Source organism: Dinoroseobacter sp. S375 (assembly GCF_049800775.1).
Lineage (GTDB): Bacteria > Pseudomonadota > Alphaproteobacteria > Rhodobacterales > Rhodobacteraceae > Dinoroseobacter.
The window spans coordinates 449,712-507,382 of record NZ_JBNAFR010000002.1 but is presented as its reverse complement, the minus strand read 5'-3'; the positions used below and the strand labels follow the sequence as shown (position 1 = coordinate 507,382).

The following is a 57,671-nucleotide window of genomic DNA, read 5'->3' as shown; positions in this document are numbered from 1 at the left end:
CCCCCGCGCATCGCGGATCGGGAACATGATGCGGTTGCGGAACACGTCATAGGGCCGCCCGCCCTCCTTGCGCGAGGGCTTGGCGAGCCCGGCCCCGAGGATCAGCTCCTCGGCCACGCCCTTGCCGCGCAGATGATCCCAGAGATGCTGCCAGCCTTCGGGGGCAAAGCCGATTTCCCAGCGTTCGCAGGCGGCCTCGGACAGGCCGCGCCCGGCCAGATAGGCCCGCGCATCCCGGGCCGCGCCGGTCTTGAGGTTGAGCCGGAAGAACTGCACCGCTTGTTCGGCGACCACGCTGAGCTGGGTGCGCCGGTCCGCCTTGGCCGCGGCCTGCGGATCGCGCGCGGGCATGGTCATGCCCGCCTCGGCGGCGAGGATCTCCACTGCTTCCATGAAGCCGACATTCTCGGTTTCGCGCACGAAGGAGATCGCATCGCCCTTCGCGTGACAGCCAAAGCAGTAATAATACCCTTTGCGATCATCCACATGGAAGGAGGCGGTCTTTTCCTGATGGAACGGGCACGGGGCCCACATATCGCCCTTGCCCTGCTGGGACTTGCGCATATCCCAGACAAGCTTGCGCCCCGCCACCTGTGCCATGGACACGCGACCGCGCAATTCGTCAAGGAAACCGGGTGGCAGACTCATCTGTGAAATATCGGTGCCCTGCCCCGCGAAGTCCAGCACTCGCGGGCAGAGTCTTTGCCTAGCGGCCCTGCGGCGGCGAGACGCGGTGGCGCGCGGCGAGCTGGGTCATGTCCCGCCGCAGATGCGCCAGAGCCGTCTCCGCATAGGAGCGCATGACCCAAAGCTCGACCGCCGAGGACAGGCGCACCAGCAGGACCGCCATGTGATGCCACTCGGTACGCGCGGTGGCATGGACCGCAAAAGCGCTCGGACGCAGGTCAAGCGGGGTGCCCCGCGCCAGCACGTCCTCCCAGCCCGGGCCGGCGAGGCGCAGCCGCGCCCAGCCATCGGACAGCTCGGTCACCATCGCGCAGTCCGGCGGGATCGCCCCCGGGGGTAACGCCCCGACCGCCAGGATCTGGTCCCGCCCGGCCCAGAGGCAGCGCAGATGCGGGCTCTCTACCGATTGGCCCGGGCCGGGCAGCCCCAGCCCGGTGACCGCGCGCAAGGCGTCGGAGGCTTCGGCGTGCGCCCCCGGAAGGGGCAGGATCGCATGGACCGGCTCCGGCGCGGGCTCGGTCAGAACCCAAGGCCCGATCTGCACCGGTTTCAGGGTCGCGAAGGGCGTTTCAGCATGCAGGTCAGCCACGGGCGCGCCCTCCATCCGGGTCATAGGCCACCGGATCCGTGACCACGCAATCGGTCGCCACCCCGCGCAGGTGATCCACCAGCCGCACCGTCTCGCCATGCCGCCCGCGCCCCGCGCGCAGGAACCCCAGCGCCAGGGGCGTCCCGAGGGTCGGGGAATAGCAACTGCTGCTCACATGGCCTTGACTGGTTTGCGGCGTCAGATCCGCGCCCGCCGGGAAGAGATGCGCCCCTGCGGGCAGCTCTGTTCGCCCGTCGCGCGGGCGCAGCCCCACAAGCTGGGGCCGATCCGGGTCCGTCAGTCCGGGGCGCGCGGCGGCGGTGTGCCCGATATGGTCCTGGCCCGCAGCCATCATCCTGCCCAGCCCGAGATCCGCCGCCGTGGTACGGCCATCAATCTCTGCATGGGTGAGAAAGCCCTTCTCGATCCGCAGGATATTCAGCGCCTCCATCCCATAGGCCCCGCCGCCCAGCGCCTCGGCCCGCGCGACCAGCGCATCGTAGAGCGCGGCCCCGAAGCGCGCAGGCACTGCCAGCTCGAAGCCCAGCTCGCCGGAGAAAGAGATCCGATAGAGCCGCCCCTCCACCGCCTGAACCGCCACGGGCCCACAGGACATGAACGGGAAGCGGGCCGCCTCGGGCGCCGTGCCCAGCACCCCGCCCAGCAACGCGCGGGCCTGTGGACCTGCAATCGCGAATTGTGCCCAGTGCTCGGTCACCGACAGAAACCGCAGACGCAGCTCGGGGCGCAGGCATTGCTGCACGAAGTCCAGATGCTGCATCACCTGCCCGGCCGCAGCGGTCGTGGTGGTGATCAGGTAGCGATCCGGCCCGAGACAGGCCACGGTCCCGTCATCCATCACATGCCCGTCCTCGCGCAGCATGATCCCATAGCGGCACCGCCCGGGCTTCAGGGTGGAGATCCGGTTGGCATAGACAAAATCAAGGAAGGCCGCCGCATCCGGCCCACTAAGCTCGATCTTGCCGAGGGTCGAGACATCGCAGACGCCCACCGTCTCGCGGACAAAGCGGACCTCCCGCGCGCAGGCGATGCGCCAGTCCCGCTCGCCCGGGCGCGGGAAATGGCTCGGGCGGTACCAGAGCCCGGCCTCCAGCATGGGCGCGCCCGCCTCGGTTGCCGCCCGGTGCGCGGTCGTGCGCCGCTCGGGCGCAAAGCCCTTGCCCTGCGCCCCTGCCCCGATCGCGGCCAGCGAGACGGGGGTATAGGGCGGGCGGTAGGTGGTCGTGCCGGTCTCGGGGATGCCGCGCCCGGTCGCATCGGCCAGCACTGCCAGCGCCAAAAGGTTCGAGCTCTTGCCCTGATCCGTGGCCATGCCCTGGGTGGTGTAGCGTTTCATATGCTCGACGCTGGTCATGTTCTCGGCGGCGGCCTGCCGGACATCCTTGACCGTGACGTCATTCTGCAGGTCGAGCCAGGCGCGATCCTTGCCCGGGCGCAGCCCCTCCACCGCATAGATCGGGGCGAGGGCATAGGGCGCATCCTCCGCCTCGGGCAGCGGGATCTCGGGCGCGCGGAGCTCCAGCTCGGCCAGAGCCCGCTGCGCCCCCTCGGACCCCGAGCGCAACGCGCCATGGGTAGAAAACACGCCCGCTGCCGCCCCCACCGCCGCGAGGCCGGGCACCGCGTCCGGTCGCGGCACAAAGGCTGCCAGATCCGGGTCCCAAACGGGGCGGCCATTCATGTGGCAGGTCAGGTGGAGCGTCGGGTTCCAGCCGCCGGAAACGCCCAGCGCGTCAACCTGCAACCTCTCCAGCCCGGACGGGGTGCGGACCGTGATCTCCCGCAGGCCGAGCCGCCCCTTGGTGCCGACCACCTGTGCCGCGCGCAGCACAGGGTAGTTGCCGGACGGCCCCTCCGGACGGGTGTCGATCATCGCAACGACCGTGACCCCGGCAGCCTGCAGGTCCCGCGCCGTGCGATGCGCGTCATCACTGTTCCCGAAGACCGCAACCCGCGGCCCCGGCGCGGTGGCATAGCGATTGGCGTAGCTGCGCAGCGCTGCCGCGGACAGGATCCCGGGGCGGTCATTCATCGGAAAGGCGATGGGCCGCTCAAGCGCGCCGGAGGCGAGGATCGCCCGGCGTGCGGTGATCCGCCAGAAACACTCCCGCGGCAGGGCTTCGGGCGGCTGCGCCAGATGCAACCCCACCCGCTCGAGCGCGCCAAACACGCCGCCGTCATAGGCACCGGTCACCGTGGTCCGCATCATGACGCGCACCCGCCCCGTCGCCTCCAACTTGCGGACCATCTCTGCGGCCCAGACAGGCCCGGGCTGGCCATCCACCGCCTCGCACTCGGACAGAAGCCGCCCGCCGCAACGCATATCCTCCTCGGCGAGGATCACATCCGCCCCGGCCCGCGCCGCCGTGAGCGCCGCCATCAACCCGGCAGGGCCCGCGCCGATGACCAGCAGGTCGCAATGGACAAAGGCCTTCTCGTAGGTCTCGGTATTGGCCTGCCCCGACAGCGCGCCAAGCCCCGCCGCCCGGCGGATCGCGGGCTCATAGACCCGTTCCCAGAACCGGCGCGGCCACATGAAGGTCTTGTAATAGAACCCCGCGCCGAGAAACCGCGCGGCGAGGTCCGTCACCTCCATCAGGTCAAACCGCAGGGACGGCCAGCGGTTCTGGCTGCGGGCGTACAGGCCCTGAGAGAGCTCGATCTGCGTGGCCCGCACATTTGGGACCTGCCGCGCGAACTGCCCAATCTGCATCAGGGCGTTGGGCTCGTCGGACCCGGCGGACCAGAGCCCACGCGGGCGGTGATACTTGAACGACCGCCCCAGCACCCCGACGCCGTTTGCCATCAGGGCGGAGGCGAGCGTGTCCCCGGCAAACCCGCCCATCCAGGCATCATCGAACTGAAACCGCAGAGGCGCGTCGCGGTCGATCAGGCCGCCCCGGTCGAGCCTCATGCCCCGGCCTCCGCAGCGGGCAGCGCCACCTCGATGATCTCATGGGTTCGGGTGTCGCGCCGCACAACCAGCCAGCTCCCGCATCCCGCGCCGTGATACCAGAGCTCACGCACCACACCGGCCGGGTTGTCGCGCAGATGCAGATAGCCGTCATAGCCCGCCGCATCGCCGGGCGCGGGCCGGGCCAGATAGGTCTCATCGCCGCGATAGGTGAACTCGCGCAGGTCGCGCGGGCCGCAAAGGGGACAGGGAATGCGCAGGTCGGACGCCTTTCTATGGAACCTCGGCCTCACTAAAGCCGCCCGATCCGCGCCTGACAACACATCCGCGACGCGCTGTGTCTCGGTTTGCGACGCCCGGCGGGGAAACCGCGCGCAGCCCTTCTGACCAATCGATGACGAAAGGCTCACGGTGGGCGCGCAAGACTTCGGGCATCTTCACCTCAAAGCTACAGGATCACACATGCCATTTTTGACTGCGCTTGCCTCCGACCAGCAAATCCCATCCCGGTCGTTTCGCCGGTTCAGCACCCTGAGCGCCGGATGCGCAGCGATTGCCATTCTGAGCGCGTGCGGAACCGGAACGACCACCGGATCGCCGACACCCACGGATAATGAACTGCGGGAAGGCGATCTGTCCGGAACGGTTGTGCGGGACGAAATCATCCCGTTTTCGGCAACCTTCATCAGTGGCGGCAGCGGGAACGAAGACCTCTCCATCACGGGCGAGGTTCAGGACCGCGTTGTCCGACTGGACTCCGATGGCACCCTGGTGTTCGCACCGCGCATCCGCAACGTCACGGCGGTCTTGTCCGAGTGGAGCGTCATCGGCATCGAGGACGTGACCTCAACCGGCTTCGGCCTTCAGGATGTCGCTCTGTCTTACCGCACCGATGGCCTCGGCACGGTCCAACCCGCGACCTTCACCCGGTCGCCCGACGGCGACAGGATCACCCATACGTTCAACCTGAATCGCGAAGAGACGACACTGGGCGCCGTCGGCCCCCCGGGCTCGGAACGGCAACCGGAGGATATGCGGTTCATGTGGATCGAAACAGGGGCCACCGAATTCACGACCGATGGGACGATGACGATCAATGCGTGGTCACAATCCTTCAACGGACGGCGCGAGCAGGTGATCGTCCTGACGGGCATGGCCGCACCGACCCTTCCGGACGCGCCCTGAGGCGGTTTGGGGTCGGTGCTAGTGCAGGTTGTGCTGGCTGCCGGTCGCCTCTTCGTCGATCAGATGGCCCGTCCGGAACCGGTCCAGCCGGAAGCGACGGGCCACCTCATGGGGCTGGTCGGTGGCCATCAGATGGGCAAGACACCAGCCCGAGGCCGGCACCGCCTTGAACCCGCCATAGCACCAGCCCGCACTGACATAGAGCCCGGCGACCGGGCTGTGATCGATGATCGGTGAGCCATCTGGGGTCATGTCCATGATCCCGCCCCAGGAGCGGAGCATCTTGGCTTTGCCGATCATCGGCATCAGGGTCATGCCCGCCTCGACCACATGCTCGGCCATGGGCAGATTGCCCCGCTGGGCATAGGAGGCGTAGAAATCCAGATCGCCGCCAAAGACCAGCCCGCCCTTGTCGGACTGGCTGATATAGAAATGCCCCATCCCGTAGGTGATGACCTGGTCGATGCAGGGCTTGAGCCCCTCGGTCACGAAAGCCTGGAGCACATGGCTCTCGATCGGAAGGCGAAAGCCGGCCATCTCGGCCACCTGGCTGGAACGTCCCGCCACGACCATGGCGACCTTGGGCGCGGATATGGGCCCGCGCGTGGTCTCAACCCCCTTGACCGCGCCGCCCTCGATCCGAAAGCCGGTGACCTCGCAATTCTGGATCAGATCCACGCCCAGCCGGTCCGCTGCCCGAGCATAACCCCAGGCCACCGCATCATGGCGCGCGGTCCCGCCCCGCTTGTGCCAGAGCCCGCCATAGATCGGGAACCGCGTCTGGTCATAGTCGAGATAGGACACCATCCGACGCAGCGCGTCCCGATCCAGCAGCACCGCGTCGTCGCCCTGGGTGATCATGGCGTTGCCCCGGCGCGCCGCCGCGTCGCGTTGGCCGTCGGAGTGGAACAGGTTGATGATCCCGCGCTGGGAGTGCATCGCGTTGAAGTTGAGGTCCGCCTCCATCCCCTCCCAGAGCTTCAGGGAATGGGAATAGAACTCTGAATTCCCCGGCAACAGGTAGTTCGCCCGCACGATCGTCGTGTTCCGGCCCACATTGCCGCCGCCGAGATAGCCTTTTTCCAGCACCGCGATCCGCGTCATGCCGTGGTTGCGCGCCAGGTAATACGCCGTCGAGAGCCCGTGACCGCCGCCCCCGATGATGATCGCGTCATACGCCGCTTGCGGCTCCGGGCGGCGCCACAGGGCCGGCCAGCCGCGATTGCCGCGCAAGCCCTGTTTGAGAAGTTCAAAAGCCGAATAGCGCATGGCTCTCCCGTGTTCGATCTCGCGTCCAGGCCCTTGCCCGCAGCTTAGCAAAGCCGCGGCACCTTGCACGCCCTTGATTTCACCGCTTTCCAGTCTGGTTGCGACGCCCGGCCCGGGGCGTTTAACGCGCCCTTCATTCAATGCACGGCATAAGAGCGCGCAGATGCCGGAGCGCGGAAACCCCCTGCATTTGACAGGCATGTCCCGGTTCCTGACCAGCTTTGCCCGATTTCTGCCGCAATATCGCAGAGACTGGCGGGGCGGATTTGCGTTCCGTGGAACGTGTGAAAGTAGGTGTGTGATGAGTACGGGCAAAAGCGAAAGCCACGACCCAAGGGCACGCGCAACCCCCTTGCGCGCAGTGGTAGCGTTCTGGCGCGACGAGGCCGGGGTTCTGACCGGGTTTTCCCTCTATATCTTCATCCTGATGATGATGATCGCGGGTCTGACCATCGACGTCATGCGCTACGAAGCCGTGCGCACACGGCTGCAGGCCACCTCCGATCGCGCGGTTCTCGCGGCGGCGGATCTCGACCAGACAACCGACGCCGTCGCCGTGGTTGAGGATTACTTCGCGAAAGCCGGCATGGCCGACTATCTCGAAGGGGTGCAGGTCTCCAAGGGCCTGAACTACAAGGAGGTCGAGGCCCGCGTGAGTGCGGAAATCCCGACCTGGTTCATGAACATGTCCGGCATCGACACCCTGAACGCCTTCGCCCGCAGCAAGGCGGAGGAGCGGATCCAGAACATCGAGGTCTCGCTGGTCGTGGACATCTCAGGCTCCATGGGCAGCAACAGCAAGATCCAGAACCTGCGCACGGCGGCGGACAAGTTCGTGCGCACGATGATGGCCGCGAATGACAACATCACCGCCGACGGCACCGGCCTGACCTCGGTCTCGATCATTCCCTATCACGCGGTGGTCAGCCTGCCCGACTACCTGATCGCGAAATACAATGTCTCGACCCAGCAGGAGGTCAGCAATTGCGTGCGCTTTGCCCCCAGCGATTTCCAGTCGATCTCGCTCAGCACCACCGATCCCCTGGATCGGCTGGCCCATTTCGACCGCAATAACAGCAATCTCTACACCCAGAATGGGGATCGCAAGATCAAACGTCCCTGGTGTCAGGTCGGCGATTACGGCGCGATCCTGCCCCTGTCCACGAGTCTCACGGACCTGACCGCCAAGGTCGCCTCCCTCGGGGCCAGCGGCAACACGGCGACGGATCTGGGCATGAAATGGGCGGCCGCACTCCTTGACCCCGGCACCCAGAGTGTTGTCACCGACCTGATCACCGAAGGACATCTGGACGGCGCGCTCGCCGGTCGGCCCGTGGCCTATGAGGATACCGAGACGATCAAGGTCGTGGTGCTCATGACCGACGGGGAAAACACCTCGCAATACGATCTGAAGGACAGTTTCAAGGGGACCATGTCGCCGGTCTGGTGGCATGAGCCGAGCGACGAGTTCTTCGTCTATTTCCAGAACCGCGCGAACCAGAACAAGCAACCCTGGTGGGATGTGGGCCGCACACCGGAGAGCGATACGAACGGCAATGACGCCAAATACGGCGATGGTGACTGGGATCCGGCAATCGAACGCCCGGATGCCCGCCAGCTCAGCCATGCAGAGCTCTTCGGGACCTTCAGCGTACGTTATATTTCGGAATATTTCTTCCGGGTCGAGAATGACAGCCAGTCCAGCACGCGCAGCACCTATCGCAACGCGGTGACGCGCTATACCGGCGATGGCACTGCCGACGACTACACCGAGGCGCTCTGCGACAAGCTCAAGGCCAAGGACGTGGTGATCTTCACCATCGGCTTCGAAGCCCCGGCCCGCGGTCAGACCTTGATGAAGTACTGCGCCTCCTCGTCCGGGCATTACTTCGACGTGAAGGGCGTCGAGATCTCGCAGGCCTTCAGCTCCATCGCGAATACGATTCAGCAGCTGAGGTTGTCCCTGTGATCCACGCCCTGCGGAAGTTTCTACGACATGACGAGCGGGGCACGGCCACGATCGAATTCGTGATCGTGTTTCCGCTGATCATCGCCGTATTCATGTCGACCTTCGAGGCCGCCATGCTGACGGCGAAATACACCATGATGGAGCGCGCACTGGACCTGACGATCCGCGAGCTGCGGCTGAATGCCGACACCCCGCTCAGCGAGAGCGATGTGAAGGACATGATCTGTCAGGAAACCCTGCTGATCTCCGATTGCCGCTCCACCATCGTGGTCGAGATGAGCGAGATCAATCCGCCGGTCTGGACCTGGCCCGCGACCCGCGCGGCCTGTGCGGACCGGATCAACGACACCCTGCCCGTGGTCACCTACACGCAAGCCCAGGCCAACAAGCTTGTGCTGGTGCGCCTCTGTACCATCGTGGATCCCTGGTTCCCCCTCACAGGTCTGGGGCTCGCGCTGTCGAAGGACGAGAGCGGCGGCTACCAGATGACCACGGCCTCGGCCTTTGTGGCAGAGCCTTGAGGAGCGTGGCATGAAAGCCTTCCGGATCCGGCCCCTCGCCAAGCGCTTTACCCGCGATGAAGACGGTCTCGTCATCACCGAGTTCCTCTTTGCCATGTGCTGGCTGTGCTGGTGGTACGTGGCGAGCTTCGCGATCTTTGACGGGTTCCGCCAGTACAACGCCTCGATCAAGGCGACCTACACGGTGGGCGATATCCTCTCGCGGCAGATGGTCGAGATCGATGACAGTTTCCTCAACGGCCTGCAGGGGCTCTATGAGTACCTCATCAAATTCGGCAGCGATGCCGAGCTGCGCTTTACCTCGCTGAAATGGGTCGCCGCGCAGTCCCGCTATGAAGTCGACTGGTCCTATGCGACCGGCGAGCGGGACAGTCTGACAACCGCGGATCTGGCGGGCATGAGTGATCGTCTGCCCGTTCTGGTGGATGGGGAGCATGTCTTACTGGTGGAAAGCTGGTCGACCTACAACACGCTGTTTTCCGTCGGCGTGTCCCAGGGGCTCGAGTTTCACAATTACATGGTGACCTCGCCGCGCTTCGCGCCGCGGGTCGTCTACCCGCCCCAGAGCTAGTCTTTGCCCTGGCTCGATAGGGTCAGCGCAATGGTCTCGGCGATCATGTCGCCCTGGGCTTTGTGGGTGACACCGCCGACCCCGACAAACCGTCCCAGCCGCCAATAGAGCCCCGGCATCCAGGCCCGGTCCCGCGGCTCGGCCAGACGCAGCAGGAACCCGTTTGACGGCTTGAAGGCAAAGGCCCCCCGGTTCACCGAGACGATTTCAGAAAGCAGGCAGATCACCTCGCCATCGGCGCGGTAGAGCCCGTCCGCCCGCAACTCCAGCCCCTGAGGGCGCGCCTGAGCCATGGAGATCCCGAGCCAGCCCGCCCCGGCGGTCATGACACCAAGGAACGCCATCCACCCGAAGGACGCGGGCGGATGCGCAAGCAGCACGTAGCCCAGCAGGAAAGCCAGCAAAAACAGCATCGCAGCCGACACACCGCGCTTGAAGGGCGCGGGCGTCAGGTGCAGCACGGGCCGCTCCGGCAGCTCGAACTCCTCAGGGTCGCTCATAGAGGCACCGCGAGGGGCTCGACCCGCTCCGTCGCCCCGTCACTGACCATCTGACGGACCATGGTGAGATAGATCCGCTCGATCTCGGCCCGGTCCAACCGCCCGTCATCCCGGTACCACGTGGTCAACCCGGTCAGCATGGCGATGAGCGCCATGGTCGCGAGTTTCGTGTCCGGCACCGCGAAGCGTCCGGCCGCCTTGCCGCGTTTCAGGATGGTCTCCAGCAGCGTCTCGTATTGCAGGCGCAGATCCGCGATATGGGCGAAATTCTCGGGCGTCAGGTTGCGCAGTTCCATATACGAGATGAACACCGCCTCGGCCCGGTCCAGGTGAAATGTGATGTGAAAGCGCGCAAAGGTCTCCAGCGCGTCCTGCGGCGGCCCGCTCAGGTCGAGCGCGGCCACGGCCTCCATCAACTCCTCCATATGCACCCGCATCAGATCGAACAGCAGCGTCTGCTTGTCTGGCGTATAAAGATAGAGCGCCCCGGCCTGCACCCCGACCTCGCGGGCAATCTGGCGCATGGAGACCGCCGCGAACCCATCGCGCGCGATCAGCTGCTGTGCCGCCGCCCGGACCTTGGGTCCGGTGATGTCAGAATGGGATCCAGTTTTCCGCGCCATGGGCCGAGCCTAAGTGAACGATCGTTCAATTGACAGCGGCTTTTTTCACTTTAGCGCCCCGCTGTGCCGACATAAGCTGCCACCATGCGTCGACCCCTCCTTTCCATCGCGGCCATGGCCCTGCTGTTTGCGGGTTGCACGGACCTGACATTTCTCGACGCGGCGGTGACCGAGGCCGGACGCACGGAGCCTGCGCCGGAATTGCTGCCGCGCGCGCAGCTTGACCTGCCGACCGCGGAGGATGCCGAACCCAGCGAGGAGACCGAGCGTCTTCTGAACCGGGGCGCGGCCCTGCAGCGTCGCGCCGCGGCCGCGCAATAGAGCTACCGCGTTGCATGCGGCGATCTGATTGATTACGAGAACGCCAGTTCTGTTTGCTCATCGCTCACCCTCGGAGGCAGCCCCATGACGTCCCCTCTTCGCCTAGGCATCGCCGGGCTCGGCACGGTTGGTGCCGGTGTCGTCAAAATCGTAGCCGGCAAGGCCGAGTTGCTGAGTGCCCGTGCAGGCCGCCCGGTGGTGGTCACCGCCGTCTCCGCACGCAGCCGCGACAAGGATCGCGGCGTCGATCTGAGCGGTTATGCCTGGGAAGACGATCCGGTAGCGCTGGCCACCCGCGATGACGTGGATGTCTTTGTCGAGCTGATGGGGGGCGAGGCCGGAGCGGCCAAGGCCGCAACCGAAGCCGCGCTGCAAGCGGGCAAGGATGTGGTCACCGCGAACAAGGCGATGCTCGCGATCCATGGGCAGGCGCTGGCCGAGATGGCCGAAGCCGCAGGCCATGTGATCCGCTTCGAGGCCGCCGTGGCCGGGGGGATTCCGGTGGTCAAAGGCCTGACCGAGGGGCTCGCTGGCAACGAGATCCTGCGCGTCATGGGCGTGATGAATGGCACCTGCAACTACATCCTCACCCGGATGGAGGCCGAGGGCCTGGGCTACAACATCCTCTTCGAAGAAGCGGGCAAGCTCGGCTATCTCGAAGCCGATCCGACGCTCGATGTGGGCGGGATCGACGCGGGCCACAAGCTGGCCCTGCTGGCCTCCATCGCCTTTGGCACCAAGGTGGATTTCGAGGGCGTCGAGCTGGAGGGGATCGATCGCGTTACCCTCGACGATATCCGCCATGCGGCCGATATGGGCTTTCGGATCAAGCTGCTGGGTGTCGCCCAGCGCAGCGGTCGCGGGCTCGAGCAACGCATGCGCCCCTGCCTCGTTCCGGCGACATCGCCCCTTGGTCAGCTTGAGGGCGGCACGAATATGGTGGTCATCGAGGGCGATGAGGTCGGCCAGATCGTGCTGCGCGGCGCGGGGGCTGGCGAAGGCCCGACCGCCTCGGCGGTCCTGTCGGACGTCATGGATATCGCGCGCGGCGACCGGATCTCGACCTTCGGGCAACCGGCCACCGCGCTGGTTACCCCGATCCGCGCGCAATCCGCCGTGGCGGCGCCCTATTACCTGCGGCTCGAGCTGGAGGACAAACCCGGCGCCCTCGCCAAGGTCGCCAGCGTGCTCGGCGATGCCGGCGTCTCCATCGACCGGATGCGTCAATACGGCCACGAGGATGCCTCGGCCCCGGTGCTGATCGTGACGCACAAGGCCGCGCGCAACGCCATCGATGCCGCCCTTGAGGCCCTGCCCAAGACCGGCGTGGTCCTGGGAGACCCCGTCGCCCTGCGCATCGAGGCCGACTGACCGGCCTATTTGCCGCTGTGACGAAAGCGCCATTCCGCCCAGCTCTCTCAGGCGCAGGGTTTTCTTTGCAGTGCAGCATCGGTATCCATACGCCAGCGACTTTTTCTGCTGACAAGGACACTCCATGACCGCCCCTGCCGATTTTAACGACCGTTTGCTTTCCCTGGGCCTGGCCCGTGTCGCCGAGCAGGCTGCCCTCGCCTCCGCCAGCCTGATCGGGCGCGGTGACGAGAAGGCGGCGGATCAGGCCGCCGTGAACGCCATGCGCGACCAGCTGAACATGCTCGACATCAACGGCGTGGTGGTGATCGGCGAAGGCGAGCGGGACGAAGCCCCGATGCTCTATATCGGCGAAGAGGTGGGCACCGGGACCGGCCCCGCGGTGGATATCGCGCTGGACCCGCTGGAGGGGACGACTCTGACCGCCAAGGACATGCCGAATGCCCTGACGGTGATCGCCATGGGGCCGCGCGGCTCGATGCTGCATGCGCCGGACGTCTACATGGACAAGCTGGCGATCGGGCCGGGCTATCCGACCGACACCGTGACCCTCGACATGAGCCCGTCCGAGCGGGTCCATGCCTTGGCCAAGGCCAAGGGCGGGTCCGCCGAGGACGTGACCGTCTGCGTTCTGGAACGCCCGCGTCATGAAGAGACCATTGCCGAGATCCGCAAGACCGGCGCCGCGATCCGCCTGATCACCGATGGGGATGTGGCCGGGGTCATCCACTGCGCCGAGGCCGCGATCACCGGGATCGATATGTATATGGGCTCCGGCGGCGCACCCGAGGGTGTTCTGGCCGCGGCAGCCCTGAAATGCATGGGCGGGCAGATGTATGGCAAACTGCTCTTCCGGAATGACGACGAGATCGGCCGCGCCCGCAAGGCCGGGATCGAGGATCTCGACCGGATCTATACCCGTGACGAGCTGGTGACCGCCGATGTGATCTTTGCCGCCACGGGCGTGACCGATGGATCGGTCGTGTCGGGCATCAAGCGGGAGGTCGGCTACCTGACCACCGAGACGATCCTGATGCGGTCCAAGACCGGCTCCGTGCGGCGCATGATCTATCGGAACCCCACATCCGCCGCCTGACATGACCACGCCCCCTGCGTTTCTGGGGGTCCAGACGTCGATCACGGGTCGGCGGTGGACAGGTCTGTCCGCGGATCAGGATCGCGCATCGGAACATCTGGTGCAGATGACCGGGTTGCCCGACGCGCTCTGCCGCGTTCTGGCCCGGCGCGGCGTCGCCCCGGAGCAGGTGGAGGCTTTTCTCGCGCCTACCCTTCGGGATCTCCTGCCTGATCCGCGCGCCCTCCGGGATATGGAGGCCGCCGCAGCCCGGCTGAACGCCGCCGTCACGGGGAACGAGCGCATCGCGATCTTTGCGGATTACGATGTGGACGGGGGATCGTCCGCAGCATTGCTGCTGTCATGGCTGCGTGCCCTCGGGCGACATGCGACGCTCTATATTCCCGACCGGATCGACGAGGGTTATGGCCCGAACACGCCCGCCATGACCAAACTTGCGGCGGCGCATGACCTCATCCTCTGCGTCGATTGCGGGACATTGTCCTTCGAGCCGATTGCCGCGGTCGAGGGGGCCGATGTCATCGTGCTCGACCACCATCTGGGCGCCGAAGAGCTGCCAGCCGCCCTCGCCGTGGTGAACCCGAACCGGCAGGACGAGGATGGCGCGCTTGCCCATCTTTGTGCGGCGGCAGTGGTGTTTCTCGCCTTGGTCGAGGCCAACCGGCAATTGCGTGCCGCCGGACAGCAGACGCCCGACCTGATGGGCCTGCTGGATCTGGTGGCGCTGGCCACGGTGGCCGATGTCGCGCCGCTGACAGGGGTGAACCGCGCCTTCGTGCGGCAGGGGCTGTCGGTGATGGGGCGGCGCGCGCGTCCGGGCCTGACGGCGCTGGCGGATGTGGCGCGGCTCGACACGGCGCCTTCGGCCTACCATCTGGGCTTCGTGCTGGGGCCGCGCGTGAATGCCGGGGGCCGGATTGGCGCGGCGGATCTCGGCGCGCGGCTCTTGTCCACGGATGATCCGCACGAGGCCGCCGCCCTGGCCGAACGCCTCGATGCGCTCAACACCGAGCGACGCGAGATAGAGGCTAGCGTCCGCGCCCAGGCGCTCGACCAGGCCGAGGCGCGCGGTCTCGACAAGCCGCTGGCCTGGGCTGCTGGCGACGGGTGGCATCCCGGCGTGGTGGGCATCGTTGCCTCGCGCCTGAAGGAGACCGCCCAGCGCCCGGCCATCGTCATCGGATTCGATGGCGATGACGGCAAGGGGTCGGGCCGGTCGGTCCCTGGAATCGATCTTGGCGCCGCGATCCAGCGTCTGTCCCAGGAGGGGCTGATCGCGAAAGGGGGCGGACACAAGATGGCGGCGGGCCTGTCCCTGAGCCGTGCGCAGCTCGACCCGGCCATGGCGCGCCTGACGGAATTGCTCGCGCAGCAGGGCGCGGATGCGCTGGGGCCGAGCGCGCTGAAGCTCGACGGCCTGCTCGCCCCGGCGGCGATCACGCCCGAGCTCATCACCCAGATCGAGGCGGCGGGTCCCTTCGGCGCTGCCGCCCCTGCCCCGCGCTTTGCCTTCCCGAATGTCCGGATCAGCTTTGCCAAACGGGTGGGGGAAAGCCATCTGCGCGTGACCTTTGCAGGCCCCTGCGGCACGCGGATGAACGCCATCGCCTTTGGCGCATTTGACGGTCCGCTCGGCCCGGTTCTATCCGCCACGAACGCGCCGCCGATGCATCTCGCAGGCCGGGTGGAGATCAACACATGGGGTGGTCGCCAGACGCCACAACTGCGGATCGAGGACGCGGCCGAGGCCACCTAAAGCGCGGCAAAATTTGCCACGCAAATTCGTGCATTTTCCGCTTGCGCGCGTGGCAGGCTTTGCCTAGTAACCTCTCCACGATCTGAGTGGCCCGTTCGTCTATCGGTTAGGACGCCAGGTTTTCAACCTGGAAAGAGGGGTTCGATTCCCCTACGGGCTGCCATTTTCTGATCGTATCGCGTTGATCCTGAACGCGCTTTCCCACACAGACAAGACGATGACACAGAACGCGAAGCGCAGCGCTGTTCGACGCCACAAGGCAGGTGACTCGCGCACCCGCTCCAGCCAGGCCCCGTCATGCGCCACCCCAGCACTGCGCGCGGTTTCAGGCCAGCAGGCCGCGAATCTCCGTCAGGAGCGGCGTGTTCACCGCCCGCACCCCGGGATCGCGCCGCGCGGCATGGCGCTTGGCCCCGGGCAGGCGCGCGCCTTCGATACCGTCATAGACCGCGACAAAGCGCTCGGTCTGCGCGGCCCAATCCGCGTCGGAAAACACCGCCGGCGACATGGCGAGGATGAACTGTCCGCCCTGCGCCGGGCCGCCATCGCCATTGTCGCGCGCCTGCGCCTCAAAGGAGAAGGCCTCCCCCACCATGGGACCGGCCAGAAGCTCGATCATCAGGGCGAGCGCCGAGCCCTTGTGCCCGCCAAAGGGCAAGAGCACCCCCTTCGCAATCTCCGCCGCATCGGTTGTCAGCTCCCCACTGGGGGAGAGGCCAGTGCCAAGGGGCACCGCCTGCCCTTCACGGGCGGCGATCTGCACTTCGCCCATGGCCATGGCCGCCGTGGCCATGTCGATCACGATGGGATCGCGCCCCGGGCGTGGCCAGGCAAAGCCGAACGGGTTGGTGCCAAAGATCGGCACCTGCCCGCCATGGGGCGCCACCCAGGGCAGGTAGGACACGCAGGTGATGCCCACGAGCCCGGCCTCGGCGAGGGTTTCGATCTCGGGCCAGAGGGCTGCGAAATGATGGCAGCGCTGGATCGAAACACCGGCAAGACCAAAGGTCTGCGCAGCTTCGATCAGCGGCGGCAGGCAGGTCTTGTGCGCCATGGGGGCAAAGGCGTTGCCCCCATCGCAGCGCATGACCGCCGGGGTCGCCGCGTTCAGCACGGGACGGGCATCGCCCTTCACCTTGCCGCTTTGCAGTGCCTTCACGTAACCCGGCACCCGGAACAGCCCGTGGGACAGTGCCCGGTCGCGCTCGGCTCGGGTGACGGTCTCGGCCACCGCCGCGGCATTGGCCTCGTCAGCGCCATGGGCCTGCAAGACGGCGAGGACGAGCGCGTGGATCTCGTCGAGGTACAGGTCGGTGGTGGGCTCTATGGGACTGCTCCTACATTTTCCTGAATCGCTGCCTTGTAAAGCGCCCGGATCCGCGCGGTCATCGGGCGCTCTCCGGTGCCGATGGGCTTGCCGTCGATCTCGCTCACCGGGGTCTGCGCGCCGAAAGTGCCGGTCAGGAAGGCCTCCTCAGCGCCGTAAGCCTCGTAGAGCGAATAGTTCTTCTCAAAGACCGGAATGTCATCGGCCCGGCAGAGGTCGATGACCTTCTGACGGGTCACGCCGTTCATACAGTAATCCCCGGTCGAGGTCCAAACCTCGCCCCGGCGCACGATGAAGAAGTTGCAGGCATTGGTGGTGTTCACGAAGCCATGGGGATCCAGCATCAGCCCCTCATCCGCCCCGGCCTGCTCGGCCTGCAGGCAGGCGATCACGCAGTTCAGCTTGGAATGACTGTTATACTTGGCGTCCTGGGTCATGGGCAGCCCGCGCGCCTGAGGCACGGTGGCCAGACGGATCCCCCGGCTTTGCAGGGCCTCGACCGGGCGCGAATGCTCCATGATGATCACGAGGGTCGGGCCCGAGCGGCTGAGCGAAGGGTGCTGGAACGGTTTGTCCTTGATCCCCCGGGTCAGCATCATCCGGCAATGGGCGTTGTCGGTCATCCCGTTCGCCTCGGCGGTCATGGTCAGCGCCTCGAGGATCCCGTCCGCATCCATCCCCACATCCAGCGAGACCGCTTTGCAGGAGTTGAAGAACCGGTCCATATGCTCGTCGAAGAACGCCCATTTCCCGTTATAGAGGCGCATCCCCTCCCACATCCCGTCGCCCAGCATGAAGCCCGCATCATAGACCGAGACCTTGGCCTCATCGCGATGCAGGAGTGCGCCGTTCACATAGATCTTGATGTCGCGATTGCGGATATCGTCTTCGGCGCTGTGGGTGGTGTGCGTGTCCTGGCTCATCGGCGCGGATCTTTCTCAGTCATAGGGTTTCGCATGGGGTACGGGATCGGTGTCATCGATCCGCGCGTTTCGCGCGGTGTTCGAGATAGGCACCGTAGCGCGACAGTCCAAAGGCAAAGGCGAAGTAGATCGCGCCGACAAAGACGTAGACCTCGATGAACTGGCCACTCCAGTCGCCGCGCCCGATAGCCGCGTTGGCCGAGGCCATGATCTCGAAAAAGCCGATGATCGTCACGATGGAGGTTTCCTTGAAGGTGATCACCACCTGGTTGATCGTCGCCGGCAACGCATTGCGGAAGGCCTGCGGCAGCAGGATCAGGAAGACCACACCGAAATAATGCAGGCCGAGGGCGGCGCCCGCCTCCTCCTGGCCTTCGGGGATGGCCTGCAGGCCGGCGCGGATGATCTCGGCCTGATAGGCGGAAAAGAAGATGGTGAAGGCGATGATGACCCGCACGAGCTTGTCGCCCTGGGCCCAGTCCGGCACCACGAATGGCACCACCACCGCCGCCGCAAAGAGCAGGGTCAGCAGGGGCAGCGACCGAATGGTGTCGATGAACAGCCCGACCACCTTGCGGATCACCGGCAGTTTCGACCGCCGCAGAAGCGCGAGACAGATCGCCAGGGGCATCCCGAAGACAAGCGCCGAGGCAAAGAGCAGCACCGTCAGGGACAGCCCGCCCCATTTCTCGGTCGTGACCACCTCAAGCCCAAGGAACCCACCATACATCAGCGCAAGGAAGGTGCCAAACCCCAGCACCCAGAGGAGCGCCAGACGGCTCATCCGCCAGAACCACGGGATGCAGGAACAGACCGCCACGATGATGATGGCGAGGCAGGCCAGCGCCGAGCGCCAGTGTTCCTCAAAGGGATAGAGCCCGAACAGGATAAGCCGGCCGCGCGCGTTGATCACCGCCCAGCAGGCCCCGCTCACCTCGCGGCAGGCGGCACCGGACTCGGCCTCGAGTACCGTGTCGACCAGTGCCCATTCCAGCACCTGCCACAGCCCCCAAGCCACGCCGATGCCGAAGAGCAGCGTCACGATCCCGTCGAACCAAGTCGCGAACAGGCGTTTACGGATCCAGCTCAGCAGGCCAAGCCGCACGGGCGGGGCCATGGGGGTGTCGGTCATCATCGCCATCACTCAGCCTCCCGTCCCTTGATCGCCAAACGCTTGTTGATGATGTTCATCACCGTCCCGATGGACAGGTTGATCAGCAGAAAGCCCGCCATCAGAAGGCCCAGAAGCTCCATGGTCTGGCCGCTCTGGTTGATCGAGGTCGATACGATCATGAAGTAATCCGGGAAGCCGATGGCGATCCCGATCGTCGTCGCCTTCATCAGCCAGATATACTGGTTCGACAGCGCCGGCAGCACCGCGCGGATCGCCAGCGGGATCCGTATCAGCCGGTTGACCTGCCACGGGGAAAGGCCCAGCGCCATGGCGGCCTCGGTCTTGCCCACATCCACGGACAGGAAGCCGCCGCGAAAGATCTCGCCCACATAGGCCGCCCCGAAAACCGTGATCGCGATCAGCAGGGCCGAAAATTCGGGTTTGATGGCGAAGCCGCCGACAAAGCGCAGCCCCTTGAGTTCCGGGATCGAGACGAGGGCCGCGTCAGGTGTCCGCCCGGTCAGGAGCAGCACGAGAAAGAGGAGCGCGCCGATCCCCACAAGGCTCGGCCAGAACAGGGTCGGACGCAGCCGTCCCTGCTGGATCAGCCACCGCAGCCCGACCCAGAGAAGCCCCAGCCCCGCCACCAGCAGCACCAGATCCCAGAGCCCGAAATCCAGCCCCGGCAGCATGATGCCCCGGTTCGAGATATACCCAAACCCGCCCAGCGAGATCGCCTCGCGCGGGCGCGGCAGATGGGTCATGACCGCGTACCAGAAAAACGCCTGCAGGATCAGCGGGACGTTCCGGAATACCTCGACATAGACCGTGCCGATCAGGTTCAACACCGCGTTGTTCGAGATCCGGGCAAGGGCCAGAACCACCCCGAACAGGGTGGCGAAAAACAGCCCCAGCAGCCCGACCACCAGGGTGTTGAGCAGGCCCGCGCTCAGCATCCGCGCATAGCTTGACCGGTCCGAGACCTCGATCAGGGCGAAATTGATGGGCCAGCCCGTGCTCCGCTCCAGAAAGCCGAAGCCGGTGGCGATGCCCTGTGAGAGCAGGTTGTCACGGGCAATCACCGTGAAGCTGACCACCACCCCGATCACGGCCACCAGAAAGGTGCCCTGGATCAGCCAGTGCTTGACGTTGATGCGTTTCGGAGCGGTTTGAGCCATGGTGCATGGTGGATGCAGGCGACCCGAGGCCGCCCGCACCCGTCTCCCTTAGTCGAGGACCAGCGGGTAGAGCATACCGCCATTGGTCCACAGGTGGTTCTTGCCGCGCGGCAGTTTGTAGGGGCTGTTCTCGCCCACCGTGCGGTCATAGATCTCGCCGTAATTCCCGACGGCCTTGATCATGTTATAGGCCCAGTCATCGGACAGGCCGAGGCGCTCGCCCACACCCGGGCTGACGCCCAGAAGCCGCTCGATGGAGGCCGAGGGCGGATTGGCGCGGATCTCGTCCACATTGGCCATGGTGATGCCGTTCTGCTCGGCCATGAGCAGGGCCGAGACCATCCAGTTGATGATGTCGATGAAGCCGTCATCGCCTTCGCGGGCGGCAATGCCCTCGGGCTCAAGTGCGAGCACCTCGTCGAGAATGGTGAAATCCTCGGCATTGGGTGCGTTGAACCGCGTCGCCGCAAGGAACGGCCCGAAACCCGCCAGCGCGTCACAACGCCCGGCATAAAGAGCCGCGCGGAGCTCTTCGCCCTTCTCGAAGTTCAGCGCCTCGTAGGAGATCCCGCGCGCGCCCATGTAATCGGCCACGATCCGCTCGATCGAGGTGCCCGCATTGATGCAGAACACACCGCCTTCGAGATCCGCCGTGCTCTCGGCGCCCAGATCCGACCGCACCAGCACATTGGTCGGCCCGATGAAATAGGTCCGCCCGTATTGCAGGCCAAGCTCGGTATCGCGGCTCTGGGTCCAGCCGGTCACCTTGATGATGACGTCGATATCGCCCGATTGCAGTGCCGGGAACCGCTGGGCCCAGCTGACCGGGATGATCTGCAGCGCGTCGGGCGAGCCGAGGATGGTGGTGGCCAGCGCCTTGCAGAACTCGATATCGAAGCCGGTCCATTCGCCCTGGTCGTCGACCTCGGCAAACCCAAGATAACTGCCGTTATGGCCGGTGCAGAGCAGCGTCCCGCGCTCCTTGATCGCGGTGACGGTCGGGCCGGGATCGGCGGCCTGGGCCGGCGTGGCCATGCCGAACGCCACAGCGGTCGCGGTCAGGCGTGTGAATAGGTTTCCAATCATTTGGTCCTCCTGAAGTTGGACAGGTTAAGCTTCAATCGATGGCTGAAGGTCTGGAACGGGGGCGGTGCCCTCATGGTTGAGGGTCGCGTGATGGGTGAGCTGATCGAGCGGCGGCGCCATCCCGATGCCGGGCTGCATCGGCAGGGCAAACGCCCCTCCGACCGGTTGGGCGCTCAGCTGGTCGAAGAAGACATGGTGGACATAGTGGTATTCCACATGGGCGATCTGCGGATAGGCCGCCGCCATATGCGCCGCCGCGACAAAGGCATGGGCCGTCGAGGACACCTCGAGCGACAGATCCACAGGCGTCCCCGCCACCAGATCGCACAAGGCCCTAATCCGCGACACGCCCCCCACGGCGATGGGCGCGACCTGCAGGAAGCGCACACACCCCTCTTCCACAAGCTGCGCCTGCAGCTTGGGGCGGTATTCGGCCTCCACCGCCATGACCGGTACGCCCGCCGCAGTCAGGGCGCGCATCCCCGCAAGGTCCGAGGCGGGCACGGGCGACTGGAAGGCCAGGATCCGGTCCTGCGGCAGACATGCGTAGAAGGCGCGAGCCTCCACCGCGGTATAGCTGTAGACCCCGTCGATGATCAGGCTGCGCCCCGGGGGCAAGGCCGTCAGCGCGGCTTCGACACGGAGGCGATCCTCGTCCGGGCTCAGGGCCCCGACCTTCATCTTGGCGATGCCGTGGCCCGACGCGACCATGCCCGCCATCTCGTCCCGCAGATCCGCCGGGGTCTTGTCGACCCCGTAGAGCCCGCCGCTGCCATAGACCGGCGCGCGGCCCGTGCCCGCAGGGTTGAGCAGCTGCCACAGGGGACGTCCCGCATGGCGCGCCCGCAGATCCCAGATCGCCAGATCCAGCCCCGACAGGGCCGAGCTCAGGATCCCGTGCCGGGCGGTCAGCGTCGCCTTGTCGAGCATGGCGCGCGCGATCTCTTCCATGGCTGCGAGCGGCGCGCCCAGAAACTGCGGCACGACCTCGGTGCGCAAGAAGGCCATCAAGGCATCCGGCGCCGCGTCAAAGCACCAGCATTCCCCGATGCCGACCTGCCCCGCCGTGTCCCGCACGACCACGAAGACCGCGAATTTGTCGGACCAGCGGATCGCCGGGTTCCAGACCTTGCCGCCCAGCGCGTTGCAATGGGCATAGAGTTCCACGCGCGCGATCCGGGTCATGGCCTCTCCTCTGGCCAGAGGTCGAGCGCCATCAGCCGCTTTTCGGGCTGGTGCTGCAGCGCCTTGAGAAAGCGGTCATGGAACTGCATCGTATGGGCATGGGCCAACTTGTCGGCGAGCAGGACATCCTGCGCCTCGATCGCATCCACGATGTCGAAATGCTGATCCCGCAGCAGCGAGCGATCCCGCTTCGTGTCGAGATAGTCGATGTGAATATGCAGAAGTCGCCGGGTCTCGGAGAGCAGCTCGCCATATTGCCGCTGCACCACCTTGTTCCGGCTGGCCGCGCCCACCGCCGCGTGGAACTCGTAATTGGCATGGATGATCGCAAGCCCGCCCCCGGCAATCGCATGCTCGTTATAGGCCGTCGCCAGAGCGCGCAAACGGGTCAGATCATCCTCGGTCCGGTGCTGGGCCGCGAGCCGCGTGGCAAAGCGCTGCTGCACGTCGAAGGCCTGGATGAATTGCGGAAAATTGCGCAGGTCGATTGGTGCTACCACGGTGGAGCGGTTCGGCAGGGTCTGCACCAGCCGCTCGACCAGCAAGCGGTTCAGCGCTTCGCGGATCGGCGAGCGGGACACCCCGAACCGCTCGGAGAGGGCCGTCTCGTCCAGCGGGCTCCCGGGCGCCAGCTGGAGCGTCAGGATCTCCGTGCGCAGACGGTCGCAGATCTCCGTCCCGGCGGATCCTCGTCGATACTTCGTGCGCTCCATTCACGGCCCTCATGCGAGTTGCCCGAGCGTTGCATACAGCCTGTCGACAAATCAAGGGAAACGACGGCGCCTCCCGAACTTCGCGCAAGCTGCTGTTCGAATGCGCATTTCTGAATTGCGCATCGGACGCTGCACCGGGCTTGGCGCACGTTCTGTGGGCAAACCGTATCCTAGAAGCCGGTTTCCTTCACCGATTCCATCGCCACATAGGTCGATGAGTTCGACACGTAAGGCAGGGTCGAGATCCGCTCCCCCAGCACACGGCGATACTCCAGAATATCCTTCGAGCGGACCTTCAGCAGATAGTCGAACGGCCCGGCGATCATATGGCATTGCTCGACCTCCGGCAGCTCCCTGACCGCCTCGTTGAAGGCGCGCAGTGCGGCCTCCTTGGTGTCGCTGAGCTTGACCTCGACAAAGGCGACATGGCTGCGGTCCAGCTTCACCGGATTGGTCACCGCCCGAAATCCAAGGATGTAACCGTCCCGGATCAGACGGTTCAGGCGCACGGTGCAGGGGGTCTTGGACAGCCCCAACCGCTGCGCCAGTTGCGTGATGGTCATGCGGCCATCCACCGACAGTTCGTCGATGATCCGACGATCAATACGGTCAAGTTCACTATCCAGGTCGATTTTGATAGTCATTTCTTCCCAATTGAGACCCAAAATAAGCTGAACCACCTTCAAAAATCGAAAACTAAGTGAAATCGACTTCGCGGTCAATGGTACCCTCTATGGCAGGCACCAAGGAGCGTGAGAATGAGCCAGCTGTCAGACCTCAGAACCCGGATCCGGCACCTGCACAGGGCCGAGGAAACGACCACCCTTGCGGCACTGGCCGCAGCCCATGGCCCCGATACCTCGACGCGTGCGGCCGCCTGCGCCGCGGCCGAGGGCTTGATCCGGGACATCCGCGCCAGTGGAACGCCCGGCCTGATGGAGGTGTTTCTCGCCGAATACGGCCTGTCGAGCGATGAGGGCGTCGCCCTGATGTGCCTTGCCGAAGCGCTGTTGCGGGTGCCGGATGCCCAAACCATCGACGAGCTGATCGAGGACAAGATCGCGCCCTCGGCATGGGGCGCACATCTGGGACAGTCGAGCTCGTCGCTGGTCAATGCCTCGACCTGGGCGCTGATGCTGACGGGCAAGGTCCTGCAAGAGCCCGGTGCCCACGGGCTGGCCGACACCCTGCGCAGCGCGGTCAAGCGCCTGGGTGAGCCGGTCATCCGCACCGCCGTCAAGCGCGCCATGAAGGAAATGGGGCATCAGTTCGTGCTCGGCCAGACCACGCAGGAGGCCATCACCCGCGGCAAGGGCATGGAGAAGAAGGGCTTCACCTATTCCTACGACATGCTGGGCGAGGCCGCGCTGACGGCACGGGATGCCAAGGTCTATTACGACGCCTATGCGGATGCGATCACGCAGCTCGGAGCCCATGCCGCACACGCGGACACACGGCGCAACCCCGGCATCTCGATCAAGCTTTCGGCGCTGCACCCGCGTTACGAATTGAGCCAGAGCGCGCGGGTCATGGCCGAGCTGGTGCCGCGGGTGACCGAGCTGGCGCTCATGGCCAAGGCGGCGCAGATGGGCCTCAATATCGACGCCGAAGAGGCCGACCGGCTCGACCTCTCGCTCGACGTGATCGAGGCCGTGCTGCGCGATGACCGCCTTGCGGGCTGGGACGGATTCGGCGTGGTGGTGCAGGCCTATGGCAAGCGCGCCCCGGCGGTGATCGACTGGCTCGCGGAACTGGCCACCGAACTGGATCGCAAGATCATGGTGCGGCTGGTGAAGGGCGCCTATTGGGACACCGAGATCAAGCAGGCCCAAGTGGACGGGGTGGCCGATTTCCCGGTCTATACCCGCAAACCGGCGACGGATGTCTCGTATATCTGCTGCGCGCGCAAGCTGCTGGACCATGCGGACCGGATCTATCCGCAATTCGCCACCCATAACGCCCATACGGTCTGCGCCATTCTGGAGATGGGCGCGCCGCGCGAGGCCTATGAATTCCAGCGGCTGCACGGAATGGGCGAGACCCTGCACAAGATCGTGCTGGATCGCCACGACACGCGCTGCCGGATCTACGCGCCCGTGGGGGCCCATAGCGACCTGCTCGCCTACCTGGTGCGGCGGCTGCTCGAGAACGGGGCGAACTCGTCCTTCGTGAACCAGATCGTGGATGAGGATGTCGATCCCGCCGAGATCGCGCAGGACCCTTTCACATTGCTTGACGCGGACCCGTCGGAACCGGGCCTCGTGACCATGCCTGCGGATCTCTACCAGCCCGAGCGTCCCAATTCCCTCGGTTGGGATCTGCGCAATACCGATGACGTGGCCGCCTTCCATGCCGCGCGCGACCGGTTCAAGACCCATGAGTGGCATGTGGGCCCGATGATCGCCGGAACAGCCCCGACGCTGGAGGCCACACCCGTGGTCAGCCCCAACGATCCGGCGGACCGCCTTGGCACCGTGGCGCTGGCCACGCTGGAGACCGCCGAACAAGCCCTCGCCGCCGCAAAACCCTGGCAGGACACGCCCCCGGCGGAGCGGTGCCGGATCCTGAACCGCGCCGCAGACCTTTACGAAGAACACGCGGGCGAGATTTTTGCCGCCCTGTGTCGCGAGGCGGGCAAGACCGGGCTGGATGCCATTGCCGAGATCCGCGAGGCCGTGGATTTCCTGCGCTACTACGGGGCTGAGGCCATCCGCAACGGCGCGCAGGCGCCACGCGGGATCATCACCTGCATCTCGCCCTGGAACTTCCCGCTGGCGATTTTCTCGGGCCAGATCGCGGCCGCCCTCGCAGCGGGCAATGGCGTGCTGGCCAAGCCCGCCGATCCGACCCCGATCACCGCCGCCATCGGCGTGCGTCTGATGCGCGCCGCCGGGGTGCCCGACACCGCCTTGCAGCTGGTGCCCGGCGCAGGGCCCGTGGTTGGGGCCAAGCTGACCACCGATCCCCGGGTTCATGGGATCTGCTTCACGGGATCCACGGGCGTGGCCCAGACCATCAATCGCGCGGCGGCTGCGACCCTCGAACCCGACGCGACCTTTATCGCCGAGACCGGCGGGTTGAACGCGATGATCGTGGATTCCACCGCCCTGCCCGAGCAGGCGGTCCGGGATATCGTGGATTCCGCCTTTCGGTCCTGCGGGCAACGCTGCTCGGCCCTGCGGATGCTCTATCTGCAAAAGGACATCGCCGAAGGCTTCCTCGAGATGCTTTACGGGGCCATGGACGAGCTGGAGGTCTCCCATCCCTGGAGCCTGTCCTCGGATCTGGGCCCCGTCATCACCGGGACCGCGCGGCAGGGCATCGCCACCCATGTGGAGACCGCGCGCAAGGCAGGGCGCCTGCTCAAACAACTCGACGTGCCGCAGGATGGGCTCTTCATCGGGCCCGCGGTGATCCGGGTCGACGGGATTGCCGATCTGGAACGCGAGGTCTTCGGCCCGGTCCTGCATGTCTGCACCTTCGAGGCGGACGAGATCGACAGCATCCTCAAGGCGATCAATGGCAGCGGCTATGGCCTGACCTTCGGGTTGCACACGCGGATCGATGACCGGGTGGAGCATATCACCAGCCGCCTGAATGTCGGGAACCTCTATGTGAACCGCAACCAGATCGGCGCGGTGGTCGGCTCGCAACCCTTTGGGGGCGAGGGGCTCTCGGGAACCGGCCCCAAGGCGGGCGGCCCGAAATATGTGCAGCGGTTCAAGCGTCTGGCCCTGCCGGATCACCGCCTCATACCGGGCGATGCGGTGGACCCGCTGGTCGTGCAGGCAGCGCTCGACGCCCGGGCCCGTGTCACCCATGCGCCGCTGGAGACGCGGGACATGCCCGGGCCCACAGGAGAGTCGAACCGCTGGTCGCTGGTCCCGCGGGGCACGATCCTCTGCCTTGGTCCCAGCCTCGCGGACATAACCGCACAGATGGAGATCGCCCGGCGCATGGGCTGCCCGGTCCTCGGCATTGCACCGGGCGCGGAGGGTCCGGACACCCTGTCCGGGGTCCTGCCGCCCGCCGCGCTGGAAACGCTCCGGGGATTTGCGGCAGTGGCACTCTGGGCTGATCGGGCGCGCCTTACGGAGGCCCGCAAGGCGCTTGCGGCACGCGAGGGAGCGATCCTGCCCCTGATCGCGACGGATGCGATGGCGGAGCTTTGCACCCATGAGCGGCATCTGTGCATCGACACCACGGCGGCGGGGGGCAATGCCTCCCTTCTGGCCGCACAATAGGGGCTGCGGGGGCTAGCCGCCCCCGCCTGCCCCGGGCCAGGTGTCCGACAGGCGATAGCCACCGGGCCAGGGATCGTCCGGGTCCAGCATGTGCTGATGGGTGCCGGTGATCCAGGCCCGGCCCGAGATTTCGGGGATGATCGCTTGGCTCGCCCCGACCATGGTCTCCTCGACGATCCGGCCCGTGAAAGTCGAGCCGATCAGCGAACGCGCCTCGAACCGGTCGCCCACCGCCATCCGCCCCTGCGCATGGAGCAAGGCCATGCGCGCCGAAACTGCAGTGCCCGTGGGGGAGCGGTCGATCTTGCCCGGCTGGATCGCCACCGCCGAGGGCGCGGTCAGCCGCCCCGCGACCTCGCTCAGCCGTCCGGCAAAAAGGCAAAAGGAAAAATGCGCCCAATCCGGGTTCTCGGGATGGACAAAGCGCAGCTGGTCATTGGCCGCATTGGTGATCCGCACCCCGAACTCCGCCAACTTGCGCGCCTCGTCTGGTTGAAAGCCGAGACCGAGCGCGGCCCCGTCGACAATCACGAAACTGTCGCCGCCATAGGCGGTGTCCACCGTGAGCGGGCCAAACCCCGGCACGTCCAGCGTCACCCCCTGCTCGGCGGCAAAGGAGGGCAGGTTGCGCACATGGATCCGCTGCGCCTTGCCGTCTGCGCATTCGGCGCGCACACGCACCAGCCCGCCCGGCGCCTCGAGCACCATATGGGTCTCGGGCTCGGTCATGGGTAGGATCCCACTGTCCAACAGCACCGTCGACACGCAGATCGAGTTCGAACCGGACATGGGGGGCGTGTCCTCCGGCTCCATGATGATCCAGCCCATCTGCGCCTCGGGATGTTTCGGCGGCACCAGCAGATTCACATGGCGGAACACCCCGCCGCGCGGCTCGTTCAGCACGAAATTGCGCAGGTTCTGGTCCTGCGCGATCCAGCTGCGTTGCGCCCAGAGCGTGTCGCCCGGCGGCGGCGCGACACCGCCGACGATCACATCGCCGACCTCGCCCTCCGCATGGCAGGACACGACATGGATGGTTTTGCTGCTGCGCATGGGCGTCTCCCTTGACGGACATGCCCGTTATCCGCGCTGCGGAGGCATTTGGCGAGGGGCGCGCGCACTCCTCGGCGTCGAAAAACTCCGCAAGGGCAGATCTCGCCTTGCTGCGCCCCGCATCGCTGGCCCAAGCTGCGCCCCGAGGACTGCCCCCACGGGGTCGGTCCATCCGAGCCCCGAGGACCGCCATGACCGCCCCCCCTGCCCGCATGATCCTGCCCGCCGATCTGGCCGGAGACATCCTCGTCTCGGCGGAGGGCCTGAGCTTCTGGGGCGGGGTCGATCCCGAAACCGGCGTGGTGATCGACGCCCATCACCCCCTCCACGGACAATCGCTGGCCGGCAAGATTGTCCTGATGCCCACGAGCCGGGGGTCCTGCTCGGGCAGCGGTGTCCTGCTGGAGCTTGCCCTGAACGGCCATGCGCCCACAGCGCTGGTCTTTCGCGAGGCGGAAGAGATCCTGACCCTGGGCGCGCTGATCGCGCACCGGATGTTTCACAAGACGATCGGGATCCTGCGCCTGCCCCCTGCGGCGTATGACCAGCTGGCGGCGCAGCCCTCGGCCCGGATCACGGGGGGGCGGCTCGTCGCCCCGGGGCTTGATCTGCCCCTGCACCGCGCCTCGGCCACCGATCTCGCCCTGTCCGAAGCGGATCGGGCCATGCTGGGCGGGGCAAAGGGCGCGCCCGTGGCTCTCGCCATGGATGTGATCGCCACGATTGCCACGGCCCAAGGGGCGACGGGTCTGCGGAATGTGACGCGCGGGCATATCGATGGCTGCATCTATGCCCATCCCGCGAACCTGACCTTTGCCCGGGCCATGGCCGAGATGGGCGCGCGGGTCGCGATCCCCACGACGATCAACGCCGTCTCGGTAGATCGCGCGGTACGCCCCGAGCCCTCCCTCCCGCCAGCGTTCGGGGCGGCAGCCAGCGCGCTGGCGGATGCCTATGTCGAGATGGGCGCGCGCCCGACCTTCACCTGCGCGCCCTATCTGCTGGAGGATGTCCCGCGCCTTGGCGAGGATATCGGCTGGTCGGAATCCAACGCGGTGATCTTTGCCAACACGGTGCTTGGTGCGCGCACAGCCAAGCATCCTGACTACCTTGACCTGTTCATCGCGATGACCGGGCGGGCGCCGGAAACCGGCGTCTACCTGACCGAGGGGCGGCGACCCAACGTGATCATCGAAGTGGATCTGCCCGCGCGTTTCGACGATGGGATCTGGCCCCTGATCGGCTGGCTCGCGGGGCGGATGTCGCCCGAGGGGATCCCCCTGCTGACCGGGCTGGCCGGGGCTGCGCCCAGCCGCGACGATCTGCGCGCGATCTGCGCGGCCTTCGGGACGACCTCGGCGGCGCCGATGCTCCATATCGCGGGGGTCACGCCCGAAAGCACCCTACCCCCTTTGGAGGATGCGCAGCACCTGCGGATCACCGAGGCGGATCTGAGCGACGCCTGGAAGCAGCTTAATGGCGGACCCGCTGATGTGAACCTGATCGCGCTTGGCAGCCCACATTTCTCGCTGGAGGAAACCCGCGCCTTCGCCGCGCTGATGTCCGGCGGGGCGGTGCGGGCCGGGGTCTCGGTGATCATCACCTTGGGCCGCGACGTGTATCAGAGCGTCATGGCCGAGGGGTTGGTCGCCGCGCTGGAGGCCACGGGCGTGCGGTTTCACGCGGATCTCTGCTGGTGCTCAATCGTCGAGCCGGTCTTTCCGCCGGACACCATGGTGCTGATGACCAATTCCGGGAAATACGCCCATTACGCGCCGGGGCTGAGCGGGCGCCGCGTGCGCTTCGGCAGCCTCACAGACTGCGCCCATGCAGCACAGAATGGGCATGTGCCCTCGGATCATCCCCTTTGGCAGCGCTGATCCAGTCCGCCGGAACCTCAAAGCGGCGCAGAGTGCCTGCGCCGCCGTGATTGGTGAGGTCATGCCGCCCGGGATCTGCGCCCCGGAGCGGGATCAGCCGGTCTTGCGTCGCCGCGCCACCGCCAGGGATCCCAGTCCCAATGCCAGAAGCGGCAAGGCCGCAGGCAACGGGATCGGCACAAGCGCCGTGAGTGTGAAGGAGCTCAGAACAGGGTCAGGTCCCAGGGTTGCCGCACCAATGAAGCCGAACGGGTCGGCGCCGTAATCGTTGACCGGATCGATATCCTCGATCACGACAACGAATTTGCCCGACGGGATGGCGATATTGCCCGCCGCCACATCGAACAGGATCTCGATGGTCGTATCCGTGGTCACCAGATCCGTAGCAATGCCGGACAGACTGCTGGTCGTGGAAGGCACTGCGTAGGTCACAGAGAAATCACCGGCATCGAACGGGTCGAACCCGGTGACAGTGACGACCTCGAACGGGCCAAACGAGGCCCCGATCCCAAGGAAAGAGGCCGGGATCATCCCGCCCGCGATGATATCCGCCGCCCCTGTGGCGCTGACGATTTCTGACCCGAGCTCGAAATTGCCCAGATCGAGCGTGACCGCCTTGGCGCCCATGCTTGACAGTCCAAGGGCGAGGACCGTCGCTGCGAACACTTGCTTAATCATGATACACTCCTGCGCAGCCCTGCGCGTCTTCCTTGAAAACCTGTCCGGATAACCGGGGCCATCTGTCTATGCCTTGGCATTGAATGTCTCCTGTTATCATAGCAGTTGCGTCGTCTCGTCAAAGTCCGCCGTGCCGAACAGCACAACGATGTCGAAGTCTCCGTCCAGAACCAGACAGGTTGCTGCGGGCCGGTTCACTTCGAGCAAAATTGAGGCAGTGCCGAGATCGAGCGCGTCGTCCCCGTCAAAGCCGAAGATGAAGTCGAACTCGCGCTGACCATTGCTGGTCTCGCTGCCGAACTCGAACACATCCGCGCCGCCTCCGGCGAAGCTCTGGTCGATGCGCCCGCCCAGGGTCTGGAAGATCTCGTCCTCCGAAGACCCGAAGAGAACATCGAACCCGCTGGTCCCCGTCAGCACCGTCGGGCCGCCGGTCTCGTCCACATCGGTGACCGAGATGGTGACATCCTGGGTCACGGTGTCGGTGCCATCGAAGGCGGAAACCGTGACATTGTAGGTGTTGTCCTCCCCGACATCGCCGGGCGTCTCGAAATCGGGCGCGGTGATGAAGGACAGCTCGCCCGTATCGGCGTCGATGTTGAATAGAAGCTCATCCGCCCCGCCCGCAATCGCGTAGGTCACATCGTCCGACGCATCCAGATCCGTGGTCGCCACCGTGCCCACCAAACTGGTGTTCTCCGGCAGCGAGAAGGTATCGCTGGAAACGAAGACCGGCGCGTCATTGGCCCCGTTGATCGTCACGGTCACCGTCGCGGTATCGCTCCCGCCATTCCCGTCAGAGACAGTGTAGGAGAAGCTGTCCGTATCGCTCTCGCCCACGGCCAGAGCTTCGAACTGATCATTCGGATCATAATCGAAGCTCCCATCCGCGTTCAGCGTCAACAGAGCGCCCGAGGCCAGCGTGATCTGGGTGCCCACATTGGCGGCCGCGCCATTCACCTGGCTCACCGTCAGCGTGTCGGAGGCGTCCACATCGCTATCCGCACCGGCCCCGTTATCCACGAGAACCGATCCGCTCAGCGCGGTGTCTTCATCTGTGCTGACGGCGTCATCCGCGGCGACCGGCGCATCGTTCACGCCCTCGATCGTCACGGTGACAGTGGCCATGTCCGAGCCGCCATTCCCGTCAATGATCGTGTAGGTGAAGCTGTCCGTTGCGGTTTCGGTCACGGCCAGGGCCTCGAACTGATCGTTCGGATCGTAGTCAAAGGTTCCATCCGCGTTCAGCGTCAGCAGAGCGCCCGAGGCCAGGGTGATCTGGGTGCCCACCGCAGCGGCAGAGCCATTGACCTCGGAGACCGTGATCACGTCGGACGCATCCACGTCGCTATCGGGACCGGACCCGTTATCCACAAGGACCGAGCCCATCAGCGCCGTGTCTTCATTGGTGGTCACGTCGTCATCCGCGGCGACGGGCGCATCATTGCGGCCATCGATCTGGATGAAGACGGTGGCACCGTCGAAGCCCCCATTCCCGTCCGAGACGCGATAGGTGAAGCTGTCCGTTGTGCTCTCGCCGATGGCGAGGCTCTCGAACTGGCCATTGGGATCGTAATCCACCGACCCATCCGCCAGCACCGTCAGCAGCGCGCCGGAGGCCAGGGTGATCTCGGTCCCGACATTGGCGGCAGAGCCGTTGACCTCGGCCACTTCGAGGATGTCCGACGCATCCGGATCGCGGTCGGCCCCATTGCCATTATCGTCAAAGAGGTTGGCCGCCAGCGCCTGATCCTCGTTAGTGGTCAGGTCATCACGACGCGCATGGGGCATGTCGTTCACCCCATTGACCGTGACCGTCACGGTGGCCGTATCCGAGCCACCATTTCCGTCAATGACCGTGTAGGTGAAGCTGTCCGTCCCGCTTTCGCCCACAGCCAGGCTCTCGAACTGGCCGTTCGGATTGTAGTCGAACGTCCCATCCGAGTTGAGCGTGAGCAGAGCCCCGGAGGCCAGTGCGATCTGCATCCCGACATCGGCGGCATTGCCATTGACCTCGGTCACCGTCAGCGGATCCGCGTTCGGGTCGGTGTCATTGTCGAGCACATTGCCCTGAACGGCCGTGTCCTCGTCCGTGGTCACCGGGTCGTCGATGGCCGCAGGGGGAAGGTTGTCGCCCCCGATGGTCACCGTCACCGTCGCCGTATCGCTCGCCCCGCTGCCATCGATGATGGAGTAGGTGAAGCTGTCGGTCTCGCTCTGGCCCGCGCCCAGCATCCCGAAGGCCCCGTTGTCATCATAGGCAAAGGTACCGTCCGCGTTCAGGGTCAGAAGGGCGCCCGAGGCGAGCGTGATCTGCGTGCCGACATTGGCGGCAGAGCCCTCGACCTCGTTGACCGAGATCGTATCACCGGCATCCACATCCGTGTCTGGACCATTGCCGTTATCGACCAGAACATTGCCGTTCAGGACATTCGACACAGCCGTGGCGACATCGTCATCCACCGCGTCCGGATCGTCATTCTGGCCGCGGATCAGGACCGTGACATTCGCCCCGTCAAAGCCGCCATTCCCGTCCGAGATCCGGTAGGTGAAGCTGTCCGATGCGGTATCGCCCTGGGCGAGGCTTTCGAACTGACCATTCGGGTCGTAATCGACCGTCCCGTCCGCCAGCACGGTCAGCAGCGCGCCCGAGGGCAGTGCGATCTGCGTCCCGACATTGGCGGCTGAGCCGTTGACCTCGACCAGCTCGATCACGTCGGAGGCATCCGGGTCGCGATCCACCCCCGCCCCGTTATTGGCGAACAGATCGTCCGTCAGGGCCTGATCCTCATTGGTGATCAGGGTATCCGGGCGGGCGCGCGGTGCGTCATTCACCCCGTCGATATCGATGGTGACGGTCGCCGTATCAGTGCCTCCGTTCCCGTCGCTGATCGTGTAGGTGAAGCTGTCCGTGTCGCTCTCGCCCACGGCCAGGCTCTCGAACTGATCATTGGGATCATAGGCAAAGGTGCCATCGGCGTTCAGCGTCAGCAGCGCGCCCGAGGCCAGAGTGATCTGGGTCCCCACGGCGGCGCCATTGCCATTGACCGCCGACACCACCAGCGGATCGGCATCCCCGTCGCTGTCATTGCCCAGAACCGCGCCATTGACCGCGCTGTCCTCGTCGGTGGTCACGCTGTCATCAACCGCGACCGGGTTGGAGGAGTTGCCCTGGATGGTGAAGGTCACCGTGGCCGTATCGCTTACCCCGCTATCGTCGGTCAGGGTGTAGGTGAAGCTCTCGGTCGCCGTATCGCCGGTCGAGAGCATGAAGAACGCGCCATTGGTGTCATAGGTGAAGGTGCCCGAGGCATTCACCACCAGCAGCGCCCCCGAGCCGAGCGTGATCTGGCTGCCCACATTGGTCGCCTGACCATTGACCGCCGTCACGACGCCGATATCGGTCACGTCCGGATCGCTGTCCGGTCCGTTGCCGTTGTCGTCCTGCAGGTTGCCATTCACCGTGTCGTCTTCGCCGAGGGTGAAGTCGTCATCCTGCGCCACCGGGTCATCGTTCAGACCGTTCACCGTCACACGGAGCTGGGCCGTATCCTCACCGCCATTGCCGTCCGAAATCCGGTAGGTGACGATATCGACCGTGCTCTCATTGTCATCGAGACCTTCGAGCGCGCCCGCCGGATCATAGGTATAGGACCCATCCGTCTCGATGATGAAGGTGCCACCCGCACTGCCGGTGACCGACTGGCCCACGGCAAGACTGGAGCCTCCGACCTCGATCACCTCGAGCACATCAGACGCATCCGGATCGGTGTCATCGGTCAGGACATTGCCCGTGGTCGATGTGGCCTCGTCGGTCAGGTCGAAATTGTTGAAGGCCGTCGGGCTGTCATTCGCCCCGTTGATCGTCAGGATGACCTGCGCTGCATTGCTGCCGCCATTGCCGTCGACAATGGTGTAGGTGAAGCTCTCCTGCGCGGTCTCGCCATCGGCCAGATCGTTATAGGCGCCATTGGCATTGAAGCTGTAGGTGCCATCGGCATTCACCGTGAGCAGCCCGCCCCCGGACAGGGCGAACTCCACCCCGACATTGCCCGCGGCACCGTTGACCTGCCCCACGGTGAAGGCATCCCCATCGGGATCATTATCGACCCCATTGCCATTATCGGCAAAGAGGTTGCCGTTGGAGACCCCGTCCTCACTGGCCGAAACATCGTCATCCTGCGCGACGGGCGACTGGTTGGTGGTCACGATGTTCAGCGTGACGGTCGCCCCGTCCGAGGCAAGCCCGTCCGAGACCGTATAGGTGAAGCTGTCCGACCCGCCGGGGATCGTCGCACTGCTCGGATCGTAATCGAAGCTGCCATTGGCATTCAGCGTCAGCAATGCCCCCGAGGCGAGCGTGATCTCGACACCCACATTTGCGGCTTCGCCATTCACCTCGGTGACGGTCAGGACATCGCCCGTATCCACATCTGTGTCATTGGTCAGGACATTGCCCGACACCACATCCGTGTCGTTGGTGGCGAAGGTATCATCCACGCCCTCGGGGTCGTCATTGTCGCCATCGACCCTGATCCTGACGGTGGCCTGCCCCGATCCGCCATCCCCGTCATCAGCCGTATAGGTGAAGCTGTCGGTGCGGGACTGGAACCGTCCGAGATCCTCAAAGGCCCCGTTCGGGTCGTAGTCGTAACTGCCATCGGCATTCAGCGTCAGGAGCGCGCCGGAGCCCAGCGTGATCTCCACCCCGACATCGGCCGCCTCCCCGTTGACCTCGGTCACGGTCAGCGCATCGCCCCCCGGATCCGAGTCATTGGTCAGGACATTGCCTGTGGTGGAGGGGCCGTCCTCGCGCACGCTGTCGTTGTTGTCGGCCACTTGGGGCGGCGCGTTCTCGACCGTGACCTCGAAGCTGTCCGTTTCGACGGAATTGGCCTCGCCGGCATTGTCATCCACGGTCACGGTGACCGTGAACACGCCTTCGCCGGCATAGGTCTTGTTGAGAACCTGGTTCACATTGGTCGAGTTGAAGACCCGTATATCGCCATCCCCGAAATCGACCGTGAAGGTGCGGTTGTCGGTGTCCGGATCCGTCAGGGTGATCGCCCGGTTCAGGTTCTGCCCTTCCTCGAGGGTCTGGTTCGGCCCGGCTTCAAGGCCCGGGGCATCATTGACCGGGTTCACGGTGATCTCGGCGGCCACCACGTCATTCGAGAACACGATCCCGTCCGAGCCCGACCACAGGAAGCTGTCCAGCCCGTTGAAATCCTGCGCGCCGAGATAGACGAGATTGCCCGCCAGAAGGTCCGCACGGCTGATCACCTGATCGACCGAGACCGGCACACCCGAGAGCGTCAAGGTGCCGCCCGTCGGGAAATTCTCGATCCGGATCGCCTGCAGGCTGTTGCCATCGGGATCACTGAAGCCCGCGTCGAAGATCGACGCATCCAGAACGATGGCCGTATCCTCGTCGCCGCTGGCCGAGACCGGCGAGACGATCGGCGCATCGTTGCCATAGACCTGCAGCAGGATCTGAGCATTTGCGTCTACACCACTGTAGGTGATGACAAATCCGCCTTCGGGCAGAGCCGCGACGCTGGGCTGGTTTTGGTTTCCCGAGGTCGTCGTATTGACCAGAATCTGACTGTCGATCCGGGCGCCGGTGCCATCATATTGCTGGGCAAAAACCGCACCCTGACTGCCATCCGCACCGCCATTATCGGTCCAGGTGATCACGAAGCCGCCCGTATCGAGGGCCGCGATGTCCGGCTCCGATTGCGAGCTCGTGCGGCGATCATTGACCCGGAATTCCTCGGAGACCGGCGCGCCGCTCACGTCATAGATTTGCGCGAAGATCCCTGTGCTGCTCAGGTCGTTCCGGTCGTCCTGCCAGACGAAGACCAGATCGCCATTGGCAAGCTCGGTGATCTGCGGCGCCACCTGCGAGCCAACCACGGTCGTGTTGACCTGGAACTCGGATCCGACGGCGGCCCCGTTGGCGTCAAAGGCCTGCGCGAAGATGCCATTGCTGTTGCCATCCCCGGCCGTACCGGATGTCTGTGAGACATAGGTGACAAGGAAGCCGCCCGTGCTGAGCGCCGTGACCTCCGGCGAGGACTGGGCCCCGCTGGTCTCGGTATTGACCACGAATTCCGTCGCGAGCGGATTGCCATTGGTATCGAAGATCCGTGCGGAGATACCAGTGCTGGAGCCGTCGCCGGAGCCCGCCGAACTCTGCGCATTGAAGACAACGACCGTGTTGCCATTGGACAGCACGGCCACATCGGGCTCGTTCTGGGTCGAGCTGGTGAAGGAGTTGACCTGGGTCTGGCCCCCATTGACCGTGCCATCCGGATTGTAGCGCTGCAGGAAGACACCGTCGCTGGACCCGTCTTCCAAATCATCGGTCCAGACAACCACCCAGCCGCCATCGGCATAGCCGGTCACTTGCGGCTGGAATTGATCATCCGCCGTCGTGGAGTTCACGAGGAACTCATCCGTCACCCCATCGGGCAGGCCTGTGCCATCGCGCGCGATCGGGTTGCCCAGCACGTCAAAGCGCTGCGCGTAGATGCCCTCGCGGTCGCCATCGGCGCCGAAATTCTCCCAGACGACGATGAAGTCACCGCCCGTGCCCGGAAGCTCGGCGACCGAGGGGTTGTCCTGCGTCCCGGTCGAGGTGTTGACCACACGCTCGCCGCCCACGGGCTGCGCCCCATCAGGCGAGGCGGTGATGTTGACCGTGACAATCGCAGGATCCGAGGCCCCGCCATCGCCATCCGTGATCTGCACACGCAGCTGCCGCAGCTCCAGCGGATCATCCGAGATATTGCGATAGGTCAGGTTCTCGACCAGAAGCTCGACAATCGCCACATCCGCGTTCGCATTCAGCAGCAGCTCGAATGGAGCGCCGTTCTGCCCGCCCTGCACGATCTCGCCGACCAGCGTCCCGTTCACCGAGACATCCGTCCCGAGGATCGTGATCCCGTCGGCCTGGCGCAGACCAAGCTGGTCCTGGGTCAGGTCATCGGGCGCGTTGATCTGGTCGATCAGTGGCGCCGAAGAGACGAGGTTCGACACGAGGATCGAACCACCCTCGAAATCCGCGGAATCCGGATCCGAAACGGCCACCGCGCCATTGGCATCGATCAGCTGGGGAACGCCGTTCACATCGTCTTCGATATAATTCACCTCGGCATTCAGACCGTCGAGCACAGGCTCCAACCCGAAGGAGAAATCTGCCGGATCGCCAAGGATCCGGTGGAAGATCCCGTTGCTGTTGCCATCCCCCGCAGCCCCGGAGGTGGCGGAGGTGTAGGACACCACAAGGTTGCCCCCCGGAAGTGCTGCGATGGAGGACTGGATCTGCGCGCCACTGGTCTCTTCATTGACCAGAACGGCCCCATCAACGCGGTTGCCAGCCGCGTCATACTGCTGAACGAAAACGCCCGAACTGTCGCCATCGGCGCTATTGTCGTCGGTGTAGGAGACCGCGAAGCCGCCCCCGTCCAGTGCAACCACATCCGCTTCGCGCTGGTTAGAATTGACCTGCTCGTTGATCAGGAACTCGCCGTTGATCTTAGTGCCATCAGCCGCGAGGATCTGACCAAAGACGCCAGTCTGCCCGCCTGTGTCATCGCCGGGCGCAGTATAGACGACCACATAGCCGCCGCCCTGCAGCGCCGTAATCGACGGCTCGTTCTGGGCGCCCTCAACCCGGGTATTGACCACGATCGGGCCGCCCACCAGCGAGCCGTCTGCGGCAAACCGTTGGAACAGAATACCGTCGTCGCTCACAGGCGCGTTGTCGACACTGCGTTCGACATAGACGATGGCAAAGGTGCCGTCCGCCTGGGTCGCCACGTCGGGGTCTCCGATCCTGTTGCCCGTTGTCGGGAGCTCGAAACCGACCCCGACCTGACCCCCGGCGGGATCGTAGATCTGTCCGTTGATCGTGTCCTGGAACGTCGCGTTGGTCCGGCTCTCGGCGACGACCACGAAATTGCCGTTCTCGAAGGCCGCCATGGCCGGGGTGAAGGGCTGGTTCACCGAGGCGCTGTTGACCACGGTTTCGACACCGACCTCGTCCCCATTTGCGTCATAGACCTGCAGCAGGATCTCGAAGTCATTATTCGGGCTCAGAATGCCGGAATTGTCCTCATAGGCGACCGCAAAGCCACCATTGGCGAGGCCCACAATGACGGGATCGGTCTGAGCACTCTGCACGGTGCTGTTGACCTGGATTTCGCCACCTACCGGGGCTCCGGCGGCATCGTAGCGTTGCAGGAAGATGCCGTTGTTATTGTCGCCTGTCGCGTCCTGATTGGTAGAGGTCCAGACGATGACATAGCCGCCATCTGACAGGCTCGCGATCTGGCTGTCGAACTGGTTGTTGATCGTGAAGCTGTTGGTCTGACGCTCGGGGCCGATGGCCTCAAGACCGTCGGTCTCGGGGGTGATGGTGACATCAATCACCTCGCGGACAGTCCCGCCCTCCCCATCGGTAATCTGCAGGGCGACCTTGCGCTCGACCTCCGGGTCATCAGAAGCATTGCCATAGCTCAAGGCTTCGACAAGGGTCTCAACCCGCTCGGGCGTGGCATTGGCGTTGAAATCGATCTGCAGCGGAGCGCCATCGACGCCATCGCTCACGATCGTGCCGATCTCTGTGCCGTCCACGCGGACCGATTGGCCAACGACGGAGACCGAGCCGCTCGTATCAACGGCAAGCTGATCCTGACAGGCCTCGTCCGGTGCGGCAAATTGCGACTGCACGGTCGCATTGTCCAGCATGGCAAGCACCAGGTGACCGCCATCGAAATTCGCGGAGTCCGCGTCGCCGAGGGCGATGGCCGGCGCCAGAAGCTGCGGCGCCGCGTTCACATCGGCTTCATCGAAGGTCACCCCATTGGACAGACCCACAAGGATCGGCGCAGCAGAGCCGCCAACACCACCCGAGCTGAAGACCTGCTGGAAGATCCCGGTGCTGCTGCCATCTCCGGCTGAACCGCTGGTGTCCGAGGTCCAGATGATCGTGAAATCCCCATTGGGCAGCGCCACCGCCACCGGCAAGCTCTGCGTGCTGGAGACCTCCGTGTTGACCTGGAACTGACCGTCGATCCGGTTGCCCGTCGCGTCATAAACCTGAGCAAAGATGCCCGACCCGCTGCCATCGAGGCCGCTATCATCCGTCCAGACCACGAGCCAGCCGCCCGTATCCAAGCCGATGACCTCGGCTTGAAATTGGCTGCTGACGGTGGTTTCGTTGACCCGCACCTGCGGCCCCACGGCGGCACCGGTCGCGTCATAGCGTTGGAGCTGCGTGCTCCAAACGCTGCCGTCGAGCGCGTTCTGATCCGTCCAAACGATTACGAAGCCGCCATCCGTCAGTGCCGCGATGGAGGAATCCGACTGGCTGCCATCGGTGAAGGTCGGCACGCCGAACTCGCCCCCAATCGGGGTGCCATTCGCCTCGAAGACCTGGGCAAAGATACCTCCGCCGGACCCGTCACCCGCGCTGCCGCTGGTCTGGGAGGTCCAGCTGATCACATAGCGACCATCGAGCAGCACCGTCACCGAGGGCTCGTTCTGGGTGCTGGAGGTCTGGGTGTTCACGAGGCTGCTGCCCCCGAGGGCGTTGCCCGCATCGTCAAACCGAGCCTGGAAAACACCGGAGCCGCTGCTATCGCGCGAGTTGTTATCCGTGAAAACGGCAATCACCGTGCCATCATCCTGCACCGCGATATCGGTCAGGTCCTGCGTGCCGGGCGTGACATCGTTGACCCGGATCTCGTCCGTGCGCGGTGTGCCATCTGCCTCGAAGAAGCGCAGGTAGCTGTTGCTGTCCGCGCTGGAGCTCCAACCGACGACGAACCCGCCGGTCGGCACCCCGGCCACATGCGGGTCATCCTGAGTGAATTGCGTCTCTGTATTGACCAGGAATTCCACGCCCACAGGGTCGCCATTCAAGTCATAGATCTGGGCAAAGACACCCGCGTTCGCATCCGCCACCCGGTCCTGATCCAGGGAATCCCAGACGACCACGTAGCCGACCTGCACCCCGTTGCTGTCGAAGATTTTCGAGGTTTCCGGCGCGCTTTGCGTGTTCTCGCTTGTGGTGTTGACCTGCTCTTCCGAGCCCACGGCAAACTGGGTGCGATCCGTAAAGGGCTCCACCGTGACATTGACGCGGATCGTGTCGGAGGCACCGCCATCGCCATCATTGAGCCGAATGGCGATTTCGCGCTCAGCAGTGGGGTTGCCAGAGGAGTTGGCATAGCCGAGCTGCGCGATCACACGCTCGATCAGTTCCGGGGTGGCATTCGCGTTGAGGTCCACCACAAAGAGCGCGCCATCCGCGCCATTGGAGCTGATCGCACCGACAGAGACGGAATCCACCTCCACCGTATTGCCGACAATGCTCACGCCATTGCCGGTCACCAGACCCAACTGGTCCTGCTCGATGCCCAGACCGGCGCCAAGCTGCGCGGCCAGAACATCGCCTGTACCGACAATCCGCCCAACGGAGAGCTGACCGCCGTCGAAATCGGGAGAATCCACATCAACAACCGTCAATGCCCCATCGATTTCAAGCAGTTGCAGGCCGCTATTGACGTCTTCCTCGGCAAAAGAAATCTCGGAAGATACCCCTACGATGACCGGGTCAGTCGCGCCCGCTGCCGGCGGAGGCGCGTCAATGATCTTCTGGAAGACACCGGTGCCATTGCCATCCCCGGCCGTGCCGGAGGTCGCGCTGCTCCAGACCACGACAATGGAACCATCGGGCAGTGCCATCAGGTCCGGCTGACTCTGGCTCGAGGACCCCTCGGAATTGACCACGAAGGACGCGCCCAGCGGAATGCCCAGACCGGAAAAGTTCTGCGCAATGATCGCATTTCCGTTGCCATCAAGCGAGTCGTTATCCGTCCACACCACGGTGAAGGTCCCGTCGGGACGCGCAATCACTTGCGGGTCGGTCTGTGTGAAGCGCTCGCTCACATTGACCTGGAACTCACCCAGCCCGTTGCCGGCCGCGTCAAAAACCTGTCCAAAGATATCGGTGCCACTCTGGCCCGGCCCCTGCCAGACCACCACATAGCCACCGTTCAACAAGGTTCCGCCCGGCGGAATCGCGGCCACGTCGGGCAGAAGTTGGCCCCCGATGGTTTCGACATTCACCTGTTGCTCATCGGCGCCAGGCGCGGACCCGTCAATCAGCAGCAATGTGCCCGTGTTATCCAGACGCTGCGAGAAGATGCCGTTGGAATTTCCATCTGCGCCGCCATTGTCCTGCCAGACAACGATGACATCGCCATTATCGAGCACAGCGGCAGAAACCTCGCGCTGGTTCTGGATGGTGCTGCTGTTGATCTGGAACTCGCCGCCCTCGGGCGTGCCATTGGCAGCGAAGACGCGGCCGAAGACGCCTTCGCGGTTGCCGTCCCCGGCATTGCCGGAGGTTTCGGAATCCCACAGCACCATGAAGCGCCCATTGTCGAGCGCGACAACCTCGGACAAGTCCTGGACGCTCGAGGTCTCTTCATTGACCACGAAATTGGCCCCGATGGGCGCACCGCTGCTGTCAAAAACCTGCGCGACGACTGCGCTGCTCGATCCATCGCGTGCGCCATTGGTGTCCGTGAAGGTCACGACAAAATTGCCGTTGCTCAACCCGGTGATGCTCGGTTCAAACTGGGTGCGGATCGCGATGTCATTGACCTGGAACTCGACCCCGACCGGAGACCCGTTCGCATTATAGACCTGCGCGAAGACGCCGGTTTCAAAGGTCGCGTTCGGGTTGTCCTGGCTCGTTGATGTCCACGCGATGACGTATCCGCCCGTGCTGAGCTCGGCGATGACCGGATTGGACTGATCACGGGTGATGAAGCTGTTGACCTGCTCATCCTCGCCTGTGGCGGGCAGGACCAGATCATTCTCGATCTGCAGAACAGCAGATGCGGAGGTCGAGCCCCCGGACCCGGACACAGAGACATTGAAGGTCTGCGCAGTGCGGTTGATCGCGCCCGTGGTCGCATAGGTGAAAGCCTCGATCAGGGCCTCGATGGCCTCGGCATCCGCAGAGGCATTCAGATCAATGTGAAGCGCGGATCCGTTCTGCCCATTGCTGGTGGCGTTCACCGTCCCGATCAAGGTCCCTTCGTAGCTCACATCCGAGCCGTTGAAGCCGATCTGTCCAGTCCCAGTGCCGATATCGGCCACCGACAGGATATCGACGCTGAGCCCGCCCGAAATGTTGCTGACGGTGACCTGCCCCGAGGCGAAGGTCACACCCGAGGTGTTGGTCAGATTGACCGCCGCATCGAGGCGAAGGGGCGTTGTCAGCAGGTCGGATTCCGCGACACTGCCGAGGATGGTCGGACCAGAACCGTTCTCATCCGCACCGAAATCCGAGAGCTGGAAAACGGGGTTATTCGAGCCCTGGAAGAAGTTCAGGAAGACGGAATCCGGCTGTGTCTGCCCGCCGGCCCCGTCGGTCAGGGTAAAGCCGATCCCGCGATCTGTGTTCTGGATGTCCCCGGCGATCCCGCCGAAGCTGAAGCCGATGGCCTCAAAGAGCAGGGCCACTTCGGTCGCGGTCGCATTCGCGTTCAGATCGATGGCAAGCGGTACGCCGTTCACACCGTCTTCGGCGCCGCTGATCGTGCCGATCGCCGTCCCGTTGACCGAGACCACAGCGCCCGCGACCGTCACGACACCATTGTCCACCACGGAGAGCTGATCATCCGCAGTTTCGCCCGCGGTGTAGTAGATCCGCAGGGTGCCACCGTCGAAATTGCCGCCATCCGGATCCACGAGCGACACGCCCGCGTCCAGCAAGGCAATCGCCCCGCCAGTCACCTCATTGGCGCCCACATTCGAGATCCGCGCAACGTCGGACAGAACCGGCGACGTATCCGCCGTGGGCGTGGCATCGAACACCCGTTGTATGATCGCCCCGCCGGAGCCATCGCCTGCCGTGGAGCTGGCCTCGGAGCGCCAGGACACGATGAGCCCGCCATCGGCCAAACCGAGCGCGGCGCTCTGGCTCTGGGTGCTGGAGAATTCCTGGTTGACCTGGAACTCGCCATCAATGCGCACACCATTGGCGTCGTAGCGCTGACCAAAGACGCCCTGCCCTGATCCGTCGCCAGTGGAGGAGGTCCATGTGACCACGAAGCCGCCATCGGCCATGGCCGTCACAGAGGAATTGAACTGGTTCGAGTCCGTGTTGGTGTTGACCCGGAACTCGCCGCCGACGTTTACGCCTGCATTCGTGTAGATCTGCGCGTAGATGCCCTGGAAACTACCGTCCGCCGCGTCATCGGTCCAAGTGACGACGAAGCCGCCCCCGCTCAGGCCCGTGATGTCTGCGTCGAACTGATCCTCGAAGGTGGTGGTGTTCACGAGGGTCTCTGCGCCCAGCGCAGCACCGCTCGCATCAAAGACGCGCAGGTAAACACCGTTGCGATCCCCATCCCCATCGCCGCCCGATGTGGGGCCCGTGAAGACGACCGCATGCCCGGCATTCTGGCCACCGGCGGTAACGAGCGTTGCGACTTCGGCATCGAACTGATTACTCTGGGTCTGGTCCACATTGACCGTGACCTCGCCACCGACCGGGGCGCCCGTCGCATCATACCGTTGGGAGATGATCGCATCCCCACTGCCATCGCCCGCATCGGCATTCCAGACCACGATGAAGCCACCATCCGCAAAGGCTGCGACCGAGGCGTCGAACTGTTGCGCAGCGACCGTGGTGTTGACCTGGAACTCGCTGCCGACCTGGGTCCCGCTCGCATCATAACGCTGTCCGAAGACACCGTTGTTGAAGAAGCCGGGCTGGTCCTGATTGATGCTCTCCCAGACCACGACGAAGCCGCCATCCGAGGTTGCCGCGACGCTGGGGTCCGTTTGCGCCTGATCGAAGGCCGTGGTGACCTGGAATTCCGGCCCCACGGGCACGCCGTTCGCGTCATAAAGCTGAGCGAAGACGCCAGTACTGCCTTCGACATTCAGGTTGTCCTGACTGGCCGAAGACCAGACAACCACATGGCCGCCACCGGTCAGTTCGGCCAGCACCGGGATCGACTGCTCGCTCTGGGTGTGGGCATTCACACGCATTTCGTCGCCTGCCACGAGCGTGCTGTCAGCGCTCGGCTCAATCGTCAGCTCGATGAACTGTTCCGGCGCGGAATTGCCTTGGGGATCGGTGAGCTGGATCTTGATCCGACGATCCGAGGCGGGGCCGTCCGAGGCGTTCGCATAGGCCAGAGCGCCCATCACCGCCTCGACGGATTCCACCGTGGAATTGCCATTGAACTCAATGGTCAAAGGCTGTCCCGCGGTCCCGTCACTGGTCAGGGTCCCAACCGTCACACCGTCCACCCGAACACTGGTTCCGGAGACCGATACCGCGCCATTGCCAACCGCGTCGGTCAGCAACCCAAGCTCGTCCTGAGCGACGCCATCAATGCCCGGGATCTGATCCAGTAGATCCGCTACCTGATCAATCTCCACTTGGAGCACACCGCCATCATAGTCGGTCGCGTCCAGATCCCCGACTGCGATTGCGCGATCCGCCTCGAGCGCCGCGAGGCCCGCATTCGCCTCCGCCTCGGAGATCGTCCGCGTACCTGCCACCCCGATGATCACCGGTGCTTCGTCCAGGTTGAAATCACCCAGAACGCCGTAAATCTGCTGGAAGATGCCGCGGTCATTCCCATCCCCGGCATCGCCGGAGGTGGCAGAAGACCAGACCACCACGAAACCGCCACCGGGCAAGGCCACGACCTGACCCTGATCCTGCGAGCTGGCGGTTTCGGAATTGACGATGAAGGACTCGTCAATGCGGCTGCCATCAGCGGCATAGACTTGGGCGATGACGGAGTTCCCGTTCCGGTCCCCATCATTGCTGTTGCTCATATAGCTGACCACAAAGCGCCCATCGGCAAGCACGGTGATGTCAGGCTGGAACTGCGTGCTGGAGGTGAAGCTGTTGACGACAAACTGATCGTCCTCAGGCGCACCTGCCGTGTCGAACTTGCGGGCGATGATCGAGCCGCCAGAGCCGTCCAGCGCATTCGAGCTATCTTCAAAGGCCACAAGGAACCCGCCATCAGGGGTGCCCACAACCGAGGGCGCGCTCTGCGCATTCAGGGTGATCTCGTTGATCAGGAACTCGCCGGTCGCCGCCGTACCGTCCGCATTGAAGATCCGGCCAAACACCCCGTTGGAGCTGCCATCCCCGGCGCTCCCGGAGGTGGCGCTCGTCCAGACGACGACAAAGCGCCCATCGGCCAATTGTACGATATCGGAGTCGAACTGGCTGCTCGCTATCTCTTCATTGGCAATTGTTTCAGGGCCTTGCGGGACCCCGCTTGCGTCGAAGCGCTGGAAGGCGATGCCGTCTGAGTTGCCATCCGCACCGAAGGACGTGTAGCTGACCACAAAGCCGGTGCCGAGCGCGGTGATCGCCGGATCGACTTGTGAGCTGCTGACATTGGTATTGACGAGAATGTCCCCGGTGATCGCAACGCCGGCAGCGTCGAACTGTTTGGTGAAGACACCGGACCCGTCCCCGGGGCCATTCCCCTCCCAGGAGATCGCGTAGCCGCCATTGCTCAGGCCAGTGACCACCGCATCGGCCTGCGAACCGTCAAGGGTCGATGCAACTTGGACTTCGCCGCCAATGTTTGCCCCATCCGCCGCGTAGCGCTGCGCATATATGCCGTTGCCCGATCCATCTTGACCAACGGAGGTCCAGACCACGACCCAACCGCCATCGGCCAGAACCGCGATGCCGGGATCCGACTGGGAGCCGGGAGTGAAGCTATTGACCTGTGTCTCCGCCCCCACCTTGTCGAGCCCGACGAGATCCGGACTTTGGCTCAGATCGATCTCGAACACGAAAGGTGTGGTGGCGCCGCCATCCCCATCCAGAAGGGTCACGGAATAGGTGCGGCTCTCCCGCGGATTGTCGGAGGAGTTTTGATAGGACAGCGCGCTGAGCAGGGTCTCGACCGCCTCGACGGTCGCGCCGGGCAGGAACTCCAGAACAAGGGACGTACCATCGGCTCCATCGGACACGACCGTGGCCACGGCCGTGCCGTTCACGGACAGGGTCGCCCCGGCTTGCGTGACATCGCCCCCAACAGCGACGGTCAGTGCGTCTTGCTCCGGCCCGTCAGGGTCGTTGAACTGCTCCTGCAGGGGTTCGGAGACGATGCGGTTCACCCGCAGCTGCCCCCCGTCCAAATCCGCGGAGTCCAGATCTGTCAGGCTCACCGCTCCTGCGGGGAAGAGCAGCACGCCCCCATTGGCCTCGGCCTCGGTCAGCGCGATATTCGACGCCAGACCCTCGATGGTCGGCGCGGCAGAGGTGTTGATTTCGTTCGGATCGCCAAAGATCTGCTGGAAGATCCCATCGCCGCTGCCATCGCCGTTATCCGAGGTCCACTGGACCACGTAATTGCCGTCGGGCAGTGCCGTCAGCGCAATCTCGTCCTGCGTGCTGGAGACGAGCGTGTTGACCAGCACTTCGCCGTCAATCCGAGTACCATCGGCGTCAAACACCTGCGCGATGACATCCGTGCCCGATCCCACATTGGTATCCGCCTCCCAGGCGACGACGAAGCCACCGGTATCGAGACCGATCACCTTGGGGTCACGCTCGTTATTACCGGTGAAGTCGTTGATCCGGAATTCTCCGCTGACCGCGACGCCCTGATCGGTAAAGCGCTGACCATAGATCCCGCCCGAGAAACCATCCTGATCCTCCGAGCGCCAGACCACGATGATGTCGCCATTGGACAGCGTGGCCACATCCGACTGGGCCTGGGCACCGTCGGCAAATGTATTGACTTGGAACTCGCCGCCCGCCGGGGTGGCATTCGCTTCAAAGATACGGGCCGCGACAGAGAGGCCGCTGCCATCCCCGTCGGCCGGGTTGTTCTGCTCCCAGACCACGGCGAAGCGGCCATTCTCGAGGGCGGTGACCCGCGGGGTGTCCTGGTCCCCATCGGTGAACTCGTTGATCAGGATCTCGCCGCCAACGGCCGCGCCTGCGGCGTTGAAGACCTGCGCCTTCACTGCGTTGAAATCGCCATCCCCGCCGCCGCCGTTGCTGGTCCAGGTGACGACGTAGCCGCCATTGCTCAGCGCGGTAACATGGGGTTCGAATTGCGAGCCAGCCTGATTAGTCGCGACCTGCAACTCCGAAATGGTCTCGACACCATTGGCGTCGAAGCGGCTCAACCGGATGCTGTCGATTGTGTTGTCATCCCAGACAACCACGAAACCGCCATCGTCGAGACCTGCAACGGACGCATCGGATTGCGAGCCTACAACGGTGGTGTTGATCTGGAACTCGTCGCCGACAACCGCACCGCTCGCATCATAGCGCTGCGCAAAGATGCCGATACTGCTGTCGCCCGGATTGTCCTGGTTCGTGGAGTTCCAGACAGAGATGTAACCACCATCGGCCAGGGCGCCGATGTCGGAATCGTTCTGGGCCGCGGAAAAGACGGTGTTGACCTGAACCTCGCCGCGGATCTTGGGATCGGCATCCATCTCGGGCGTGATGGTGATGGTCACCACCACCGGATCAGAGGAGGCGCCATCGCCGTCTTCGAGTTGAATGCCCACCACCACGCTGTCGCGCGGATCATCGGACGGATTGGCATAGGTGAGGTTTTCGACAAGGATCTCGACCGCGTCCGCATCCGCATCGCTGTTCAGGGCAATCTCAAGCGGCGCACCGCCCTGCCCGTCGGACGCGATTGTCCCGATCACGGTTCCGTCGACAGAGACATCTGTCCCGTTTATCGCCACGGCCCCGGCAGTGTTCAGCCCGAAATTGTCCTGCGCATCCGCGTCCTGATCCGGAAACTCGTCCTCGCTGGCCGATTGCGCGATCGCACCCACGATCAGGCGCCCGCCATCGAAATTCGCGGAATCCATATCCGAGACAGCCGCTGCGCCATCCGCATCGATCAGGATCGGGCCGGAATTGAGATCTGCCTCGAGCAGGGTCCGCTCGGTCGAGACGGCTTCGATTTCCGGCGAGGCGGGGGCGGCCACGAAGGTCTGCGGATCCCCCAGAAGCCGCAGGACAACGCCAGAGCCGTCGCCATCCCCGGACGCCCCAGAGGTAACGCTTGTCCAGGCAGCGGCAATGGTGCCATCGGGCAGGACCGTAATCACGGGCTGCGTTTGGCCGCCTGCGATCTGCTCGTTGACGATCACTTCACCCGTGGTCGGGGTTCCGGACGCATCGAAGCTGCGCGCGATCACACCTTCCCCGCTGCCATCGCCGGCGGGTCCGCTGGTGCGCGAGGTCCAGACGACGGCAAAGCCCCCGTCAGGGGTTCCGATCACTTCAGGCTGAGACTGCGTGGATTGGGTTTCGACATTGACCTGAAACGCGCCCCCGACGGGCGTTCCATCGCCCGAGAAGAGATGCGCCGAAATCTCGCCAGCCGCGTCGCGGAACACCGCGACAAAGCCCCCGTCAACCAAACCGGCGACGACGGGTTCGGACGAGCTTGCCACGCCAAGCGAGGCAAGGGAGGTCTCGGTTCCCACGGCGTTCCCGGAGGTGTCGAACACCTGCAGATACGCCATCGAGCCACTGATGAACGTGACAACAAAGCCGCCCGCAGCGAGATTGTCCGCAGCACCCGATGGCGGGATGGCGGCGACCTCGGCAGCCGTCTGGTTCACCCCTGACTGCGCACCGGTCGTGTTGACGGTGAAAGGCGCGCCAGCCGGCACGCCATTCGCGTCGAAGATCCGGGCGCGAACGTCGTCGTTGAAATCCGCACCGGACCCTTCATCATAGAAGGTCACGACGTAACCGCCCCCAGGAAGCCCGGTCACGGATGGATCGTTCTGGGTCGACGAGAGCGTATCGTTCACGATGACTTCGCCGCCGATGGGCTCTGCGTTCACATCATAGCGCTGCGAGAAGATGCCTGTGCCACTGCCATCGGCAGACTCCCAGACAATGACAAAGCCGCCATCCTCCGTCCCCGCGATGGCCGGGTTGCTCTGGGCGCCTGCGCGGGTGTCGTTGACCAGAAACTCGAGCCCGATCCGCTCCCCCTGGGCCGAGAACACCTGCGCGACGATTGCGTTCTGATCCCCATCCTGGCCATCGGATTGCCAAGTCACGACAAACCGGCCATCCGCCAGCGTCGTAATTGCCGGAAGGTCCTGATCATCGACAATAAATGCGTTGATGATTTCTTCGGGGGTCAGCGGGGTATTCATGCAGTCGATCCTTTCAGACACGTCGAAAGGAAACGCCACAGGTGCGAATTCAGAACATCTTGACACCCAAAGAGGGCGAAAATCAATTTACATCAAGACAACCATAAAAGCCGCTGAATATACGGCAGGTTACTTCAGAACACACAGTCCAGCGGCGATCCTCCATCACCTTGAAACTGTAACAAGATTAATCACGGCTGCTCGGCGGTCAAGCAACAAGTTAACGATCACGCAATTGCGAGCGGGCATTCCGCGGGTATGCATTTGCAGCAATTCCCATAGCGCTCTGAAATATATTTCCTTTTTGGCCCCAATTCGATCAGGTCGGAAAACATCGGTAAATCACCACACGGGCAGAAACATGGTTAACGCGTGAAAACGAAAAAAGGCGGCAAACAGTGTTGCCGCCTTTCGCTGGATTGTTTGCGCTCAGCTTACAGAGAAACGATCTGCGCTGCTCCGGTTGCCACGGCCTGCTCGGCGGCCACGGCGGCCACGGCCAGATCCTGCAACCCAACGCCCGTGCCATCAAAGAGCGTGATCTCGTCCTCGGAGGTCCGCCCCGGGTGATCGCCATTGATCACGCGCCCGATCGGCGTGACATCGGCCTCGGAAATCGCGCCGGAGGCGATGGCGTGCTGGGTCTCGCCGATTGTCGTGGACTGGGCCACCTCATCGGTGAAGAGGGTCGCCTTGGCCACGAGGGCTGCGTCGACCTCCTGCTTGCCCTTGGTGTCCGTGCCCATACAGGCCAGATGGGTGCCGGGCTTGATATAGTCCGCCGCAATCAGCGGCTCGAAGGCCGAGGTGATGGTGATGATCACGTCCGATTGCGCGCCCAGCTCTTCGCGGGTGACGGCTTTAAACGGGATGCCGAGTTCATCCGCAACCTTGCCCAGATTGGGGATCATGTCCGGATGCGGGTTCCAGCAGACGACCTTCTCGAAATCACGCTGCTCGACCGCGGCGCGCAACTGGAAGGTGGATTGATGCCCAGCGCCGACCATGCCGAGCACCTTGGCGTCCTTGCGCGCAAGCTGGTCGATGGAGACCGCCGAGGAGGCCGCCGTCCGGATCGCCGTCAGGTAGTTGCCCCCCACGAGCCCCTTGAGCTTGCCCGTATCCGGGTCAAAGAGGAACACCGTGGACTGGTGATTGATGATGCCCTTGGACATGTTGTTGGGCCAGTAGCCGCCGGCCTTCACGCCCAGCACCATGCCTGCCTTGTCGAAGCCGGATTTGAAGCCGTAGAGCGCATCCTCATGGCCGATCGCTTCGCGGATCACCGGGAAGTTATAGGCGTCGTCCCGCGCCATGGCGCCGAAGACGTCGCGCACGGCGGTGAAGGCGAGATTGCGGTCGATGACCTTCTGGCAGATCTCTTCGGTGACAATGACGAGCCCGTCCGTGTCCAGTTTCTTGAGCATGGGTGCCTCCCCTCAGATGGCAGCTCTGCCTCGGGCGTCGGACGCCTCCGGCGGGAGTATTTCAGGAACAATGAGGGGGGTGGTGCGTGCCACCCCCACCGTTGTCAGAGGTCCGGATCAGTAGGCCAGACCGCGGGCCGTGACCGGCCAGAGGGCTTCGACCTTGCCGCCGCGCACGCCCACATACCAGTCATGGACGTTGCAGGTCGGGTCGCAATGGCCGGGGACGAGCTTGAGCTTGTCATTGACCTTGAGCTTGGCATCCGGGTCCGCGATGACACCGTGCTCATCCGAGCATTTGACGTAGGTGACGTCGTCGCGGCCATAGATGAAGGGCAGCCCGCTATCCACGGATTGTGCCTTGAGGCCCGCATCGCAGATCGCCTTGTCCGCCTTGGCGTGGGACATGACCGAGGTCAGGATGAAGAGCGCGTTTTCCCACTCGCCCTGATCGATGCGCTTGCCGTCCTTGTCGAGGATCCGGCCATAATCCGCATCCATGAAGGCGTAGGATCCGCATTGCAGCTCGTTATAGACGCCCGAGTTGCCCTCGAAGTAGTACGACCCTGTGCCGCCGCCGCCAACGATATCGCAGTCCAGACCTTCGGCCTTCAGGGTGTCCACGGCGTCTTTCACCATGGCCACGGCGATGTCGATCTTGGCCTTGCGGTCGTTGTAGTCGTCCATGTGCTGCATGGCGCCCTGATAGGCCTGCAGGCCCGAGAATTTCAGGCCCGGCGCCGCGTCAATGGCCTTGGCGATTTCGACCACGGCGGGGGTGGTGGTGACGCCGCAGCGTCCCGCGCCGCAGTCGATCTCCACGAGGCATTCGATCTGTGTGCCATGCTTGGTTGCCGCGGCCGAGAGATCGGCGACATTTTCGATGTCATCGACGCAGCAAATGGCGCGCGCGCCCAGACGCGGGATGCGGGCCAGACGGTCAATCTTGGCCGGGTCGCGCACCTGGTTGGAGACCAGCACGTCCTTGATGCCGCCACGGGCAAAAGCCTCCGCCTCGGAGACCTTCTGGCAGCAGACGCCACAGGCCCCGCCGAGCTCCATCTGCATTTTAGCGACATCGACGGATTTGTGCATCTTGCCATGGACCCGGTGACGGACGCCCATCTCCTTGGCGAAGTTGCCCATCTTGACCACGTTACGCTCCAGCGCGTCGAGATCGACGACCAGGCACGGGGTCTGGATGTCCGCCTCGTCCATCCCGATCGCCGCCGGGATGTTGTAGCCCACTTCGAGCTCTGCGAATTTGGTTTCTGCGTTCATAACCTGGCTCCCCTTAGCCCATGATCCACGGCAGCTTGTCCATGTCGACATTGCCGCCCGTTACGATGACACCGACGCGCTTGCCGGCGAATTTTTCCTTGTTCTTCAGAATGGTGGCGAGCGGCACGGCGCAGCTCGGCTCCATCACGATCTTCATCCGCTGCCAGGTGATCTTCATGGCGTCGATGATCTCCTGCTCGGAGGCCGTCAGGATGTCGGACACATGGTTCGACACGAAATGCCAGGTCAGATCCTTGAGCGGCACCTTGAGCCCGTCGGCAATCGTCACCGGCGCATCATCGGCGATGATGTGACCGGCCTTGAAGCTGCGATAGGCGTCATCGGCCTGCTCGGGCTCGGCGGCGATGATCTGCACGTCGGGGGCAATGTTGCTGAGCGTCAGGCAGCAGCCTGAGATCATACCGCCGCCGCCGATGGGCGCGATCACCATGTCGAGCCCGTCGGTCTGTTCCATCAACTCGCGCGAGCAGGTCCCCTGCCCCGCCACGACCCGCGGATCGTTATAGGGATGGACGAACTCGGCCCCGGTCGCGGCCTGGACCTCGGCGAAGACAGCCTCGCGCGAGGTGGTCGAGGGCTCGCATTCGGTGATGATCCCACCATAGCCCCGCACAGCCGCTTTCTTGGCCTCGGGTGCCGTGCGCGGCATGACCACGTGGCACGGGATTCCGCGCCGCCCGGCAGCGTAGCTGAGCGAGAGCGCGTGGTTGCCCGAGGAATGGGTCGCGACGCCCTTGTCGGCCATCTCTTCGGTCAGCCCGAAGACCGCGTTGGAGGCCCCGCGCACTTTGAACGCACCGGCTTTCTGGAAGTTCTCGCATTTGAAGAACAGCTCCGCGCCCGTCAGCTCGTTGAAATAGGACGAGGTCAGAACCGGAGTTCGGTGAATATAGGGTTTGATCCGCTCATGGGCGGCGACCACGTCCTCATAGGTCGGGATCACCGCGGGTTCGATCGTGTCTTTCATCACGCCCTCACGCTGCTTTGGCGAGGCTTGCGCCCGCCGTGGTCCGGTAGAACTGCTGGGCGGCGGCCACGCCGGAGCCCAGCTCGATCGGATAGTCGAGATCGGCCATTGCCATCTCGATGGTCGCCAGACCCGACAGCATGGTCACATCCGTCAGCGCGCCCAGATGTCCGATCCGGAAGGCCCGGCCATTCATCTCGCCCAGACCCACCCCGAAGGAGATGTCATAGGTGTCGAAGGCGTGCTGGGTCAGCGCGTTGCTGTCGAAGCCCTTGGGTACGTAGATGGCGCTCACCGTGTCGGAGTAAAGCTCGGGCCGCTCGGCGCAGAGGCTCAGCCCCCAGGCAGAGACCGCGCGACGCACGCCCTCGGCCAGACGGAAGTGGCGGGCATAGACGTTTTCCATCCCCTCCTCGGCCAGCATCTTGAGGCTCTCGGCGAGGCCGAACATCAACTGGATCGGCGGGGTGTAAGGGTAGCCCCCCGCACCATTGGCCGCGAGCATGTCGTCGAAGCTGAAGAAGGTGCGCGGCAGTTTCGCCGTCGCGCGGTAATCCAGCGCCTTCTGGCTGACGGCCACGATGCACATGCCGGTGAACAGCATGAAGCCCTTCTGCGAGCCGGTGATGGCAATATCCACGCCCCAGCCGTCGAAATCGAAGGGCATCGACGCCAGCGACGACACGCAATCCACCATCAGCAGCGCCGGGTGATCGGCGCTGTCCATGGCCCGCCGCACCGCGCCGATATCCGAGCGCACGCCAGTGGCGGTTTCGTTATGGGTCACCAGGACCGCCTTGATCCGATGTGACTTGTCCGCCGCCAGCTTGGCCGCAAACAGGTCCGCCGGCGCACCGGAGCCCCAGGCGCATTCGATGATCTCGACATTGAGGCCATGGCGCTCGCACAGGTCGATCCAGCGATGGCTGAACATCCCGTAGCGCGCGATCAGCACTGTATCTCCGGGCGAGAGCGTGTTGCTCACCGCGGCTTCCCAGCCGCCCGTGCCGCTGGCAGGGAAGGTGATGATCTCGGCGGTCTTGGTGTTGAACACCTTGCGCACGCCATCAAAGAGCGCAGGCAGCATCGCGCCGAATTCCGGCGAGCGATGGTCGCGGGTCTGCACATCCATGGCGCGCCGCAGACGGTCCGGTACATTGGTCGGCCCCGGGATAAAAACTGGGTTTTGCTCAAACATGGTGCAGTCCTCCTTTGAGCAGCAACATAGACAGGGCTTTCTATTTTTCCAATTTTTTCGAAATCATTTTTCGTTTTTGGAAAAATCCATCTTAACCCATGTTTTTATGTGGTTTTACAATTTCCAAAGAAAGTTTTCATCCCGGTATTGAAAATATTTTTCACTGCGAGATACTCATAGACAGCCAGACCGGAGAGATCATGACCGACTCGACCAACCCCCAGCGACGCAGCCGTGGACGCCCGAAAAACCCGTTTTCCGAAACGCAGACCAGCACCATTCAGGCGCTGGATCGCGGGCTCTCGGTGCTCAGCGCATTGGCCCGGGATGGGGGCGGGACGCTCTCGGATCTCTCCATGCGTTTGGGCATGCCCGCCTCGACCGCGCACCGTGTCCTCGCAACGCTGGAGAAACATGGCTACGTGGATATGGACGAGGCCACGCAGACATGGCGCGTGGGGCTGGAGGCGTTTCGCGTCGGGTCGAGCTTCATGCAACGCACGAACCTGCTGGAGGTCGGGCGCAGTACGATGCGGACCCTGATGGAACAGACCGGCGAGACCGCGAATATGGGCATCGCCGACAGCGACCATGTGGTCTTCATCGGCCAGGTCGAGACCCATAACCCGATCCGCGCTTTTCACCGTCCGGGCTCGCGCGGGCCCATGCATGCCTCCGGGATCGGCAAGGCCCTGCTGGCGGCGATGGCGCAGCCGGATACGGAAAAGCTCTTGCGACGCACGGGGTTGGAGCAGTTCTCCGCCAAGACCCTGACCGCGCCGGATGCGCTCTTGTCGGATCTCGCGGCGGCGCGGGCGCGGGGCTGGGCCTTCGACAATGAAGAACGGTTCGAGGGCATGTGCTGCGTCGCGGCCCCGATCTATGACAGCTTTCAGGAGCCTGTGGCAGGCATCTCGGTCTCCGGCCCGTCGGCGCGGTTCTCGGCCGCTGCCCTGCCCGGGCTGGGTGAAGCCGTGCGGGCCGCCGCAGCCGAGGTCACCGCCCGGATCGGCGGTCAGGCGCCGCGCATGGCCGCCGAGTAATCCGCCCGCTCAGCCCGCCAGATGGCAGGCGACCCGCGCGCCGCCGATCTCGCGCAGCTTGGGCCGCTCGGCACTGCAACGGGCCTCGGCGATCGGGCAGCGCGGATGAAAGGCACAGCCCGAGGGCGGGTTGATCGGATCGGGGATCTCGCCTTGGGGCGGGTCGACCTCGCGTCCGAACCCATCCATCTTGGGCGCCGCCGCAAGCAGCATCTGGGTGTAGGGATGGCGCGGCGTGTCGAACAGCGTATCGGGATCCGCCTCCTCCACCAGCCGCCCGAGATAGAGCACCCCGATCCGGTCCGCCATATGCTGGACGACAGTCAAGTCATGGGAAATAAAGAGATACGTCAGCCCGAACTCATCCTTGAGGTCGGACATCAGGTTCAGCACCTGCGCCTGAACCGAGACATCCAGCGCCGAGGTCGGCTCGTCGCAGACGATCAGTTTGGGTTCGGAGGCGAGGGCGCGGGCAATGCAGATCCGTTGCCGCTGACCGCCGGAAAACTCGTGTGGGAACTTACCCGCATCCTCGGCGGACAGGCCCACCTGTTCCAGCAACCGCTCGGCGAGTCCCTGCGTCTCGCCCCCCCGGGCGGCCACGGGTTCGGCGATGATATCGCGCACGCGCCAGCGGGGATTGAGGCTGGCGAAGGGGTCCTGAAAGATCATCTGGATGTCCGAGCGCACCGCGTCCAGCGCCGCCTCGTCGGTCTCGCGCGCGAGGTCTATCCCGTTGATTTCAACGCCGCCTTCGGAGGGGCCGAGCAGTCCGACCACCATCTTGCCGATGGTGGACTTGCCCGAGCCGCTCTCGCCCACGAGGGCATAGACAGAGCGTTCCTCGACATCGAAACTGACATCCGAGACCGCCGTCAGGATCGCTTTGGGCAAACGCTCCAGCACGCGGTTCAGCCAGGGTTTCGAGACGTCGAAACGGCGGCTCAGCTCTTTGACGGAGACAAGCGCGGTCATGGATTTCCTCCCTGCAAACCCGCGTCGGCTCCGGGTCGGCCTTCTGTCGGACTTGTGTCGGGCAAGTGTCGGGCACCTGCGTTCGGTGGTGTTGCGTCCGCTGCGGCCGGCGCGCCCTCCATCGGATACCAGCAGGCGGCCCGCTCCGTCGCGCCGATGACCGGGCGCGGGTCCTGACGACACCGATCCGCCGCACGCGGGCAGCGCGGGTTGAAGGCGCAGCCCTCGGGCAGCCGCCCGAGCCGGGGCATGGAGCCCGGGATCTGGTGCAGCCGCGCCAGCCCCTTGGAGGCGAGCGGGGTCGAGCCCATCAGCCCGTGGGTATAGGGATGGCTCGGCTGGCTGATCACATCGCGCACCGGGCCCAGCTCGGCCAGACGCCCGGCATACATCACCGCGACCCGGTCCGCGGCCTCGGCGATCACGCCCATGTCATGGGTGATCAGCATCACCGCCGTCCCCCGCTCGCGGCAGAGCCGCTTCAGGAGCGCGATGATCTGGGCCTGCACCGAGACATCGAGCGCCGTGGTCGGCTCGTCGGCGATCACCAGGCTCGGCTCGGCACAGAGCGCCAGCGCGATCACCACCCGTTGACGCATCCCGCCGGAAAACTCATGCGGATAGCTGTTCACCCGCTGGCGGGCGGCGGGAATGCCGACCTCCTCAAGGGCGGCAACCGCGCGTTCATCGGCCTCGGCCCGGGAGATCGGCAAATGGGCGAGCATGGTCTCGGTCAGCTGATCCCCGATCCGCAA

Annotated in this window: 35 protein-coding genes and 1 tRNA gene (2 of these 36 cut by a window edge); 12 read left to right on the top strand and 24 right to left on the bottom strand. The window is 64.6% G+C overall.

The window, feature by feature from the left end:
• The 4 genes in view from dnaG to ACP150_RS07180 are tightly spaced (at most 58 nt apart) and all read right to left on the bottom strand, a layout consistent with a single transcriptional unit that may run on beyond the window.
• A protein-coding gene (gene dnaG, locus ACP150_RS07195; RefSeq protein ID WP_424965889.1) for a DNA primase crosses the window boundary here: on the bottom strand, positions 1-648 show its beginning. It extends 1,335 nt beyond the left edge of the window; the window shows 648 of its 1,983 coding nt (coding positions 1-648); it begins with the start codon at positions 646-648; its stop codon lies off the left edge, out of view.
• Between the two features lie 58 nt (positions 649-706).
• Positions 707-1,276, bottom strand: a complete 570-nt coding sequence (locus ACP150_RS07190; protein WP_424965888.1) for a sarcosine oxidase subunit gamma — start codon at positions 1,274-1,276, stop codon at positions 707-709.
• The gene (locus ACP150_RS07185; protein ID WP_424965887.1) at positions 1,269-4,211 is read right to left on the bottom strand and encodes a sarcosine oxidase subunit alpha family protein; all 2,943 of its coding nucleotides are present in this window, start codon (positions 4,209-4,211) and stop codon (positions 1,269-1,271) included. Before ACP150_RS07185 ends, ACP150_RS07190 begins: the two co-directional genes overlap by 8 nt.
• A complete protein-coding gene (locus ACP150_RS07180) occupies positions 4,208-4,621 on the bottom strand; it encodes a sarcosine oxidase subunit delta (RefSeq protein WP_424965886.1) in 414 nt (137 codons plus the stop codon). Before ACP150_RS07180 ends, ACP150_RS07185 begins: the two co-directional genes overlap by 4 nt.
• Before the next feature lie 52 nt (positions 4,622-4,673).
• On the opposite strand from ACP150_RS07180, the gene ACP150_RS07175 reads away from it, so the two are divergent.
• Positions 4,674-5,396 (top strand): hypothetical protein, encoded by a 723-nt coding sequence (locus tag ACP150_RS07175; protein WP_424965885.1) that lies wholly within the window; start codon positions 4,674-4,676, stop codon positions 5,394-5,396.
• An 18-nt stretch (positions 5,397-5,414) separates the two neighbouring features.
• Here ACP150_RS07175 and ACP150_RS07170 read toward each other — a convergent pair whose 3' ends face one another.
• On the bottom strand, positions 5,415-6,665 hold the full coding sequence (locus ACP150_RS07170) for a sarcosine oxidase subunit beta family protein (RefSeq protein ID WP_424965884.1): 1,251 nt from the start codon (positions 6,663-6,665) through the stop codon (positions 5,415-5,417).
• 301 nt (positions 6,666-6,966) lie between these two features.
• Here ACP150_RS07170 and ACP150_RS07165 point away from each other — a divergent pair, with 301 nt between their 5' ends.
• From ACP150_RS07165 to ACP150_RS07155, 3 genes are read left to right on the top strand one after another with little or no spacing between them, the layout of a single operon-like run.
• Positions 6,967-8,634: a pilus assembly protein TadG-related protein gene (locus ACP150_RS07165; protein ID WP_424965883.1), complete on the top strand. Its 1,668-nt coding sequence runs from the start codon at positions 6,967-6,969 to the stop codon at positions 8,632-8,634.
• Positions 8,631-9,155: a TadE/TadG family type IV pilus assembly protein gene (locus ACP150_RS07160; RefSeq protein ID WP_424965882.1), complete on the top strand. Its 525-nt coding sequence runs from the start codon at positions 8,631-8,633 to the stop codon at positions 9,153-9,155. Before ACP150_RS07165 ends, ACP150_RS07160 begins: the two co-directional genes overlap by 4 nt.
• A gap of 10 nt (positions 9,156-9,165) precedes the next feature.
• Entirely contained in the window at positions 9,166-9,726 is a 561-nt protein-coding gene (locus ACP150_RS07155) for a TadE/TadG family type IV pilus assembly protein (protein WP_424965881.1), read from the top strand.
• Here ACP150_RS07155 and ACP150_RS07150 read toward each other — a convergent pair.
• Positions 9,723-10,226, bottom strand: coding sequence for a hypothetical protein (locus ACP150_RS07150; RefSeq protein ID WP_424965880.1), 504 nt, complete (start codon positions 10,224-10,226; stop codon positions 9,723-9,725). The genes ACP150_RS07155 and ACP150_RS07150 overlap by 4 nt on opposite strands.
• A complete protein-coding gene (locus tag ACP150_RS07145) occupies positions 10,223-10,849 on the bottom strand; it encodes a TetR/AcrR family transcriptional regulator (RefSeq protein WP_424965879.1) in 627 nt (208 codons plus the stop codon). Before ACP150_RS07145 ends, ACP150_RS07150 begins: the two co-directional genes overlap by 4 nt.
• An 84-nt stretch (positions 10,850-10,933) precedes the next feature.
• Between ACP150_RS07145 and ACP150_RS07140 the strand changes: the two genes are divergently transcribed.
• From ACP150_RS07140 to ACP150_RS07120, 5 genes are all read left to right on the top strand, one after another.
• The gene (locus ACP150_RS07140; protein ID WP_424965878.1) at positions 10,934-11,170 is read left to right on the top strand and encodes a hypothetical protein; all 237 of its coding nucleotides are present in this window, start codon (positions 10,934-10,936) and stop codon (positions 11,168-11,170) included.
• Between the two features lie 84 nt (positions 11,171-11,254).
• Positions 11,255-12,541, top strand: coding sequence for a homoserine dehydrogenase (locus tag ACP150_RS07135; RefSeq protein ID WP_424965877.1), 1,287 nt, complete (start codon positions 11,255-11,257; stop codon positions 12,539-12,541).
• Between the two features lie 124 nt (positions 12,542-12,665).
• On the top strand, positions 12,666-13,637 hold the full coding sequence (glpX, locus tag ACP150_RS07130; protein WP_424965876.1) for a class II fructose-bisphosphatase: 972 nt from the start codon (positions 12,666-12,668) through the stop codon (positions 13,635-13,637).
• A gap of 1 nt (position 13,638) precedes the next feature.
• Positions 13,639-15,393, top strand: coding sequence for a single-stranded-DNA-specific exonuclease RecJ (gene recJ / locus ACP150_RS07125; RefSeq protein WP_424965875.1), 1,755 nt, complete (start codon positions 13,639-13,641; stop codon positions 15,391-15,393).
• An 88-nt stretch (positions 15,394-15,481) separates the two neighbouring features.
• A tRNA-Glu gene (locus ACP150_RS07120) sits at positions 15,482-15,556 on the top strand.
• A gap of 162 nt (positions 15,557-15,718) precedes the next feature.
• Here ACP150_RS07120 and ACP150_RS07115 read toward each other — a convergent pair.
• The 8 genes from ACP150_RS07115 to ACP150_RS07080 all read right to left on the bottom strand — a co-directional run bounded on the left by ACP150_RS07115 (position 15,719) and on the right by ACP150_RS07080 (position 23,563).
• On the bottom strand, positions 15,719-16,687 hold the full coding sequence (locus tag ACP150_RS07115; protein WP_424966027.1) for an Ldh family oxidoreductase: 969 nt from the start codon (positions 16,685-16,687) through the stop codon (positions 15,719-15,721).
• Between the two features lie 29 nt (positions 16,688-16,716).
• Entirely contained in the window at positions 16,717-17,643 is a 927-nt protein-coding gene (locus ACP150_RS07110) for an aminotransferase class IV (RefSeq protein WP_424965874.1), read from the bottom strand.
• A gap of 52 nt (positions 17,644-17,695) precedes the next feature.
• The gene (locus tag ACP150_RS07105; RefSeq protein ID WP_424965873.1) at positions 17,696-18,784 is read right to left on the bottom strand and encodes an amino acid ABC transporter permease; all 1,089 of its coding nucleotides are present in this window, start codon (positions 18,782-18,784) and stop codon (positions 17,696-17,698) included.
• Complete coding sequence (locus tag ACP150_RS07100) at positions 18,784-19,935, bottom strand: amino acid ABC transporter permease (protein WP_424965872.1); 1,152 nt, start codon at positions 19,933-19,935, stop codon at positions 18,784-18,786. The genes ACP150_RS07105 and ACP150_RS07100 overlap by 1 nt, the downstream gene beginning before the upstream one ends.
• A 48-nt stretch (positions 19,936-19,983) precedes the next feature.
• Positions 19,984-21,021: a transporter substrate-binding domain-containing protein gene (locus ACP150_RS07095; protein WP_424965871.1), complete on the bottom strand. Its 1,038-nt coding sequence runs from the start codon at positions 21,019-21,021 to the stop codon at positions 19,984-19,986.
• Between the two features lie 24 nt (positions 21,022-21,045).
• On the bottom strand, positions 21,046-22,206 hold the full coding sequence (locus tag ACP150_RS07090) for an enolase C-terminal domain-like protein (RefSeq protein ID WP_424965870.1): 1,161 nt from the start codon (positions 22,204-22,206) through the stop codon (positions 21,046-21,048).
• Positions 22,203-22,919 (bottom strand): GntR family transcriptional regulator, encoded by a 717-nt coding sequence (locus ACP150_RS07085; protein WP_424965869.1) that lies wholly within the window; start codon positions 22,917-22,919, stop codon positions 22,203-22,205. Before ACP150_RS07085 ends, ACP150_RS07090 begins: the two co-directional genes overlap by 4 nt.
• A 170-nt stretch (positions 22,920-23,089) precedes the next feature.
• Complete coding sequence (locus ACP150_RS07080) at positions 23,090-23,563, bottom strand: Lrp/AsnC ligand binding domain-containing protein (protein WP_424965868.1); 474 nt, start codon at positions 23,561-23,563, stop codon at positions 23,090-23,092.
• A 114-nt stretch (positions 23,564-23,677) separates the two neighbouring features.
• On the opposite strand from ACP150_RS07080, the gene putA reads away from it, so the two are divergent.
• A complete protein-coding gene (putA, locus tag ACP150_RS07075; protein ID WP_424965867.1) occupies positions 23,678-27,163 on the top strand; it encodes a bifunctional proline dehydrogenase/L-glutamate gamma-semialdehyde dehydrogenase PutA in 3,486 nt (1,161 codons plus the stop codon).
• Between the two features lie 12 nt (positions 27,164-27,175).
• Here the strand turns inward: putA and ACP150_RS07070 are convergent, their stop codons facing one another.
• Entirely contained in the window at positions 27,176-28,216 is a 1,041-nt protein-coding gene (locus ACP150_RS07070) for a trans-3-hydroxy-L-proline dehydratase (RefSeq protein ID WP_424965866.1), read from the bottom strand.
• Positions 28,217-28,407: 191 nt separating this feature from the next.
• On the opposite strand from ACP150_RS07070, the gene ACP150_RS07065 reads away from it, so the two are divergent.
• On the top strand, positions 28,408-30,096 hold the full coding sequence (locus ACP150_RS07065) for an aconitase X (protein ID WP_424965865.1): 1,689 nt from the start codon (positions 28,408-28,410) through the stop codon (positions 30,094-30,096).
• Between the two features lie 93 nt (positions 30,097-30,189).
• Here ACP150_RS07065 and ACP150_RS07060 read toward each other — a convergent pair whose 3' ends face one another.
• From ACP150_RS07060 to bhcA, 6 genes are all read right to left on the bottom strand, one after another.
• Complete coding sequence (locus tag ACP150_RS07060; RefSeq protein WP_424965864.1) at positions 30,190-30,774, bottom strand: VPLPA-CTERM sorting domain-containing protein; 585 nt, start codon at positions 30,772-30,774, stop codon at positions 30,190-30,192.
• A gap of 96 nt (positions 30,775-30,870) precedes the next feature.
• On the bottom strand, positions 30,871-50,004 hold the full coding sequence (locus tag ACP150_RS07055) for an Ig-like domain-containing protein (RefSeq protein WP_424965863.1): 19,134 nt from the start codon (positions 50,002-50,004) through the stop codon (positions 30,871-30,873).
• A gap of 434 nt (positions 50,005-50,438) precedes the next feature.
• The gene (bhcD, locus tag ACP150_RS07050) at positions 50,439-51,431 is read right to left on the bottom strand and encodes an iminosuccinate reductase BhcD (protein ID WP_424965862.1); all 993 of its coding nucleotides are present in this window, start codon (positions 51,429-51,431) and stop codon (positions 50,439-50,441) included.
• 117 nt (positions 51,432-51,548) lie between these two features.
• Positions 51,549-52,712, bottom strand: a complete 1,164-nt coding sequence (gene bhcC, locus ACP150_RS07045; protein ID WP_424965861.1) for a 3-hydroxy-D-aspartate aldolase BhcC — start codon at positions 52,710-52,712, stop codon at positions 51,549-51,551.
• A gap of 13 nt (positions 52,713-52,725) precedes the next feature.
• The gene (gene bhcB / locus ACP150_RS07040) at positions 52,726-53,700 is read right to left on the bottom strand and encodes a beta-hydroxyaspartate dehydratase BhcB (protein ID WP_424965860.1); all 975 of its coding nucleotides are present in this window, start codon (positions 53,698-53,700) and stop codon (positions 52,726-52,728) included.
• Between the two features lie 7 nt (positions 53,701-53,707).
• Positions 53,708-54,898: an L-aspartate--glyoxylate aminotransferase BhcA gene (gene bhcA / locus ACP150_RS07035; protein WP_424965859.1), complete on the bottom strand. Its 1,191-nt coding sequence runs from the start codon at positions 54,896-54,898 to the stop codon at positions 53,708-53,710.
• A gap of 200 nt (positions 54,899-55,098) precedes the next feature.
• Between bhcA and bhcR the strand changes: the two genes are divergently transcribed.
• Positions 55,099-55,941, top strand: coding sequence for an HTH-type transcriptional regulator BhcR (gene bhcR / locus ACP150_RS07030; RefSeq protein WP_424965858.1), 843 nt, complete (start codon positions 55,099-55,101; stop codon positions 55,939-55,941).
• A 9-nt stretch (positions 55,942-55,950) separates the two neighbouring features.
• Here bhcR and ACP150_RS07025 read toward each other — a convergent pair whose 3' ends face one another.
• Together ACP150_RS07025 and ACP150_RS07020 are read right to left on the bottom strand one after the other, a co-directional pair.
• Positions 55,951-56,916: an ABC transporter ATP-binding protein gene (locus tag ACP150_RS07025; protein WP_424965857.1), complete on the bottom strand. Its 966-nt coding sequence runs from the start codon at positions 56,914-56,916 to the stop codon at positions 55,951-55,953.
• On the bottom strand, positions 56,913-57,671 hold the 3' portion of the coding sequence (locus ACP150_RS07020) for an ABC transporter ATP-binding protein (protein ID WP_424965856.1). Its footprint extends 321 nt past the window's final position; only the last 759 of its 1,080 coding nucleotides appear in the window; its start codon lies off the right edge, out of view; its stop codon occupies positions 56,913-56,915. The genes ACP150_RS07025 and ACP150_RS07020 overlap by 4 nt, the downstream gene beginning before the upstream one ends.

Coding starts and splice junctions, on each gene's coding strand:
- ACP150_RS07185 (WP_424965887.1), bottom strand. CDS start 4,211: ATGAGGCTCGACCGGGGCGGCCTGATCGACCGCGACGCGCCTCTGCGG.
- ACP150_RS07175 (WP_424965885.1), top strand. CDS start 4,674: ATGCCATTTTTGACTGCGCTTGCCTCCGACCAGCAAATCCCATCCCGG.
- ACP150_RS07170 (WP_424965884.1), bottom strand. CDS start 6,665: ATGCGCTATTCGGCTTTTGAACTTCTCAAACAGGGCTTGCGCGGCAAT.
- ACP150_RS07165 (WP_424965883.1), top strand. CDS start 6,967: ATGAGTACGGGCAAAAGCGAAAGCCACGACCCAAGGGCACGCGCAACC.
- ACP150_RS07155 (WP_424965881.1), top strand. CDS start 9,166: ATGAAAGCCTTCCGGATCCGGCCCCTCGCCAAGCGCTTTACCCGCGAT.
- ACP150_RS07150 (WP_424965880.1), bottom strand. CDS start 10,226: ATGAGCGACCCTGAGGAGTTCGAGCTGCCGGAGCGGCCCGTGCTGCAC.
- ACP150_RS07145 (WP_424965879.1), bottom strand. CDS start 10,849: ATGGCGCGGAAAACTGGATCCCATTCTGACATCACCGGACCCAAGGTC.
- ACP150_RS07140 (WP_424965878.1), top strand. CDS start 10,934: ATGCGTCGACCCCTCCTTTCCATCGCGGCCATGGCCCTGCTGTTTGCG.
- ACP150_RS07135 (WP_424965877.1), top strand. CDS start 11,255: ATGACGTCCCCTCTTCGCCTAGGCATCGCCGGGCTCGGCACGGTTGGT.
- glpX (WP_424965876.1), top strand. CDS start 12,666: ATGACCGCCCCTGCCGATTTTAACGACCGTTTGCTTTCCCTGGGCCTG.
- recJ (WP_424965875.1), top strand. CDS start 13,639: ATGACCACGCCCCCTGCGTTTCTGGGGGTCCAGACGTCGATCACGGGT.
- ACP150_RS07110 (WP_424965874.1), bottom strand. CDS start 17,643: ATGAGCCAGGACACGCACACCACCCACAGCGCCGAAGACGATATCCGC.
- ACP150_RS07105 (WP_424965873.1), bottom strand. CDS start 18,784: ATGGCGATGATGACCGACACCCCCATGGCCCCGCCCGTGCGGCTTGGC.
- ACP150_RS07100 (WP_424965872.1), bottom strand. CDS start 19,935: ATGGCTCAAACCGCTCCGAAACGCATCAACGTCAAGCACTGGCTGATC.
- ACP150_RS07095 (WP_424965871.1), bottom strand. CDS start 21,021: ATGATTGGAAACCTATTCACACGCCTGACCGCGACCGCTGTGGCGTTC.
- ACP150_RS07090 (WP_424965870.1), bottom strand. CDS start 22,206: ATGACCCGGATCGCGCGCGTGGAACTCTATGCCCATTGCAACGCGCTG.
- ACP150_RS07085 (WP_424965869.1), bottom strand. CDS start 22,919: ATGGAGCGCACGAAGTATCGACGAGGATCCGCCGGGACGGAGATCTGC.
- ACP150_RS07080 (WP_424965868.1), bottom strand. CDS start 23,563: ATGACTATCAAAATCGACCTGGATAGTGAACTTGACCGTATTGATCGT.
- putA (WP_424965867.1), top strand. CDS start 23,678: ATGAGCCAGCTGTCAGACCTCAGAACCCGGATCCGGCACCTGCACAGG.
- ACP150_RS07070 (WP_424965866.1), bottom strand. CDS start 28,216: ATGCGCAGCAGCAAAACCATCCATGTCGTGTCCTGCCATGCGGAGGGC.
- ACP150_RS07065 (WP_424965865.1), top strand. CDS start 28,408: ATGACCGCCCCCCCTGCCCGCATGATCCTGCCCGCCGATCTGGCCGGA.
- ACP150_RS07060 (WP_424965864.1), bottom strand. CDS start 30,774: ATGATTAAGCAAGTGTTCGCAGCGACGGTCCTCGCCCTTGGACTGTCA.
- ACP150_RS07055 (WP_424965863.1), bottom strand. CDS start 50,004: ATGAATACCCCGCTGACCCCCGAAGAAATCATCAACGCATTTATTGTC.
- bhcD (WP_424965862.1), bottom strand. CDS start 51,431: ATGCTCAAGAAACTGGACACGGACGGGCTCGTCATTGTCACCGAAGAG.
- bhcC (WP_424965861.1), bottom strand. CDS start 52,712: ATGAACGCAGAAACCAAATTCGCAGAGCTCGAAGTGGGCTACAACATC.
- bhcB (WP_424965860.1), bottom strand. CDS start 53,700: ATGAAAGACACGATCGAACCCGCGGTGATCCCGACCTATGAGGACGTG.
- bhcA (WP_424965859.1), bottom strand. CDS start 54,898: ATGTTTGAGCAAAACCCAGTTTTTATCCCGGGGCCGACCAATGTACCG.
- bhcR (WP_424965858.1), top strand. CDS start 55,099: ATGACCGACTCGACCAACCCCCAGCGACGCAGCCGTGGACGCCCGAAA.
- ACP150_RS07025 (WP_424965857.1), bottom strand. CDS start 56,916: ATGACCGCGCTTGTCTCCGTCAAAGAGCTGAGCCGCCGTTTCGACGTC.